Origin of the sequence: Dyadobacter sp. 676, from assembly GCF_040448675.1 — a bacterium.
GTDB lineage: Bacteria > Bacteroidota > Bacteroidia > Cytophagales > Spirosomataceae > Dyadobacter.
This window is the reverse complement of sequence record NZ_CP159289.1, coordinates 2,361,416-2,419,086: the sequence shown is the minus strand read 5'-3', so window position 1 is coordinate 2,419,086 and position 57,671 is coordinate 2,361,416. Positions and strand designations below refer to the sequence as shown.

Annotated in this window: 53 protein-coding genes and 2 pseudogenes (1 of these 55 cut by a window edge); 27 read left to right on the top strand and 28 right to left on the bottom strand. The window is 50.3% G+C overall.

Annotation, left to right across the window (positions count from 1 at the left end; all coding sequences use genetic code 11):
* On the top strand, positions 1-1,055 hold the 3' portion of the coding sequence (gene kbl / locus ABV298_RS10800; RefSeq protein ID WP_353722128.1) for a glycine C-acetyltransferase. The gene continues 133 nt to the left of window position 1, outside the view; 1,055 of the gene's 1,188 nt are visible here — the last part of the coding sequence; its start codon lies beyond the left edge, outside the window; the stop codon is at positions 1,053-1,055.
* Positions 1,056-1,230: 175 nt separating this feature from the next.
* On the opposite strand, the gene ABV298_RS10795 is transcribed toward kbl, so the two are convergent.
* On the bottom strand, positions 1,231-2,031 hold the full coding sequence (locus ABV298_RS10795) for a transglutaminase family protein (RefSeq protein ID WP_353722127.1): 801 nt from the start codon (positions 2,029-2,031) through the stop codon (positions 1,231-1,233).
* Positions 2,032-2,213: 182 nt separating this feature from the next.
* Between ABV298_RS10795 and ABV298_RS10790 the strand changes: the two genes are divergently transcribed.
* The 5 genes from ABV298_RS10790 (at position 2,214) to ABV298_RS10770 (ending at position 5,893) form a co-directional block, all read left to right on the top strand.
* On the top strand, positions 2,214-2,747 hold the full coding sequence (locus ABV298_RS10790; protein WP_353722126.1) for a YceI family protein: 534 nt from the start codon (positions 2,214-2,216) through the stop codon (positions 2,745-2,747).
* Between the two features lie 123 nt (positions 2,748-2,870).
* Positions 2,871-3,536 (top strand): neutral/alkaline non-lysosomal ceramidase N-terminal domain-containing protein, encoded by a 666-nt coding sequence (locus ABV298_RS10785; RefSeq protein WP_353722125.1) that lies wholly within the window; start codon positions 2,871-2,873, stop codon positions 3,534-3,536.
* 124 nt (positions 3,537-3,660) lie between these two features.
* Positions 3,661-4,116, top strand: coding sequence for a hypothetical protein (locus tag ABV298_RS10780; protein WP_353722124.1), 456 nt, complete (start codon positions 3,661-3,663; stop codon positions 4,114-4,116).
* Between the two features lie 122 nt (positions 4,117-4,238).
* The gene (locus tag ABV298_RS10775) at positions 4,239-5,321 is read left to right on the top strand and encodes a Gfo/Idh/MocA family oxidoreductase (RefSeq protein WP_353722123.1); all 1,083 of its coding nucleotides are present in this window, start codon (positions 4,239-4,241) and stop codon (positions 5,319-5,321) included.
* A 14-nt stretch (positions 5,322-5,335) separates the two neighbouring features.
* On the top strand, positions 5,336-5,893 hold the full coding sequence (locus tag ABV298_RS10770; RefSeq protein WP_353722122.1) for an acyl-CoA thioesterase: 558 nt from the start codon (positions 5,336-5,338) through the stop codon (positions 5,891-5,893).
* 73 nt (positions 5,894-5,966) lie between these two features.
* Here ABV298_RS10770 and ABV298_RS10765 read toward each other — a convergent pair whose 3' ends face one another.
* Entirely contained in the window at positions 5,967-7,463 is a 1,497-nt protein-coding gene (locus ABV298_RS10765; protein ID WP_353722121.1) for a helicase HerA-like domain-containing protein, read from the bottom strand.
* 288 nt (positions 7,464-7,751) lie between these two features.
* On the opposite strand from ABV298_RS10765, the gene ABV298_RS10760 reads away from it, so the two are divergent.
* From ABV298_RS10760 to ABV298_RS10745, 4 genes are all read left to right on the top strand, one after another.
* Complete coding sequence (locus ABV298_RS10760; protein WP_353722120.1) at positions 7,752-8,756, top strand: alpha-E domain-containing protein; 1,005 nt, start codon at positions 7,752-7,754, stop codon at positions 8,754-8,756.
* A 49-nt stretch (positions 8,757-8,805) separates the two neighbouring features.
* On the top strand, positions 8,806-9,546 hold the full coding sequence (locus tag ABV298_RS10755; protein WP_353722119.1) for a peptidase: 741 nt from the start codon (positions 8,806-8,808) through the stop codon (positions 9,544-9,546).
* Positions 9,547-9,728: 182 nt separating this feature from the next.
* Positions 9,729-11,132: a phosphoglucosamine mutase gene (gene glmM, locus ABV298_RS10750; RefSeq protein ID WP_353722118.1), complete on the top strand. Its 1,404-nt coding sequence runs from the start codon at positions 9,729-9,731 to the stop codon at positions 11,130-11,132.
* 76 nt (positions 11,133-11,208) lie between these two features.
* Positions 11,209-12,357 (top strand): cysteine desulfurase family protein, encoded by a 1,149-nt coding sequence (locus ABV298_RS10745; protein WP_353722117.1) that lies wholly within the window; start codon positions 11,209-11,211, stop codon positions 12,355-12,357.
* Positions 12,358-12,401: 44 nt separating this feature from the next.
* Here ABV298_RS10745 and hemH read toward each other — a convergent pair whose 3' ends face one another.
* The 12 genes from hemH to ABV298_RS10685 form a co-directional block, all read right to left on the bottom strand.
* The gene (gene hemH, locus ABV298_RS10740; protein ID WP_353722116.1) at positions 12,402-13,475 is read right to left on the bottom strand and encodes a ferrochelatase; all 1,074 of its coding nucleotides are present in this window, start codon (positions 13,473-13,475) and stop codon (positions 12,402-12,404) included.
* Between the two features lie 107 nt (positions 13,476-13,582).
* Positions 13,583-14,533: an N-acetylornithine carbamoyltransferase gene (locus ABV298_RS10735; RefSeq protein ID WP_353722115.1), complete on the bottom strand. Its 951-nt coding sequence runs from the start codon at positions 14,531-14,533 to the stop codon at positions 13,583-13,585.
* Between the two features lie 71 nt (positions 14,534-14,604).
* Entirely contained in the window at positions 14,605-15,741 is a 1,137-nt protein-coding gene (locus ABV298_RS10730; RefSeq protein ID WP_353722114.1) for an aminotransferase class III-fold pyridoxal phosphate-dependent enzyme, read from the bottom strand.
* 15 nt (positions 15,742-15,756) lie between these two features.
* Entirely contained in the window at positions 15,757-16,002 is a 246-nt protein-coding gene (locus ABV298_RS10725; protein ID WP_353722113.1) for a type II toxin-antitoxin system VapC family toxin, read from the bottom strand.
* 119 nt (positions 16,003-16,121) lie between these two features.
* Entirely contained in the window at positions 16,122-16,319 is a 198-nt protein-coding gene (locus tag ABV298_RS10720) for a hypothetical protein (protein ID WP_353722112.1), read from the bottom strand.
* 77 nt (positions 16,320-16,396) lie between these two features.
* Positions 16,397-17,380 (bottom strand): N-acetyl-gamma-glutamyl-phosphate reductase, encoded by a 984-nt coding sequence (gene argC, locus ABV298_RS10715; RefSeq protein ID WP_353722111.1) that lies wholly within the window; start codon positions 17,378-17,380, stop codon positions 16,397-16,399.
* On the bottom strand, positions 17,373-17,780 hold the full coding sequence (locus tag ABV298_RS10710; RefSeq protein WP_353722110.1) for a type II toxin-antitoxin system VapC family toxin: 408 nt from the start codon (positions 17,778-17,780) through the stop codon (positions 17,373-17,375). The genes argC and ABV298_RS10710 overlap by 8 nt, the downstream gene beginning before the upstream one ends.
* Positions 17,777-18,010, bottom strand: coding sequence for a DUF2281 domain-containing protein (locus tag ABV298_RS10705; RefSeq protein ID WP_353722109.1), 234 nt, complete (start codon positions 18,008-18,010; stop codon positions 17,777-17,779). The genes ABV298_RS10710 and ABV298_RS10705 overlap by 4 nt, the downstream gene beginning before the upstream one ends.
* 7 nt (positions 18,011-18,017) lie before the next feature.
* On the bottom strand, positions 18,018-19,220 hold the full coding sequence (gene argG, locus ABV298_RS10700; RefSeq protein WP_353722108.1) for an argininosuccinate synthase: 1,203 nt from the start codon (positions 19,218-19,220) through the stop codon (positions 18,018-18,020).
* Between the two features lie 52 nt (positions 19,221-19,272).
* Positions 19,273-19,677: a helix-turn-helix domain-containing protein gene (locus ABV298_RS10695; protein ID WP_353722107.1), complete on the bottom strand. Its 405-nt coding sequence runs from the start codon at positions 19,675-19,677 to the stop codon at positions 19,273-19,275.
* A gap of 13 nt (positions 19,678-19,690) precedes the next feature.
* Entirely contained in the window at positions 19,691-19,987 is a 297-nt protein-coding gene (locus tag ABV298_RS10690; RefSeq protein WP_353722106.1) for a type II toxin-antitoxin system HigB family toxin, read from the bottom strand.
* A 163-nt stretch (positions 19,988-20,150) separates the two neighbouring features.
* Positions 20,151-20,876 carry a GNAT family N-acetyltransferase gene (locus ABV298_RS10685; protein WP_353722105.1) on the bottom strand — a complete coding sequence of 242 codons (726 nt, stop codon included), beginning with the start codon at positions 20,874-20,876 and terminating at the stop codon, positions 20,151-20,153.
* Between the two features lie 386 nt (positions 20,877-21,262).
* Here ABV298_RS10685 and aat point away from each other — a divergent pair, with 386 nt between their 5' ends.
* The 5 genes from aat to ABV298_RS10660 all read left to right on the top strand — a co-directional run bounded on the left by aat (position 21,263) and on the right by ABV298_RS10660 (position 26,213).
* A complete protein-coding gene (gene aat, locus ABV298_RS10680; RefSeq protein ID WP_353722104.1) occupies positions 21,263-21,871 on the top strand; it encodes a leucyl/phenylalanyl-tRNA--protein transferase in 609 nt (202 codons plus the stop codon).
* 117 nt (positions 21,872-21,988) lie between these two features.
* Positions 21,989-23,020 (top strand): glutamate 5-kinase, encoded by a 1,032-nt coding sequence (proB, locus tag ABV298_RS10675; RefSeq protein ID WP_353723170.1) that lies wholly within the window; start codon positions 21,989-21,991, stop codon positions 23,018-23,020.
* Positions 23,020-24,270, top strand: coding sequence for a glutamate-5-semialdehyde dehydrogenase (locus ABV298_RS10670; protein WP_353722103.1), 1,251 nt, complete (start codon positions 23,020-23,022; stop codon positions 24,268-24,270). Before proB ends, ABV298_RS10670 begins: the two co-directional genes overlap by 1 nt.
* Positions 24,264-25,346 (top strand): M20 family metallo-hydrolase, encoded by a 1,083-nt coding sequence (locus ABV298_RS10665; RefSeq protein ID WP_353722102.1) that lies wholly within the window; start codon positions 24,264-24,266, stop codon positions 25,344-25,346. Before ABV298_RS10670 ends, ABV298_RS10665 begins: the two co-directional genes overlap by 7 nt.
* 39 nt (positions 25,347-25,385) lie before the next feature.
* Entirely contained in the window at positions 25,386-26,213 is an 828-nt protein-coding gene (locus ABV298_RS10660; RefSeq protein ID WP_353722101.1) for an enoyl-CoA hydratase-related protein, read from the top strand.
* Between the two features lie 24 nt (positions 26,214-26,237).
* Here ABV298_RS10660 and ABV298_RS10655 read toward each other — a convergent pair whose 3' ends face one another.
* From ABV298_RS10655 to ABV298_RS10640, 4 genes are all read right to left on the bottom strand, one after another.
* Complete coding sequence (locus tag ABV298_RS10655) at positions 26,238-27,800, bottom strand: Rne/Rng family ribonuclease (protein WP_353722100.1); 1,563 nt, start codon at positions 27,798-27,800, stop codon at positions 26,238-26,240.
* Positions 27,801-28,065: 265 nt separating this feature from the next.
* Positions 28,066-28,623 carry a tetratricopeptide repeat protein gene (locus tag ABV298_RS10650; RefSeq protein WP_353722099.1) on the bottom strand — a complete coding sequence of 186 codons (558 nt, stop codon included), beginning with the start codon at positions 28,621-28,623 and terminating at the stop codon, positions 28,066-28,068.
* The gene (locus ABV298_RS10645; protein ID WP_353722098.1) at positions 28,601-28,918 is read right to left on the bottom strand and encodes a hypothetical protein; all 318 of its coding nucleotides are present in this window, start codon (positions 28,916-28,918) and stop codon (positions 28,601-28,603) included. Before ABV298_RS10645 ends, ABV298_RS10650 begins: the two co-directional genes overlap by 23 nt.
* Positions 28,919-28,948: 30 nt before the next feature.
* Complete coding sequence (locus tag ABV298_RS10640) at positions 28,949-29,254, bottom strand: HU family DNA-binding protein (RefSeq protein WP_015813879.1); 306 nt, start codon at positions 29,252-29,254, stop codon at positions 28,949-28,951.
* 160 nt (positions 29,255-29,414) lie between these two features.
* Here ABV298_RS10640 and ABV298_RS10635 point away from each other — a divergent pair.
* From ABV298_RS10635 to guaB, 7 genes and pseudogenes are all read left to right on the top strand, one after another.
* A pseudogene (locus ABV298_RS10635) lies at positions 29,415-29,720 on the top strand (A/G-specific adenine glycosylase); the annotation flags it as partial.
* A gap of 7 nt (positions 29,721-29,727) precedes the next feature.
* On the top strand, positions 29,728-30,498 hold the full coding sequence (locus tag ABV298_RS10630; RefSeq protein WP_353722097.1) for an NUDIX domain-containing protein: 771 nt from the start codon (positions 29,728-29,730) through the stop codon (positions 30,496-30,498).
* A gap of 97 nt (positions 30,499-30,595) precedes the next feature.
* Positions 30,596-31,453, top strand: coding sequence for a phytanoyl-CoA dioxygenase family protein (locus ABV298_RS10625; protein WP_353722096.1), 858 nt, complete (start codon positions 30,596-30,598; stop codon positions 31,451-31,453).
* Between the two features lie 159 nt (positions 31,454-31,612).
* The gene (locus ABV298_RS10620) at positions 31,613-32,818 is read left to right on the top strand and encodes a Gfo/Idh/MocA family oxidoreductase (protein WP_353722095.1); all 1,206 of its coding nucleotides are present in this window, start codon (positions 31,613-31,615) and stop codon (positions 32,816-32,818) included.
* 63 nt (positions 32,819-32,881) lie between these two features.
* On the top strand, positions 32,882-33,373 hold the full coding sequence (locus ABV298_RS10615; protein ID WP_353722094.1) for a single-stranded DNA-binding protein: 492 nt from the start codon (positions 32,882-32,884) through the stop codon (positions 33,371-33,373).
* A gap of 126 nt (positions 33,374-33,499) precedes the next feature.
* On the top strand, positions 33,500-34,816 hold the full coding sequence (locus ABV298_RS10610; RefSeq protein WP_353722093.1) for a transporter associated domain-containing protein: 1,317 nt from the start codon (positions 33,500-33,502) through the stop codon (positions 34,814-34,816).
* 75 nt (positions 34,817-34,891) lie between these two features.
* Positions 34,892-36,364 carry an IMP dehydrogenase gene (gene guaB / locus ABV298_RS10605; protein WP_353722092.1) on the top strand — a complete coding sequence of 491 codons (1,473 nt, stop codon included), beginning with the start codon at positions 34,892-34,894 and terminating at the stop codon, positions 36,362-36,364.
* A gap of 139 nt (positions 36,365-36,503) precedes the next feature.
* On the opposite strand, the gene ABV298_RS10600 is transcribed toward guaB, so the two are convergent.
* Positions 36,504-37,160: a DedA family protein gene (locus ABV298_RS10600; protein WP_353722091.1), complete on the bottom strand. Its 657-nt coding sequence runs from the start codon at positions 37,158-37,160 to the stop codon at positions 36,504-36,506.
* A gap of 42 nt (positions 37,161-37,202) precedes the next feature.
* Positions 37,203-37,997: a phosphosulfolactate synthase gene (locus ABV298_RS10595; RefSeq protein WP_353722090.1), complete on the bottom strand. Its 795-nt coding sequence runs from the start codon at positions 37,995-37,997 to the stop codon at positions 37,203-37,205.
* 163 nt (positions 37,998-38,160) lie between these two features.
* Between ABV298_RS10595 and ABV298_RS10590 the strand changes: the two genes are divergently transcribed.
* From ABV298_RS10590 to ABV298_RS10575, 4 genes are all read left to right on the top strand, one after another.
* Entirely contained in the window at positions 38,161-38,643 is a 483-nt protein-coding gene (locus ABV298_RS10590) for a PaaI family thioesterase (protein WP_353722089.1), read from the top strand.
* Between the two features lie 23 nt (positions 38,644-38,666).
* Complete coding sequence (gene mazG, locus ABV298_RS10585; RefSeq protein ID WP_353722088.1) at positions 38,667-39,500, top strand: nucleoside triphosphate pyrophosphohydrolase; 834 nt, start codon at positions 38,667-38,669, stop codon at positions 39,498-39,500.
* 106 nt (positions 39,501-39,606) lie between these two features.
* Positions 39,607-40,032: a hypothetical protein gene (locus ABV298_RS10580; RefSeq protein WP_353722087.1), complete on the top strand. Its 426-nt coding sequence runs from the start codon at positions 39,607-39,609 to the stop codon at positions 40,030-40,032.
* A 3-nt stretch (positions 40,033-40,035) separates the two neighbouring features.
* On the top strand, positions 40,036-40,701 hold the full coding sequence (locus ABV298_RS10575) for a thiamine diphosphokinase (RefSeq protein ID WP_353722086.1): 666 nt from the start codon (positions 40,036-40,038) through the stop codon (positions 40,699-40,701).
* Here the strand turns inward: ABV298_RS10575 and ABV298_RS10570 are convergent.
* From ABV298_RS10570 to ABV298_RS10540, 7 genes and pseudogenes are all read right to left on the bottom strand, one after another.
* Positions 40,696-42,340 (bottom strand): annotated as a pseudogene (locus ABV298_RS10570) (M1 family metallopeptidase). The gene ABV298_RS10575 and the pseudogene ABV298_RS10570 sit on opposite strands and share 6 nt — an antisense overlap.
* Before the next feature lie 19 nt (positions 42,341-42,359).
* The gene (locus ABV298_RS10565) at positions 42,360-43,340 is read right to left on the bottom strand and encodes a kelch repeat-containing protein (RefSeq protein WP_353722085.1); all 981 of its coding nucleotides are present in this window, start codon (positions 43,338-43,340) and stop codon (positions 42,360-42,362) included.
* A 132-nt stretch (positions 43,341-43,472) separates the two neighbouring features.
* The gene (locus ABV298_RS10560) at positions 43,473-44,852 is read right to left on the bottom strand and encodes a glucoamylase family protein (RefSeq protein WP_353722084.1); all 1,380 of its coding nucleotides are present in this window, start codon (positions 44,850-44,852) and stop codon (positions 43,473-43,475) included.
* Between the two features lie 28 nt (positions 44,853-44,880).
* A complete protein-coding gene (locus tag ABV298_RS10555) occupies positions 44,881-47,394 on the bottom strand; it encodes a glucoamylase family protein (RefSeq protein WP_353722083.1) in 2,514 nt (837 codons plus the stop codon).
* A 20-nt stretch (positions 47,395-47,414) separates the two neighbouring features.
* The gene (locus ABV298_RS10550) at positions 47,415-48,908 is read right to left on the bottom strand and encodes a RagB/SusD family nutrient uptake outer membrane protein (protein ID WP_353722082.1); all 1,494 of its coding nucleotides are present in this window, start codon (positions 48,906-48,908) and stop codon (positions 47,415-47,417) included.
* Between the two features lie 13 nt (positions 48,909-48,921).
* Positions 48,922-51,954, bottom strand: coding sequence for a TonB-dependent receptor (locus tag ABV298_RS10545; protein WP_353722081.1), 3,033 nt, complete (start codon positions 51,952-51,954; stop codon positions 48,922-48,924).
* Positions 51,955-52,120: 166 nt separating this feature from the next.
* Positions 52,121-55,021 carry a triple tyrosine motif-containing protein gene (locus ABV298_RS10540; protein ID WP_353722080.1) on the bottom strand — a complete coding sequence of 967 codons (2,901 nt, stop codon included), beginning with the start codon at positions 55,019-55,021 and terminating at the stop codon, positions 52,121-52,123.
* Between the two features lie 83 nt (positions 55,022-55,104).
* Here ABV298_RS10540 and ABV298_RS10535 point away from each other — a divergent pair, with 83 nt between their 5' ends.
* Positions 55,105-56,481 (top strand): hypothetical protein, encoded by a 1,377-nt coding sequence (locus ABV298_RS10535; RefSeq protein ID WP_353722079.1) that lies wholly within the window; start codon positions 55,105-55,107, stop codon positions 56,479-56,481.
* Between the two features lie 72 nt (positions 56,482-56,553).
* Here ABV298_RS10535 and mdh read toward each other — a convergent pair whose 3' ends face one another.
* Entirely contained in the window at positions 56,554-57,483 is a 930-nt protein-coding gene (mdh, locus tag ABV298_RS10530) for a malate dehydrogenase (protein ID WP_353722078.1), read from the bottom strand.
* Positions 57,484-57,671 lie beyond the last annotated feature (188 nt).

Sequence of the window (57,671 nt, the reverse complement as noted above, 5' to 3'; positions counted from 1 at the left end):
TTAATTTTTGTGCTAACAACTACCTGGGGCTTTCGTCGCATCCGGCAGTGATCCAGGCGGGGATCGACGCCATTCATTCGCATGGCTTCGGGATGTCGTCGGTGCGGTTTATTTGTGGCACGCAGGATATTCACAAGGAACTTGAACGCAAAACAGCCGAATTTCTCGGAATGGAGGATTGCATTCTCTACGCGGCGGCATTCGATGCGAATGGAGGCGTTTTCGAGCCGTTGCTGAACGAGCAGGATGCCATTATTTCCGACGAACTGAATCACGCCTCGATTATCGATGGCGTGAGGCTTTGTAAAGCCAAACGCTTTCGCTATAAGCACAACGACATGGCCGATTTGCAAAAGCAACTCGAAGACGCCAAAGGCAGCCGCCGCATTCTGGTCGTGACGGACGGCGTGTTTTCCATGGACGGTACCATTGCCCAGCTCGACAAGATATGCGACCTGGCCGAGCAATATCGGGCAATGGTGATGATCGACGAATGCCATGCAACCGGCTTTATGGGAAAAACCGGACGGGGTACGCACGAGTACCGCAACGTAATGGGCCGTATCGACATTATCACAGGCACATACGGCAAGGCATTAGGTGGCGCGTCGGGTGGATTTACGGCTGCAAAAAAGGAGATCGTTGAGATCTTACGCCAGCGTTCTCGTCCGTATTTGTTTTCCAATACATTGGCGCCATCCATTGTAGGCGCTTCCATCAAAGTACTCGATCTGCTCACCTCGTCCACCGAATTACGCGATAAGCTGGAACGGAATACGCAATATTTCCGCGAGGCCATGACCGACGCCGGTTTCGATATTCTGCCCGGCGAGCACCCGATCGTGCCTATTATGCTTTACGAAGCAAAATTGGCGCAGGAATTTGCGGCCAAACTGCTCGATGAAGGCATTTACGTGATCGGCTTCTTCTATCCCGTGGTACCGCAAGGCAAAGCGCGTATCCGCGTCCAGATCTCGGCCGGGCATGAGCAGGGCGACCTCGAAAAGGCGGTGGCGGCATTTACGAAAGTAGGCCGCGAGCTGGGCGTGATTTAGTCGGGTGTGGTCAGGTATTGTCAAGTGTAGTCAAATGTAGTTCGAGAGAAATGCTGCTAAGCATGTAATATTGGTGGGAATGCGACGGCGCTGGTTGCGTCAAAAAATGCTGTCAGGCATGTAATAACAATGCTCTGTTGTCGCATGCCTGACGGCATTTCCATTCCCGCCCCACCTACCTTTCCGCGTCAAGCAATTCGACTTCCACGTGCAGCGATTGCAATGTCGCGTTGCCGTATTGGGTAACCATCGCTACATCGGCGGCGTCGCGGCCGTGGGCGATTTCGATGCGGTATCCCTCGGTTTTTTCCTGCACGGCGTCGAAGGTGTACCATTCGCCGCCAATGAAAACTTCGAACCAGGCGTGTAAATCCATTTCCTTCAACTGATCGAGGTAGCCGACCGTCATGCGCGTCGGGATGCAGAGGTTGCGGCATAATGCAATGGCCAGGTGCGTGAAATCGCGGCATACGCCTATGCGGCTGCGGGCGGTGTCGAGCGCGGTGGTGGCGGCATTGGAAACACCGTATTGATAACGCACGTTTTGATGGATCCACACCCGGATCGCCTCCACCTGCTCGTAACCCGGCGTGAGGTTGCCGGCGATTTCGAGGGCTAACATATTGATTTCGTGTAAATCCGACTGACAATAGCGGCTTGGCAGGATATAATGCATTACCTCATCAGGCAAATCCCCCACGGGCATATACGCAGGCGGCGGATCGGGAATGGGCTTCGTGGGATTTACCTGCGCGTGCACTTCGGTGGAAATGGTCACCTTCCCCACCGGCAAAATCGTGCGCTGACACGGATTGCCGTAAAGGTCCGTATACTCCGAAAACGGTATTGAAGGCTCGATGTTAAAACCTTCCTGAATGATCGACTGGCCTTCCTGACGGCGGGGGCGTAACATGGTCGTTACCGTGGTGGGGGCATACACGTCGTACGTGAATATGCTTCTTCCCTTCATTTTCATGTATAAGGCGGATTAATATCTGGTTCAATGTAATGATGCTTAGTTACTTAAAAATTACGTGCCATTTATTTTATTATGAACTCCCGTATAGACCAGAATTAAATCGTTTTAATCGGCGTTTGTACGTCAGGAATATTAATTTTAGGACGAGTAGTATTTAGTGAAATTTAAATAATACATCTATGGCAGTTACAAAATGGATCGTAGACCCGGCGCACTCAGAAGTGCAGTTCAAGATCAAACACCTGGTAATTTCGACGATTACCGGTTCCTTCAAGAATTTTGAAGGCGGGGCTACTTCGGATATGAATAACTTCGAAAATGCGGAAATACATTTCTCCCTCGACGTGAGCAGTATCGATACCAATGTGGAGATGCGCGACGCTCATCTGCGTTCGGCGGATTTCTTCGATGCCGAGCAGTATCCGCACATTACTTTTCAATCAAACTATTTTCACAAAGTAAAAGGCGATAAATATAAACTTTCGGGCCTCCTCACACTGAAAGGCATTACCAAGCCGATCGAGCTCGATGCCGAATACGGCGGTGCCGAAAAGGATGCCGATGGCAATTTGCGTGTCGGTTTCGAGGTGGAAGGGCGTTTAAGCCGTCAGGAATTCGGCCTGAATTATATGCAGCTGACCGATTCGGGCGGTTTGGTGATCGGCGAGGACGTGAAACTGATCGCCAACATCCAGCTTGTAAAGCAAGCGTGATCTACCAGTAAATCTTTTTTGACATAATGCCCGGCACGAACCTGAAACCTGGTTTGCCGGGTATTTTGATATCAATAGAAAACGGGGAATCCCGTCTTTTCATCGAACCTAAACTCGCAATCCATGAAATTGCTGCGGATTATTTTAAAAGTTATCGGGATTTTTCTTCTTCTGCTCGTGCTTGCCATTGCCACGATGATCACAACAATGGACGACACGCCATACCGGGAAATGGCCTATTACAGGGAATGGAAAACGCTCATCGCCGGAGTCCGGCCCGACACCGCCGGTGCTTCCGGAACGTTACAGGCGGGATGGGCGAAGGTTAATATCACACCGGCGTCGCCTACCCCTACGGCGGGCTACGGTAACCGCCGGGGAAAACTGTACACGGCTGTGCACGACTCCGTTTACGTGCGCGCGATGGTGATCGACAACGGGCATACCCAAGCGGCTATCGTCGCCGCCGATTTGCTGATCGTTCCGCCGACGGTGATCAAATCCCTGAAAGAGAAGTTGAAACCGGGCGATATTCCGTTCGGGCAGATCTATTTCGGCGCCACACATAGCCATAATAGCGTTGGCGGTTGGGGAACGGGTATTTCGTCGCTGTTTTTCTCGGGTAAATATGATCCCGCGATCGTGGAAAGCCTGGCCAACGCATTTCATCAGGCAATAACCGAAGCCCGAAAGAAGCTTGAACCCGTGCAACTGACTTACCTGGAATCGCTCGATTCACTCGATATCCGTAACCGGCTGGTAGGCGAGGAGGGGGGGTATCGATCCTGAAATACGCTCGGCGGCATTCGTTGCCAAAAGCGGGCAAAAGGCGATTCTGAGCTCGTTCGCCGCGCATTCAACTGTTTTAAATTCCAAAAACATTGTCCTCTCGCGCGATTATCCCGGGGCGCTCGTGGATTCGCTGGAAAAAGGCCGGTATAACTTCGCGATGTACATGGCCGGGGCCGTAGGCAGCATGGGGCCGATCGAAAAGGGAACGGATGATTTCGACGAGGTGAAAAACCAGGCATTTGGTGTTCAGAACGCATTATTATCCCCCGACACGAAAAAGGAGGATTCTAAAAATTCTATTGTGGAAACCGTGACGTTGCCGTTACCACTGCGCGAGCCGTCGCCGCGGCTTACGATGAACATTGTATTGCGCCCGTGGGCGTTCAAAAAGGCTTTTGGCGAATATCCGGTGTTTGTGAAAGCATTGCGTATGGGCAATATCCTGATGGTAGGCATGCCCTGCGATTTTTCTGGTGAACTGACAGCTCCGCTGGATGCCTATGCGAAGAAAAAAGGCCTGAACCTGATCGTGACGAGCTTTAACGGGGGGGTATATCGGTTACATTACCCACGATAAGTATTTCAACCGCGATCTGTACGAAACGAAAACCATGAACTGGTACGGTCCCTACAACGGCGCCTATTTGCAGGAGGTAATTAAAGACATTATTGACAAGTTATCCTGAACCGTAAACGACGATGAAAACATTTGTATCTCTCTTTTTTGCATTGCTAAGCATTTCTTCAATGGCACAAAAGCCGGTCCGTGTGGCCGTGGCAGGCCTGAGCCACGGTCATGTAGGCTGGATCTTCAACCGGAAAGACAAAACCGACATTCAACTGGTAGGTATTTGGGAAACAAATCCCGATTTGGTGAAGCAATTTACAGAACGCTACAAGCTCGATCCGAAGCTCTTCTATTCCGACCTGGGCAAAATGCTTGACGAGACCAAACCGGAAGCGGTGTCCGCATTCGGGGCGATTAACGAGCACGTCGCAGTGGTGAGGGCGTGTGCGCCGCGGAAGATCAATGTAATGGTGGAAAAGCCGCTGGCGACCACTTTTGCCGATGCGAAGGAAATCCGGCAACTGGCAACGGATAACAATATCCACGTTCTGACCAACTACGAAACTTCCTGGTACGCAAGCAATCAGTACGTGAACCAGCTCATCCAGGACGGCAAGTTGGGCGAAATCCGCAAAGTGATGGTCAACGACGGCCACCAGGGGCCGAAGGAGATCGGGGTAAGCAAGGAGTTTTTCGCTATCCTGACCGACCCTGTCAAAAACGGAGCAGGCGCATTGATCGATTTCGGGTGCTATGGGGCCAATCTGATGACCTGGCTCATGAAGGGCGAGCGGCCCGTTTCGGTAACCGCCGTAACGCACCGGAACAAGCCCGATATTTACAAGAATGTCGACGACGAAGCGTCCATTATTCTGCAATATCCCAAAGCGCAATGCATTATCCAGGGCTCGTGGAACTGGTCGTTCGCCCGCAAGGATATGGAGGTTTACGGTAATAAAGGCTACGCTGTGGCCGTAAACGCGACCACCGTACGCCAGCGCTTACAGGAAAACGCACCGGAGGAAACGCTCAGACTCGATCCGCGGCCCGCTCCCTATACCGATCCGTTTTCGGTGTTGGCCGATGTCGTCCGGGGCCGCCTGAAACTCGAACAGAACGACTTGTACGGGTTACCGGTAAATGTGACCGTCGTCGAAATACTGGAAACGGCGAGGGAAGCGGCTAAAACCGGTAAAACTATCTTTTTGAAATAACCAGACAATACATAATGGAGCCCAGGCCCGTCAGTTTTTCGCAGACAACCCTCACCGAGTTAATGATCCCTTCCTATGCCAACTTCGGCGGGAAAATACACGGGGGCATTTTGCTCTCATTAATCGACAAGGTCGCATACGCGTGCGCGTCGCGCCACGCAGGAACGTATTGCGTGACCGTTTCCGTGGACGGGGTGGATTTTCTCGAACCGGTCGAGGTAGGCGACCTGGTGTCGTTGCATGCGTCGGTGAATTATGTGGGGAGAACTTCGCTGGTAGTAGGCATTCGGGTGGTGGCCGAGAATGTACGTAACCGCTCGGTACGGCATACCAATACCTCTTATGTGACAATGGTCGCGAAGGACGATAACAATAAACCGACCGTCGTTCCGGAACTGGTTCTGGAAAACGAAGAAGATGCCCGCCGTTTTCTGGAAGCAATCAAGCGCCGCGAACTGAAAGAAAAGTACCGAGACGCGTTTGACAATGCCAAAACGCGCCTCGACGTGCCGGATAACCTGGATAAGCTGGCCGATCAGCGTTGTGTGATCGCTTATGATACGGATGTCTGAGTGAATTGTCAGGCTGAGTGTAGTCGAAGCCGCGGTACAGTATCGCGGCTTCGACTGCTCAGCCTGACAGCCTTTAAAATCCAAACAGCCCGCCACCGCTTTTGCGCGACGTTGTTTTCTTGCCAAACAACATTCCGAAAACGCCGCGTACCACTTCGCGGCCAATTTGCTTCGCGAGTGGCGAATTAAGCGCGTCGGAGATCATGCTCGATTGCTCTTTCTCCTTTTTCGCCTCGACTTTCGCCTGAACTTCCGCTTCCTTCGCCTCGGCTTCCGCACGGGCGTGGTCTTCCATGCGCTTGGTCAGGATTTCGTAGGCGCTTTCCGGGTCTACGGGGTCTTTGTATTTGGCATAAATATCCGATTGCTGCACGTGCTTATCGTAGTCTGCCTGTACCATCGGCCCCATGACGGATGCAGGCGGCATCAGGTGTGTAGCCGCGACTTCGGTTGGAATACCTTTCTCATTTAAAACCGTAATCAACGCCTGACCGATGCCGAGGGTCGTCAGCACCTGGTCGATGGAATAGAAATCCGATTTCGGATAAGTTTTAACGGTCTGTTTCAAAGCCTCGGCATCCTGCGGAGTGAATGCACGGAGCACGTGCTGTACGCGGTTACCGAGCTGGCCCAGCACCGATACCGGCACGTCCTGCGCCATTTGGGTGCAGAAGAAAATTCCCACGCCTTTGGAGCGGATCAGCCTCACCACTTGCTCGATCTGTTCGAGGAATGCTTTCGGGGCATCTTTGAAAAGTAAATGGGCCTCGTCGAGGAAGAATACCAGTTTGGGTTTGTCCAGATCGCCGGCTTCGGGCAGTTTTTGGTATAATTCCGCGAGCAAGCTCAGCATGAATGTCGAGAACAATGCGGGCTTATCCTGCACGTCGGACACATTCAGCAGGCTGATCACTCCCTGGCCGTCGACTTTATTGATCAGATCTGCGATGTCGAAGGATCTTTCCCCGAAAATGCTGCCGACACCCTGTTGCTCCAGTGCGACGATCTTGCGCAGGATCGTTCCGGCCGTGGACGCGGAAATGGTACCGTAATCGGCCTTGATTTCTGCCGCGCCCGGCCCTTCGGAGAGGTAGTTCAGGACTTTTTTCAAGTCATTCAGATCCACCATCGGCAGGTCCTTGTCATCGGCATATTTGAACAGGATAGCGAGTACGCCGGCCTGGGTTTCGTTCAGTTCGAAGATTTTGGAAAGCAATATCGGCCCGAATTCCAGTACGGTAGCACGCATTTGGGCGCCTTTGTTGCCGCTGAGGGAGTACAGTTCGACGGGAAATCCCTTCGGTTCGAAAACCGTACCGAGTACTTGTGCGCGTTCTTCCAGGGCTGCATTGGTTTTGCCCGGTTGCGCGATACCGGAAAGGTCGCCTTTGATATCGGACATGAAAACCGGCACACCCGCCGCCGAAAGCTGCTCCGCAAAGACCTGTAATGTACGCGTCTTGCCCGACCCGGTAGCTCCGGCCACCAGCCCGTGGCGGTTCATCATGCGCAAGGGAAGGTCTACGCGGGCCTCGCCGATGATCTCGCCGTCGAGAATAGCCGACCCCAAATGAATTACAGGTTTGTCAGTTTGATAAGATTTCTGAATTGCTGCAATAAATTGTTCTTTCTTTGACACAGGAAAATACGGGTTATGATTGGATGAATGGTTAAGTTACAAATTTTAAAGGTTTCGGGAACATTCCAAACTGGCAGGCGAATTTTGTAGGATAATAATTTGTGAAGAAATAATATTACTTTTTGTATATTATTGTATTTGCAAAATATTATTAGGTATTTTGGCTTAATCGCATTAGAATTATTCTGATTTGCATTTTTAGAGACATTACTTTCAATTATGTTGAGCCGAGTTGCGAATTCTATTTACTGGATGAATCGTTACATGGAACGGGTCGAAAACTATGCCCGTTTCGTGGGAGTCAATTTTAACCTGGCCCTGGACCTTCCGCCCGATGTGGACGAGCAATGGGAGCCGCTTCTGATCGCAACGGCCGACCACTTTTTGTTTTACAAATACTACGATAAGCCCACGAAAGAGGATGTCATCCATTTCATGACATTCGATAAGCGCAATCCGAACTCGATCATCAGTTGCCTGTACGAGGCGCGCGAGAATGCGCGGACCATCCGCGAGACGATCTCGAAGGAAATGTGGGAGAGTATCAACACGTTTTATCTGGGCATAAAAGAGACCTCGCCCGACGATTTCCGGAATATGGACCATATGCAGTCGTATTTTACGGATATCCGCAAGAATTGCCAGCTTTTCCACGGAGTCGTCGATTCCACCATCACCCGCAACGAGGGATGGCATTTCGGGAGGCTGGGCAGGCATATCGAGCGGGCCGACAAATGTTCGCGTTTCCTGGATGTGAAGTATTTTACGTTGTTGCAGGACTCGGGAACCTCGGGCTCCACCCTCGACCTGATGCTTTGGACCGCGGTGCTGAAATCGGTGAGCGCCTATAATATGTACCGTCAAACGCATCGTGCGCTGACGCCCATGAATATCGTGGCGTTTCTGATCCTCGATAAGCTCTTCCCGCGCTCGATCGCCTACTGTGTGCGGCAGGCGGAACTGTCGCTGTACGCCATCGCCGGCTCCATTCCCGAGCGCGGCTACACCAACCCGGCGGAGCGCGCATTGAGCAAAATTCGCAGCGAGCTGGAATTCACGGATGTGGAGGATGTTTTCAAAATGGGCCTGCACGAATACCTCGATAAATTCCAGATCAAGAACAATGATGTGGACAACAAGATCTTCGATATGTACTTCGGTCTGGAAACCGGGCAATCGCAAAGCCAGAGCCAGGGGCATTTCAAAAGCCAGTGGATGAACTGATCAAAACTTTCCTATCTTAGCGACTCTATCATCATTGAGCTGCTAACACATGACATACTGCCTGGGTATCAAAGTCGCATCGGGCCTGGTGGCTATTGCCGACACGCGCCTTACCTCCGGGACCGAGGTTTCGACCAACAAGAAGGTATCCGTTTATCAGTCTGAAAAGCACTCCATTTTTGTAATGACCTCCGGGCTGAGGTCGGTGCGCGACAAGGCTATTACCTATTTCAAGGAAGTCCTCGAAGAACGGGACACTTCATTCGACAAGCTTTACAAAGCGGTCAATGCATTGGGTCAGCAGGTCAGGCGGGTAGCCGACGAAGACCGGATGGCGCTGAACGGTGCCGGGCTCGTTTTCAACCTGTTCGCGATCGTAGGCGGGCAATTGGAAAACGATTCCGATCACAAACTTTTCCTTTTGTACCCGGAGGGCAACTGGGTGGAAGTAGGCGACGGCTCGCCGTTCATTATCATCGGAAATTCGGGTTACGGGAAGCCATTGCTTTACCGGAGTTTGAAGTTCGATTCGTCGATGCAGGATGCACTGAAGATTGGTTTTCTGTCCTTCGATTCCACCCGCGTGAGTTCCAACGATGTGGATTACCCGATTGACGTCGTTATGTATGAAAAAGATTCTTTCCAGCTTGTGGAGCATCGTTTCGAGAAGGACGACCTCGATTACGTGGGTAAACAGTGGAGTGCACTGCTGAGCAATTCTGTACAAAAATTGTCGCTGGAATGGATGGACCCGGTATTTAATAAAATGGGAGAGATTTCGAAGGCATGATCGCTGGAACTGGCCTGAAATACTAGACAGTCGCTGCTTTTCCGGCAAGCCGACGAAGCTGAGGGCGAGGGAAAGATATAAGTCCAGATACTCACTTGTAGTTTATTGTTTGTAGAAAAATCTAATTGGGGAGAGGGAATTTTAGTATTTTTGCAACCAAACATAAAGAGGAATTCTAGATCGTGACGTTAATTAAATCTATCTCAGGAATCAGGGGAATCGTGGGTGGAAAATCGGGTGAGGCGCTGACTCCGATTGATGTTGTTAAGTTTGCTGCTGCATACGGGACATGGGTGAGGCGTACCAATCCGCAGAATCAGAAAATAGTAATCGGCAGGGATGCAAGGCTTTCCGGTGAGATGGTAAGCCGCCTGGTGGCCGGTACTTTGCAAGGTGTGGGCCTGAACGTGCTCGACCTTGGCCTTTCCACCACTCCGACTGTCGAGATAGCTGTAAAAGCGGAAGGCGCGGCGGGGGGGATTATCCTGACGGCAAGCCACAACCCGATCCAGTGGAACGCCCTCAAACTACTCAACAGCGAAGGCGAATTCATTTCGGAAGCGGAAGGTGCCGAAGTGCTGCGCATTGCGGAAGAGGAGGATTTCATCTTCCCGGATGTAAAAAAGCTCGGCAGCTATGCCGCCGATGACACGTATCTCCGGAAACATATCGACCAAGTACTGTCGCTTCCGCTCGTCGATGTGGAGGCGGTAAGGAACGCCGGTTTCAAAATCGTGGTCGATGCGGTCAACTCGACCGGCGGCGTGGCGGTACCTATGTTGCTGGAAGCGCTGGGCGTCGATCCCAGGAATATCAAGAAACTGAACTGCGAGCCAACCGGCAACTTCGCGCACAACCCCGAGCCGTTGCCCGAGCATTTGCACGATATCAGTAAAGAGCTGAATAACGGCTCTTACCAGTTGGGTATCGTTGTGGACCCCGACGTTGACAGGCTTGCGCTGATGTGCGAGGACGGTACGCCGTTTGGAGAAGAGTATACGCTTGTGGCCGTTGCGGATTATGTTTTGAAAAATACACCGGGAAATACAGTTTCTAACCTTTCGTCGACGGCCGCATTGCGTGATGTTACTATTAAAGCCGGCGGTCAGTATTTTGCGTCGGCGGTAGGTGAAGTGAATGTGGTAAATGCGATGAAAGCCAACAAAGCGGTGATCGGCGGTGAAGGGAATGGCGGGGTGATTTATCCCGAAAGCCACTACGGCCGCGATGCGCTGGTAGGTATCGCATTGTTTCTGACGCATTTGGCGAAATCGGGCAAGAAAGCTTCGGTTTTAAGGAGGTCTTATCCGAATTATTATATTTCGAAAAACAAGATCGAGCTTACGCCGGAGATCAATGTCGATAATATCCTCGACCGCATCCAGACGCGTTACTCGAAGCAGCCCGTGAACACGATCGACGGCGTCCGCATCGAGTTCGATCGCGAATGGGTGCATTTGAGAAGGTCCAACACCGAGCCTATCATTCGGATCTACTCTGAATCGGAGACGCAAACCACCGCCACCAACCTTGCCAATAAAATCATTTCCGATATCAAGGAAATTATTTCGGAACCGAAGAAATAATAAAGCTGTTGCTTTGCTAATTTGGATCACTTGTTGTCTGAACTGACAATGAGTGATTTTTCTAATTTATATCCCAATGAAAGTCTATCTGGACAATGCAGCTACGACGCAACTGGACCCTGAAGTCCTTGAAGCCATGCTGCCGCTGATGACCGAGCAATTCGGCAATCCTTCCTCCATCCATTCTTACGGTCGCGCCGTACGTTCGTCCATCGAGCGGGCTAGAAAGAATATCGCGGGAATCCTGAATGCTGCGCCAGCCGAGATATTTTTCACATCCGGCGGTACCGAGGCAGATAACACCGCTATCCGTTCGAGCATCGAGACGTTCGGTCTGAAACACGCCATTACCTCACGCATTGAGCACCACGCGGTGTTACATACTTTGGAACATCTTAAAAAACTGGGTGCGATCGAGCTGAGTTTTGTGAACTTGAATGAGAAAGGTGAGGTCGACCTGGAACACCTGGAAGCATTGCTGGCTTCGAAACCGCGTTCGTTGGTCTCTTTGATGCACGGAAACAATGAAATCGGTAACCTGCTAGACCTGGAAACTGCCGGGGATATTTGCGAAAAATACGACGCTATTTTCCATTGCGATACCGTGCAGACGATGGGCCATTACCGCCACGATCTGCAAAAACTGAAAACGAATTTCATCGTCGGTGCGGCGCACAAGTTCAATGGACCGAAAGGTATCGGCTTCCTGTATGTTCGTCCAGGCATTAAGATCAACCCGTTTGTGCATGGGGGCGCGCAGGAGCGTAATATGCGCGGAGGAACGGAGAATATCTACGGCATTGTGGGTCTGGCGAAGGCATTGGAAATCGCCTACCGTGACATGGACGCGCATAGGACACACATTGAAGGCTTGAAAAGCCGGATGATCGGAAAGTTAAAGGAAGGCATCGAAGGTATTGCTTTCAACGGCAATTCGGCGGATTTGAATAAAAGTCTTTACACCGTCCTGAATGTAAGCCTGCCGCCGTCGGACATCAGCGATATGTTGTTATTCAATCTGGATATTGCCGGAATCGCCGTTTCAGGTGGTAGCGCGTGCTCAAGCGGTACTGACATCGGCTCGCATGTGTTGAATGAGCTTAAAATCGATGAAAACCGTGCTAACGTGCGTTTTTCGTTCGGGAAGTACAATACGGAAGCTGAAATCGATTATGCGGTGGAGACGCTGATCGGCCTTTACAAGAAAGAAAGCGTGAGCCTGTAACAATCACGCATTAACCTATAAAAAGCCAAAACCCGGCCCCTTGATCAGGAGGCCGGGTTTTTAATGATATTTTCCAGGCATTCGACCCAGATATTGCTGTCGTTGAGGCTTTCGACGAGCTGCCAATGCACACCGCCCGCATTTTCGAACATTTCTTTATATTCTTCACCTACTTCAATGGTCGTTTCGAGGCAGTCGGCCACGAACGCCGGTGAAAATGCCAGCACACTTTTAACACCCTTTTGGGTTAACTCCGGAATCACTTCATCGGTGTAGGGTTTAATCCACGGATTTTTGCCCAAGCGCGACTGGAAGCAGGTCGTATATTTACCTTCGGGAATACCCAAACCTTTCACGAGCAACCGTGTAGTTTCGAAGCATTGTGCTCTGTAGCAATGCTGGTTGCGGTGATCGAGCTTGTCGCAGCAGCTGCCGAACTGGCAAAAGCTGCCGGTAACATCGCCTTTCGTGATCTGCCGCTCCGGTAAGCCGTGGTAGCTGAACACGAAATGGTCGTAATCGTGCTGCGCCATGTATTTTTTACCTAAATTCACAAAACCCTGGATGAATTTCGGGTGTTCGAGGAAACGGTTTACAAAACGGATTTCGGGCAGTACTTCCCAGTCTTGCACGACGCGCATGACTTCCTTATACACCGAACCGGTAGACGCCGAAGCATATTGTGGGAAGAATGGCACGACGATGATTTCGGTCAGGCATTCTTTACGCAACGCGTTCAACGCTTTTTCAATGCTGGGGTTCTGGTAGCGCATCGCCAGCTCGACTATATAGCCGTCGCCGAGGACTTTCTGCAATTTATCTTTTACCGAATACCCATAAATTTTCAGCGGGGAGCCGTCGGGCCGCCAGAGCTGTTTGTACACCTTCGCGGACTTGGGCGCGCGGAATGGCGCAATGATGAGGTTGATCAGAAACCAGCGGTTCAGATACGGAATATCGATCACGCGCTCGTCCATCAGGAACTGGCGCAGGTATTTGCGCACATCGGGTACCGACGGACTGTCGGGTGTGCCCAGGTTCACGATCAGTACGCCGGTTTTACGGACGTCGTTCAACGTTGTCGAATCAGAGGGTTGAGCCAATGTGGTTGTACTCATTTCAATATCGGTTTCATAATGCGGGTGTATCAAATTGCTATGACAACGAAATATGATTCTACTCTTCTTGATACATCCTCTTTTTATATTCAGTCTTGCAAAAATAGCTACTGCAAACCTAACAAGACCTCTTTCAATGCCGCCTGTGCGGACCATTCGCGGTTGGCGGCCTGCTCGATCACCAGCGAACGCGGACCGTCGAGCACTTCGTCGGCTACCTTCATATTCCGCCGCACGGGCAGGCAGTGCATGAATTTGCCGTTGTCGGTCAAAGCCATTTTAGCCTCGGTAATCATCCACGACGGATCGGTGTTCAAAACCTTCCCGTATTCGCTGTACGACGACCAGTTTTTACCATACACAAAATCCGCGCCTTCGAGTGCCTTGTCCTGGTCGTAAATCACCTGACCCTTACCTACAAATTCGGGCGAAAGGTCGTAACCTTCCGGGTGCGTGATCACGAGTTCCACGTCCATGGGGTTCATCCACTCGCAGAACGAGTTCGCAACTGCCTGCGGTAGTGCCTTGAAATGCGGCAGCCAGGTCAGTACCACTTTCGGGCGCTGTTTCAGTTTAAATTCCTCGATCGTAATGCAGTCGGCCAGCGATTGCAACGGGTGCCGCGTGGCCGATTCGAGGTTTACGATCGGTACCTGCGCATATTTTTTGAATTGCTGGAAAACGATTTCGGAATAATCCTTATCGCGATCCTGCAAGCCGGCGAACGAGCGGATGCCGATAATATCGCAATAGCTGCCGATCACAGCCGCCGCTTCCTTCACATGTTCCGCCTTGTCGCCATTCATGATCACCCCTTCCTCCATCTCAAACCCCCAACCGTCCTGGCCGACATTCATCGTGATCACATTCAAGCCAAGGTTTTGCGCCGCTTTTTGCGTGCTGATCCTCGTCCTCAAACTTGAATTGAAAAACAACAGGCCTATGGTTTTGTTTTTCCCAAGCGTCTGGTCTGCGAACGGGTCTTTTTTCGCAGCGATGCCGCTGCTGATAAGCTGTGGGAGGTCGGTGACGTCTTTAATGGACAGAAAGTGTTTCATTCAGGTTAAAATTTCGGAGATAGGTGTTCCTATTCTCAACTGGGACAAGGATGGTATTAGTTCAAAAAAAGTCACTCAGCCGCGACAGATACTTCTTTTTTCAATGCTTCCAGGAACAGATCGGCCTCCGTTTTGCCCAATGCAAGCGACGGTAAAAGGCGGATCGTGTTCGCGCCCGCCACGCCTGTAAACATTTTGTGTTCAAACAAAAGCTTGTTTCGCAGGTCTTTCACCGGGAAATCATACTCGATGCCGATCATCAGCCCGCGGCCTCTCAGTTCTTTATAGCCGCCAATCGCTTGAATGCCTTCAAACAGGTATTCGCCAATCTCAGCCGCGTTCGCGATCAGGTTTTCCTCTTTCATAATGTCGAGTACCGCCACGCCTGCCGCACAAGCCAGATGGTTTCCGCCGAAAGTCGTTCCCAGCAAACCATAGCTTGCTTTGAACTTCGGAGAGATCAGTATCCCGCCGATCGGGAAGCCGTTACCCATTCCTTTGGCCATCGACATAATGTCCGGCTCGATGCCGCTGAACTGGTGCGAGAAGAACTTGCCCGTCCGTCCGTAGCCGCATTGCACGCTGTCGAGGATCAGGATCGCGCCGGTTTCGTCGCATTTGCGTCTTAATGTTTGTAAAAACTCGTCTGTACAAACATTAATGCCGCCTACACCCTGGATACCTTCCACAATTACGGCGCAAACTTCGTCGGTAATGCCTTTGGCCGCGGCGGTTACGTCATTAAACGGCAGGAAAGTAACATGCTCTTTGTAATTCACCGGTGCCACAATCGACGGATTGTCGGTAGCAGCTACTGCGCCGGCCGTCCGGCCATGGAACGACTTCGTGAAAGCGATTACCTTCGTTCTGCCGTTGTGAAACGACGCCAGTTTCAATGCGTTCTCGTTCGCTTCCGCGCCAGAATTACAGAGGAACAATTTATAATCAGGATAACCCGATAACTCACCCAACTTCACCGCCAATTCTTCCTGGATGGAGATTTTGACCGAGTTGGAGTAAAAGCTGATCGCATTCAGTTGCTTCGTGAGCTTATCCACATAATAGGGATGGCAATGGCCGACTGAGATCACCGCATGGCCGCCGTAAAGGTCGAGGTATTTGGTGCCATGCTGGTCCCATAGATAGCTGCCTTCGGCTTTTACGGGTTCTATATCGTAAATGGGGTAGACGTCAAAGAGGTGTGACATTTCTTTTGTGATTTATCAGGCCAGTTCCAAAGTTTCGATTCTTTGAAAATGATCCTTGTTTGGTGTTTTGATTGGTAATTGAAAAATGATTGCTGTGGCAGCAATGAATATGTCGCGGAATTCAATCATCATGTTTCGCCTTCGGAGGTTATGGTAAATTTCCGCCGCTTTCAGCGAAACTTCCTCGTCGAATGGTAAGATTGAAATTCCGTCAAGAAGGATTTCGACGTCCTTCTTCTTTTGGTCATTGGTTGCTCCCATCATTAATTCCTAAACTGTAACTGCCGAGACGAATAGCGAAACGTCGTTTGGTAATGACGCCAGGGCTGTTTTTGACTTTTCCGGTCTCCGTAAATACTCGATGAATATCCCGGTATCAATTACCAATCCTGTACTCTCCATTCGTTCAGATGTTTTGCGTTCTGTTCGAGTGCCTTGATGTCTTCCTCGCTCCAAGTGGAGGCTTCGGCGATCCGGGTTTTCCAGTCTGCCAGGTTTCCGCTCGATTGTTTCGCTTTCTGTTTGAGCAAGAGTAAATTAGCAAAAGCAAGCAACTGCTTTTGCTTTGTTTCGCTCAATTGGTAATATGTTTGAATCAAATCGTTCATCGCTATCATCTCGTTTACGCTCTAAACTCAAACGACTCAAATCTCAATTAAAACGCCGGCGCTTTCAACCGCAGCCCCGCATCTTCCGGCAAACCGAACAGCAGGTTCATATTCTGCACCGCTTGTCCTGACGCGCCTTTGGTGAGGTTATCGATAATGCTCGTGATCAGCAGCTGGCCGTCGTGCACTTCGAGGTGGACGAAGCATTTGTTGGTATTCACAATCTGCTTCAAATCGATCGGCGTGTCGCTTACGTGCGTAAACGGGTGCGAGGCATAATAGCTTTTGTAAAGCTCCTTAGCTTCTTCCAAAGTACCTTCGAAACGTGTGTATACATTCGCAATGATGCCCCGTGTGTAATCGCCGCGGTATGGGACAAAGTTTACCGGCTTGTCGAAACCAGCCTGCAACTTGCCGAATGTCATTTTGATTTCCGTCAAATGCTGGTGTGTGAATGCCTTGTAGATCGACATATTGTTGTTCCGCCAGGTGAAATGCGTGGTCGCGCTTAGCGCCTGCCCGGCGCCCGTGCTGCCCGTCACCGCGCTCACGTGGATGTCGTCTTTGATCAAACCTGCATTGGCAAGCGGTAACACCGCCAGCTCGATGCTTGTTGCGAAACAGCCCGGGTTAGCAATTTTAGTGGCACCTTTAATCTGCTCGCGCTGCAATTCCGGCAAGCCATAGACAAAGCCATTCGACTCATTCCGGAAATCGGTGCTGAGGTCAATCACTTTTACGGTTTCCGGCAATTGGTATTCGTCCAGAAACTTTTTCGACTCGCCGTGGCCGGAGCAAAGAAAAATCGCATTCAAACCTTGCTGATCGAGCAATGGCTGAATGTCGTCGCCTGAAAAGACCAGCTCGGTATCTCCCAGCAAATCCGTGTGCGTCGCATAAACGGGCTTGCCCGCCTGGCTTTTGCTGTGCGCGAACGCGATGGTTACATTCGGGTGGTTTATCAGGATTCTGATCAGCTCGCCCCCGGTATAGCCTGCTGCGCCTATTATTCCAATATTAATGTTACTCATTTGTAATCCAGTTTTCAATTTGTAAGCCACCAACCCGCTCAAACTCTTTGACATTGTTGGTAACCAGAATTAACCCGCGGCTCAATGCATGCGCCGAGATCAGCAGGTCGTTAGCTCCAATGACTTTACCTTTACTTTCCAGATCCGCACGGATGGAGGCGTATGCCACGGCTGCCCGTGTGTCAAAATCCAGGATCGTAAATGGTCTCAGAAAAGCTTCCAGTGCCGCCCTGTTCTGTTCTTTCAGCTGACTTTTCTCAACACCATACCATAATTCCGCAGCCACAATTGACGAGATCGCAATCTCTGTCCAATCGAGGGATTGTAGTTTATGTAAGACTTCAATGGGCCTTCTCTTGATAATGTAGGCCACTATATTGGTATCCAACAGATATTTCATTCGAATAAATTTTCAGATTTATCGAGTGGGGGCTGGATACGTTGAGTTAAAAAATCATCGGAAAAATCGGCAATGCCGTTCCACCATTCTTGCAGGTCGCTTTTTATTTCCGCCTGCTGTTTTCTTTTTTCCAAAATAGCTTCCAGATAGTCATAAAGCTCCTGAAGAACGTCGGCAGGCAGTCCCTGGACCTTCCTTTGGATTTGACTTTGAAGTTCTATTTTGGTCATATATCAACTATTGATTAACCGACTCACCCACTTTCTCATAAATCATCACCTGGTTCGAGGCCACTTTCGAGAAGCCGCGCACGTCATCGCCGGTCCAGGCGTTGTTCATCTCGCCGTAGCTGCCGAATTTCGACGACATCAGGTCATAAGGTGACTCGATACCTTCCACATGGAAGCGGTATGGAGCCAGATAAACGTGCACTTTCCCCGTCACGTGCGACTGCGTATCAGCCAGGAACGTTTCAATGTTACGCATGACCGGTTCCACAAACTGGCCTTTGTGCAGCAAACTGCCATACCAGTTCGAAAGCTGCTCTTTCCAGTACAATTGCTGCTCTGTCAAAACATGCTTTTCAAGCGTATGGTGCGCTTTGATGATGATCAACGGAGCGGCGGCTTCGAAACCTACGCGGCCTTTGATACCGATAATGGTGTCGCCCACGTGGATATCCCGGCCAATGCCGAACGGCTGCGCGATTTCGGCCAGTTTTTGAATGGCAGTCACAGAGTTATCGAACGCTTCGCCGGCAACGCCTTTCAGTTCACCATTCACGAATTCCAATGTAATGCGCTCCGGCTCTGTTTTGGTGATTTGCGTCGGCCACGCCGATTCCGGCAGATATTGGTCCGAAGTCAGTGTTTCTTTACCGCCTACCGAGGTTCCCCAGAGGCCTTTGTTGATGCTATACGCAGCCTTGGTCCAGTCGCGGGAAACGCCTTTCGCGGTCAGGTATTCGATTTCTGCTTCGCGCGAAAGTTTCAGGTCGCGGATTGGTGTGATGATCTCTGCATCCGGAACGATGATACGGAACGCCATATCGAAACGAACCTGGTCGTTACCGGCGCCGGTGCTCCCGTGCGCGATCGCGCTCGCACCGATTTCTTTGGCGTATTCAGCCACTGCAACGGCCTGGAAAATACGCTCGGCGCTTACGGAAAGCGGATAAGTATTGTTTTTCAGGATATTACCGAATATCAGGTATTTGATGCAGTCGTTGTAATATTCCTTGGTTTTCGAAATTGTGGCATGCTGCTTCACGCCCAAAGCATAGGCATTCGCCTCGATCGTTTTCAGCTCTTCGTCCGAAAAACCACCGGTGTCGACCAAAACCGAATACACTTCATAACCTCTGTCTTCGGCTAAATATTTTACACAAAAGGAGGTATCAAGTCCCCCTGAAAACGCTAATACTACTTTGGGCTGTGACATTTTTTATTGGTATGGATACTGATTCTAAACTGTTATTTATCTAAATGGTGTTTCAACTTGCTGCCAGGAGCGTTTCCGCTGGTATCCCGAGATTTTTACTGATTTCCCGGATCATTTTAATCGTCAGGTTTCTCTTTTTATTCAAAACTTCTGAAACCCGGTTCTCACCGCCAAAATAAGGTGCTACGTCTTTCCTGCTCAAATGCAACTGCTCCATCCGTTCCTTAATCGCTTCGATTGGATCCGGTTTGGGCATCGGATAATGCTTCTTCTCATAATCGATCGCCAGCACGGTAATGGCTTCCAGAATATCCAGCGCCTTTTTGCGCTCGGCTCCGTCTTCGAGCAGATCGGCATCCATCAATGCATTAATCACCTTGCTGGCTTCTTCGAAGTCGGCCTGATTGGTGATCGGCTTAATGGTGATCTCATTTAAATTGATTGCTAATGCGCTCATTATCTGCGATCTGCTAAATATTCTTAATGTCTGCTATCTCGTCGTATTCCTTATGGCTTCCGATAAACCTGACAAAAACCAACTGCCGTTCATATTCAAACTTGGCGACCAGCCGGTATTTGTTGTGTGTGATATTAAACACGATCCTGCCGTTTCCAACGGCATCGGCATTCTTGAAGAACCGGACCACTTCATTGGGATTCTGGAAGTTGTTTTTCTCGACAGCGTCATGCCAAAATTCCAGCGCCGGCCTTGCGTCCGGTTGTTGATCCCAGAATGTTCTTAGTGTGCCTCGTGTGAATATCCTCATACTGACTGCAAAAGTACGCAAGTTTAGCCTAAACGTATTCCCAAACCGGGAAAAGCAGTGTGCTAATTGACAGTAACAAAAAAATACCCCGCTTCGGGCCTTTTTGGCTGCCGGGCGGGGTATTAAAAATGAGATACTGAAATCTATCAAAGTGTGCGGCACATTAGTGTACCAGCACGGCCCCGGCGTTTTTCTTTTTGGCACGTTCCTCCCTTCGCAGCAAAATGCGTTGCTTAATGCGCATCCAGCGCTCGTAAAGGCTCGATTCTTTCAGGAAATCCCAGGTGTGTTTTTCGGGCTCGGCACCGTTGGTAGTGCTGGCTGTGTTCTTTTTATCTTCCGGATCATACATCATGCCAGTGCAAAGGCAATGCTTTCTGTTGGTCCGGGTTAATACGTCGTAATTCACGCAGCTGGCGCAGCCTTTCCAGAATGCGTCGTCGGCGGGCAATTCGCTGAACGTAACAGGTTCGTAGCCCAGGTCCGAGTTGATTTTCATCACCGGAAGGCTCGTAGTGATACCGATGATCTTGGCATCAGGATATTTTTGGCGCGACAGTTCGAATGCTTTCATTTTAATCGCCTTCGCCATGCCGCTGTTGCGGAAATCGGGGTGTACGATTAGCCCCGAATTCGCCACGAATTTTCCATGCTCCCAGGTTTCGATGTAACAAAACCCTACCCATTCGCCGGTGTCGGTGGTGGCAATGATGGCCTTTCCTTCCACCATTTTCTCCATAATGTACACTGGGGAACGTTTGGCTATACCGGTACCGCGCTTTTTGGCGCTCTCCTCCATTTCCGCGCAGATTTGTTCGGCGTAATGGAGATGATTTTCATTGGCAGTCTGTACGATAAACTTACTGCCCACTACTTCGGTATTTTTCATTGATGACGATGCTGACAAAATGTTCAAGACAATAATTAACTAACCCAGAGACAAACGATGGGACGTCTAGAAATTGTAAGAAAATTGCGGGGATTAGATATTTACCACGTAGGTAAAAGGAAATTATGCGGTCCGTGGGGACCTGAATCGGAAAGGCGTAGTATGCAGAACTGTATGTATGCCGTTGTGATTCATTGACTTGCTTGTGCGTCTAAGAGGCTGCAAATTTTCAAAAAAAAAATCTTACAGCAAAGAAACAGAAGATATATTTTTATGGTTCGTTTTGAACGGCAAACTTTGAAAAAAACGAACTTGCGGCGGCACCCGATTTCGTGCAATTCACACTTCGATCAACAATATTATTACCCCATAATTCAGTGGCTTTCATGTCTGCAATCAGTACCGACGATTTGCTAAACGGCTATATCAATGGCATATTTCCGATGGCCGAGGCCGACGGTACGATTTACTGGTACTCGCCTAATCCGCGGGCCGTTATTCCCATCGATACTTACAAACCTTCCAAATCGCTCCGGCCGGTGCTCAATAAAAAGCATTTCGATATCCGCGTCGATACCGATTTCGAGGGGGTTATGCGTGGTTGCGCGCTTCCCCGTGCGAACGAGCCGGGGACGTGGATTTCGGAGGAGATCATCGCTTCCTACACCGCATTGCATGAGATCGGCTATGCACATAGCGTGGAAGCGTGGCGCGAGGGCAGGCTCGTGGGGGGGCTATACGGGGTTTCTATTAACGGGGTATTTTTCGGTGAGTCGATGTTTACGATCGAGAGCAATGCATCGAAAGTCGCATTCCACTATTTGATACAAATCCTTAAACTGAACCGGTTCGCATTGCTCGACACGCAGTTTATCAATGACAATGTGCTCCGCTATGGTGCTATCGAGATACCGAGGGATGAATATCTCGATCGGCTTCAAAAGGCGTTAAAGATCAGAAGAACATTTAATGCCGCAGTTTTAAGCGAATTATAATGTGCCAAATGCGCGGCGGGCGAGGGTAGGGCATCCGATTTCATTTGAAAAGAAGTATTTTTGGCGCCAGATCGATTACCGGGCGCCGCGATCGGTGCCGCTTATTTGAATACCAAAGTGTCAAAACCTATTCTCGTCATAAAGTTCGGGACGGCCTCTATCACGCTTCCTTCCGGTGAACCTGATGTCAGGATCATTTCGGAAATAGCCCGGCAGGTTTCGGAAATCCATTCCCGGTACCGCATTATCATCGTTTCGTCGGGTGCGGTGGGCGCTGGTAAGGCCTATATCAATGATTATAAGGGCACAATGACCCAGCGAAAGGCAGCGGCGTCCGTCGGTAACCCATTGCTGGTGGGCCTCTATGCATCCTATTTTGCCCCGAATAAAATTTACATTGCCCAAAGCCTTTGCGAGCGGCAGCATTTCGCGAACCGCAACAAATTCCTGCAACTCAAAGAGACTTTCGAAGAACTGTGGGCAAACGGAATTATCCCGATCGTGAACGAAAACGACGTGGTGAGCGACCGTGAGTTGAAATTTTCGGATAACGACGAGCTGGCTACATTGCTGGCCGTGGGTTTCGGGGCTGAATCTTTGATGTTCTGCACCTCGGTGGGCGGCCTGCTCGATGAGGAAGGTAAAATCCTGCGGAACGTATCCAATGTGAACGAGGTTTTTAAGTTTGTCAGGACAGATAAATCTTTCCTCGGCCTCGGCGGAATGGCTTCCAAGCTGACCTTCGCCAAACTGGCGTCCAGAATGGCCATTCGCGTGGTGATTTTTGGCATGAACCAACCGAACGAACTGCTCCATGCATTGAAAGGCGAGGCAGGAACAGTAATTACGCCGGGCAAAAGCACACTGTCGGCCCGTAACCGCTGGTTGGGAAGCGGAGGCCTGGTATCCGGCACACTGCGTGTCGATGAAGGCGCTTCGAAAGCATTATTGAAGCGGAAAAGTCTGCTGGCAGTAGGCGTAACCGAAGTGACGGGCGATTTTGAAGCGGGTGAGATTATTGAAATATACTCGTCGGACGACGAAATGATTGCCGTCGCGCGGGCGCGTGAGACATCTTCTGCGATCCGCAGCAATCTGAAAACAGTGAATTTTGAAGTGGCGCATGCCAATGATATAGTTTTGTTATAATGGAATCGATAATACCCCAATTAAAGGAAGCGCGGGAGGCATCAGCTGCCGTTCGCCGGCTGACAGACAGGCAAAGGGCCGATCTTCTGATCCACCTTTCCGCCAAAGTGCTGGCCAATGCCGAAAACATCATCGCCGAAAACCGGAAAGACCTGGATTTGATGGATGATGCCGACCCGAAAAAGGACCGCCTGCTCCTGAACCAGAAGCGGATCAACGAACTGGCGCAAAGTCTGATTGAGGTAGCCGAGCTTCCGGACCCGACGGGTGAAGTTTTTGTCGATAAAACCATTCAGCAGGGACTTTCCCTGAAAAAAATCGCCGTGCCGCTGGGCGTGGTGGGCGTTATCTACGAATCGCGCCCGAATGTGACGATTGATGTGGCTTCGTTATGCCTGCGCTCGGCGAATGCGTGCGTGCTCAAAGGCGGTAAGGAAGCGCAGCATTCCAACAATTATCTGGTGAGTCTTATTCATGAATCGCTGGCTGAATTCGGTGTGCCTGCGGCGGCTGTTACTTTGCTGCCGACCGGCCGCGAGTTTGTAGGGGAGCTGCTGACGGCCATTCAATACGTGGACATCATCATTCCACGCGGCTCGGAAGGTTTGATCAAATTCGTGCGCCAGAATTCGCTCGTGCCTACGATCGAAACCGGCGCGGGTGTTTGCCATACTTACATTGAAAAAACCGGCGATCTCGACAAAGGCGCGCAGATTGTCGTGAATGCGAAAGTTTCCAAACCGGCTGCCTGTAATGCGCTCGACACCGTTTTGGTGGATAGAGAGGTAGCAGGCGAGTTTTTGCCCAAATTGAAAGAAGACTTCATCAAATGGAATGTCGAGGTCTTCGCAGACGAAGCGTCTTACGACATTCTCCAAAATGCCGGGTATCCCTATTTGCAAAGGGCCAGTGCAGACGATTTTGGCAAGGAATTCCTGGATTTCAAATGCTCGGTAAAAGTCGTCGACGGATTGGAAGATGCATTGAAACAAATCGAAAACTATTCTTCCCGGCACTCGGAAGCTATCGTTTCCAGCGACGAAGAAGCCATTGAAACCTTCCTGAAAGAAGTAGATGCTGCTTCGGTTTATGCCAATGCTTCCACCCGCTTTACGGATGGCGGAGTGTTTGCATTAGGTGCGGAAATCGGTATCTCGACACAGAAACTGCACGCGAGAGGGCCATTCGCATTGGAAAAACTGGTAACCGAGAAATGGATTGTGAAAGGAGACGGACAGGTAAGATGGTAAACACTTTGGAGAATCTACAAACGCTATCCGGCGAGGCCATCGCGCTTTTAAAGAACCTCATCGAAACGCCGTCTTTCAGTAAGGAAGAGGAGAACACAGCCAAAATTCTGGCGGGTTTCTTTACTAAAAAGAACATTCCTTTTTATACTAAAAAGAACAACCTCTGGGCTTACAACAAGCATTTCGATGCGAGTAAACCCACGATGCTGCTCAACTCGCACCACGACACTGTCAAGCCTAACAAATCATGGACGCTCGACCCGTTCAAGGCTATTGAGCAGGATGGGAGGTTGTACGGTTTAGGAAGTAATGATGCGGGTGGTTGCCTGGTATCGCTGATTGCTACATTCTGCCATTTCTACGACCGGGAAGACCTTACCTATAATATTGCCATCGCCGCAACGGCTGAGGAAGAGATTTCGGGCAAAGAAGGCCTCGAAATCGTTGCCCCTGAACTGCCGGAAATTGCATTCGCGATTGTGGGAGAGCCTACGGAAATGCATCTGGCGGTTGCCGAAAAAGGCTTGCTCGTGCTGGATTGTACCGCGAAGGGCGTCTCCGGTCATGCTGCGCGTGAAGAAGGCGATAATGCGATTTACAAGGCGTTAAAGGACATTCGGTGGATTACGGAACACAAATTCCCTAAAGTATCCCCAACGCTGGGCCCTATTAAAATGTCGGTGACGATCATCAATGCGGGCACGCAGCATAACGTGGTACCCGACGCCTGCACATTCACGATCGACGTGCGCGTGACGGATCAGTATACGCTGGAAGAGGTTATTGCGGAAATTAAGGCCAATATCCAGTCGGAAGTAGTGCCGCGCTCGATTCGTTTGCGGCCTTCCAGCATCCCAATGGATCATCCGATTGTGCTTGAAGGATTGAAATTGGGCCGTAATGCATATGGTTCCCCCACGACTTCGGACCAGGCTTTGCTGGATTGCCCCTCGCTGAAAATGGGTCCCGGCCATTCCGCCCGCTCACATAGTGCGGATGAATTTATCTACCTGCACGAAATCGAAGAAGGCATCGCGCAGTATATTAAAATGGTGGAGGGTGTGGTAACCCGATAATTTGCTATACTTGCCAAAGCGAACCAACCCTGTTTTGGCATGCGATTCTACTCCGAAGAAGATATTCAGACTTTCGATAACGTCCGGTTTTTGCACATCAAAACTGCAAAGACCGGACATCTTTTTACCATCACACTGGCCCGGCCGGAGAAGCGCAATGCATTCACTCCGACGATGGCGGAAGAAATCATTTATGCATTGGCCTACGCGCATTATCAAACGGATATCCGGTGCGTGGTACTGAAAGCCGAAGGGCCGGTGTTTTGTGCCGGGGCGGATTTGAATGCATTTCATGATCGGTCTGCGAACACTGTGAATGAGTTATTGCCACGAATACACGAAGAGGCACGAATAGGGGATGCATTCAACGAGTTGTTGAAACCTTGCATTGCACAGGTGGAAGGAGCGGTGCTGGCTGGGGGCTTTCTCTTCATTTGCGGCTGCACGTTCGTTTTCAGTGTGCCGGAGGCCACTTTCAGCTTGCCGGAGGTAAAGCGGGGTATCTGGCCGATGCAGGTAATGGCCTCGCTTTTGCCGATTATGTCTCAAAGAAAAATCCTCGAAATGTCCATCACCGGTAAAGCATATTCAGGTCAGGAGGCGCTGGAAATGGGCCTAGTTACGCATTTGGCAGATAGAGGAGCGATTGAACGGGAAGTGAATGCATTGGCTGCCCACATTTGTAACAGCGCTCCATTGTCCATACAATGCGGAATGCGTGGTTTGCAAAAAATACAGAATCTGCCTCAAAGCGAGCAACATGCGTTTTTAAAAAGCGAGCTGGACAAGCTACTTCAAACAGAAGACGCCAAAGAGGGCGCATTAGCCTTCAAAGAAAAGCGGGAACCCATCTGGAAAGGAAAGTAGTTGATCGCCGAAAGCCGAAGGCCGTTAATTCACTGGCACAATCTCGATTTCCTCTCCATACCGGTTATGGAACTTGAAATCCACCACACCCAATGACGAATCTTTGATGAGTTTTACCCAGGTTTTGTAATGGAAGAACCATTTCACCTGCTCGGAAATCAGTCCTTTGGTGAAATACGAATGCAGGAACGGATGGAGCGAAATGGTGATGCCGCGCTCGTTCTGCTTGGTGAGAATGTAGTCGAGATTGTTGGCGATCACGTCGGATACAAGGATGCTCGCCTGGATCGTGCCCGTACCGCCGCAGGTTGGGCAGGTTTCGCGGGTAACGATGTTCATTTCCGGCCTTACACGTTGACGCGTGATTTGCAGCAAGCCGAATTTTGAAAGTGGGAGCACGGTGTATTTCGACCGGTCGCCCTTCATTTCGTCGCGCATGACGTCGAACAGCGTACGCTTGTTCTCCGCCTTCTTCATGTCGATAAAGTCGACGACGATGATACCGCCCATATCGCGCAGACGCAGCTGACGGGCAATTTCCTTCGCGGCTTCAAGGTTGACGCTCAGCGCAGTAGCTTCCTGGTCCTCTTCCGAGTTGGATTTATTACCGCTGTTGACGTCGATAACGTGCAAAGCTTCCGTATGTTCGATGATCAGGTAACCGCCGTTAGGCAGGCTTACCGAGCGCCCGAACAGTGATTTGATTTGTTTTTCCAGTCCGAATTGCTCGAACAGCTTGTTTTTGCCGTTGTGCAAGCGGAGAATATTTTCCTTCTCCGGCGCGATGTTGTGAATGTAAGCCTTGATATCATCATAAACATCCTTCGAATCGACGGTAATGCTATCGAACGATTCGTTGAGCATATCGCGGATGATCGATGAGGCACGGTTCATTTCGCCGATCACGCGGTCGCGAGGCTTGGCGTCTTTCAGTGCCTTGATACCATTCTCCCATTTGTCGAGACAATCCTGCAAATCCTTGTTGAGCTCTTCCACATCCTTGCCCATTGCTACGGTACGGATGATCACCCCGAAGTTCTGGGGTTTGATGGAAGACATCAGCCGTTGCAAACGGTTGCGTTCCTGCTTGTCGGTGATTTTCTTCGAAAGGTTTACCGAATTGGAGAATGGTACTAAAACAATGTACCGTCCGGCGATCGAAATATCGCACGAAAGCCTTGGTCCTTTGGTGGAAATAGGCTCCTTGACGATCTGGACCAGAATAGGCTGATTTTTGGACAGGACCTTGTCGATCTTACCAAGCTTTTCGATCTCCGGCTCCATCTTGAAATTTTTCAGGTTGCCGGTATGCGTGCGTTTGGCGATAACGTCCTTGGTGAGCTTGTTAAGCGAGTTGATATTAGGCCCCAGATCGAGGTAATGCAGAAACGCATCTTTCTCAAAACCAACGTCTACAAAGGCAGCATTGAGCCCTGCCACCAGTTTCCGAACAGTACCAAGGTAAATGTCACCAACGGTAAAGCTCTGATCCGGTGTTTCTACGTGATATTCTAAAAGACGTTTATCCTGCAAAAGGGCTATACGCTCTCCCTTTTGAGTAGAATTGATTAATAATTCGTTACTCAATGTTCAACCAACTGAATGGCTAGATAATGTTGATACTTAACTCCCCGCATATCAGACTGTTAGCGGGATACAAACGTGGGGAATAAGGATGACCGGATCTTAGTAGTTAAAACCCGGTCATACCATTTATTTCTTCTTATGTCTGTTTTTTCTGAGTCTTTTCTTTCTCTTGTGAGTGGAGATCTTATGTCTTTTTCTCTTTTTTCCGCAAGGCATGATTATGTCGTTTTATAAATAAGTAATAATTTCCTTAGTGACCTGATGATCAGTTGCCCAGACGACCTTCCAACTCGCCGATGGCTTGCTGGATAGCCGGGTCTTTCTCCTCTTTTTTAACCTCCGACAGAACTTTGCTCGCTTGTTCCTTGTCGCCCAACTCGACCAGTGAAACGCCGAGGTAGAACTTGGCTTTCGTGTTGGCCGGGTTGTTGGCTAAAATCTGTCTGAACCTGTCAGCGGCTTTTGAATATTGGTTAGATCTCATGGACAGGATCCCCAGATTGAACAATGCCAATTCGTTGGTCGGATCCGCGTCGATCACCTCGCGTAACATCAGGATTCCCTGCATCGGGTTTTCCGTGTTCACGTACGTCATCGCCATGTTGGCTTTTGCAGTCAACAGTCCGGGATTCTGGTCAATAACTTTTTGATAATATTCGCGGGTTTTGATACCGAGGTTCTTCGACTTCTGCTCGTCCACCGCGAATCCGTAGGCCTCATAGTAGCGGTCGCCCGCACGCATGAGGTTTTCGATTGCCGGGGACAGCAGGGCAACTTTTTCGGCATAAAATGCAGCGCTGTCAAATTTCTGGAAGCTTCGCAAATTCGTCCGACAGCCTGATGCCTGCCGCAACCTTGTCCTTATCGCCCGCCTGATTGAAGCCGCTTCTCAGCTGATCCACCACTTTCTGCTGATCAGGGGTTAAAGCGGCTCCATCATGCGATCCGGAGGCGGATTCAGTCGCAGCGGGTGCCGTTGCATTTGCCGCGGTCGCCGACTGGCTCCTCTCCTTGTCCACATCCTTGCCCTTGTTGTTCACAACTACCTTGGGAAGGCTGAATAACGTTCCCACCAGTGCAACTGCGAGCACACAAGAAAGGAGAATGGACTTTTTCATACTCTTATAACCCAACCTGTTTCAGGTAAATTACTTTTCAGCGACGGCTTTCAGTTTGTCACTTTCTTTTACCTGCTCAACAAAAACTTTTGCAGGCTTGAAGCTTGGTACAAAGTGCTCGTCAATAATCATGGAAGTTCCCTTCGAAATATTGCGGGCTACTTTGCGCGCACGTTTTTTGTTGATGAAACTACCGAAACCTCTTACATAAAGGTTCTCACCATCAGAAAGTGAGTCCTTTACCACGGTAAAAAACGATTCTAGCGTTTGCTGAACGTCGCCCTTGTCTACGCCTGTTTTCTCAGAAATCTGTGCGATTACGTCTGCCTTAGTCACTTTGATTGTTTACTTTAAGTGGATATTATTTCATTAATTTACTTACTCCTGTAAATTTTGGGAACACAAAGGTACGGTAATTTTAATAAAACTTAAAAGGATGATCTTTCCCTTTTTTTATATAATTCGTTAAAAAACAGTGCACATAAGTGAAAATAATATGATACCCGGGGATTTGGAGGTGATCGATTTCAACGTAAGACTGAAATCCTGGTATCTTGAAAACCACCGCCCTTTGCCCTGGCGGGAAACCAAAGATCCGTATAAAATTTGGTTATCGGAAGTAATACTTCAGCAGACGCGCGTCGCACAGGGGTTGCCTTATTATGAACGGTTTATCGAACAATACCCCACGGTTTCGGACCTGGCGGCCGCCGACGAGCGCGATGTGCTGCGGCTCTGGCAGGGGCTGGGCTACTATTCGAGGGCGCGCAACATGCATTTCACGGCCCGGCAGGTCGTAAACGAATACAATGGGCGGTTCCCCGGAACATCGGGGGGAACTTTTGAAGCTGAAAGGGCTGGGGCAATACACCGCAGCGGCGATAGCATCATTTGCTTTCGGCGAAGCGGTGCCCGCCATCGACGGGAACGTGTACAGGGTAATGGCCCGGATTTTCGGCATCCGGTCGGATATGCTGAGCAACGAAGGGAAAAAGGAGTTCGCAGCGCTGGCGAAGCTGCTGGTATCGAGGGAGGATCCGGCGACTTATAACCAGGCAATGATCGAGTTCGGAGCACTGCAATGCGTACCGGCCTCGCCGAATTGCGTGGTTTGTATATTTGATGACCGCTGTTTTGCTTACAGACATCAAATGCAGGGGCAACTGCCTGTAAAAATCAAGAAGCTGACAATTAAACACCGTTTTTTTAACTACTTCATCATCAGGCAATGCGACAAGCTGGCATTGTACGAGCGCCGGGGCCGGGACATCTGGAAAGGCCTCTACGATTTTCACCTTGTCGAATCCAAAGCCCCGGCCATAACCCCTGACTCTCTGACGATCGCCGACCCCGTTTTCCAAAAGCTCGTTTCAAAAGGCCGTCTAACCGAAATCCCGAAAGTTTATTCCCACATCCTCACCCACCAGCGGCTGCAGGTGCGATTCTGGTGGCTGGAAATTCCTGAAACCGAAAGGATAGATTTGCCCCACGGAATGGCTTTTTACAGTCATGAGGAAGTAGAAGTGCTTCCGAAGCCGATCCTGATCGATACGGTACTGCGGGAAGAAAATTACCTCTGACCGCCGGATCATTTATTATTGAGCAGGCGGTTTGGAAGGCATCTGCCGATTAAATCGTGTTTTAAGTAATATATTTTTGTACTAAACACTTAGCAATATGGGAAGTTTCAGTTTGAATGCCAGCCAGATCGCCGACTATAACCGCGACGGTTATATTGTCGTGAAGAGCCTGTTTTCGATGGAGGAAGTGGAAAAACTGTATCATACCGCATTGGAAAATTCGGTGATGCAAAAGAATGCGATGGACCTGAACGACCAGTCGGGAAAGAAGACCAAACTGTCGTTGTGGTTTACGCCCGGCGACGATGTATTCGGATACCTGATCCGCAGCGAGAGAATGGTCAATTCGGTGTGGCAACTTTTACAGAACGACAGCCAGGTTTGCCACTTTCATACCAAACTCATGCAAAAAGAACCGAAAGTAGGCGGGGCATGGGAATGGCATCAGGACTATGGATATTGGTATAAAAATCAGTTTATTTTCCCCGATCAACTGATAAGCGTAATGATCGCTTTGACGCCGGCAAACAAGGAAAACGGTTGTTTGCAGGTCATCAAAGGTTCACACAAAATGGGGCGCGTCAACCATGGCTTCGCGGGCGAGCAGGTAGGCGCGGACATGGAAATGGTGAACCATGCACTGAAAACAATGGACCTGGTTTATTGTGAATTGGAGCCTGGCGACGCATTGTTTTTTCACAGCAACCTCATGCACCGTTCGGAAGCGAACCTTTCCGCGCACCCGCGCTGGTCGCTGATTTCCTGCTATAATTCTCAATCCAACATTGCCTATGCCGAGACTTCGACGTCATGGCGGGTTCCGGTTTCCATCGTGCCCGACCATGCATTGCTGGAATGGAATGCGCAATCATTCGAAAATGCGGATTTCCTCAAAAAGGAAAACGACCCGGCGCTGAAACCTACCGGCTGGGAGAATGAAGTGAAGACGTCTTAAATAGTCATGTTTGGTCATTCGTCGTCATGTATGGTCAATCCTGGCGAATATTTCCTGACCATTCCTGACCATTCCTGACCATTCCTGACTACTCCTGACAACTCCTGACCATTAATGACAATACACGACCTGTTCCTAAAACTTTAAACTGAATACTGTATGCAGAAAATCGCAATGCTTGGCTCCGGCTTTATCGGACGTTTTTATGCGGAATCCATTCACGGCCAGCGCAGCCGCGACCGTGTCGTAGCCATTTACGCCCGGCGCGAAGAAAGCGCTAAAAAGTTTGCCAGCGATTACGGTTGCGACTTCTGGTCGTCGAACATGGAGGAGGTGATTGCACACCCGGACGTGAACATGGTCTGCATTGCCTTGCCGAACAATATCCACGAGGAAGCGGTAATGCTTTGTGCCAAACACAAAAAGGCCGTGGTGTGCACCAAGCCGCTTGGCCGTAACGGCGCGGAAGCGTTGCGTATGCTGAAAGCCGTGGAAGAAGCCGGGATTTTCGCAGGTTATCTGGAAGATCTTTGCTATACACCCAAGTTTCTGAAATCGCTCGAGAGTGTGAAGAACGGCTCGTTGGGCCGTATTATCTGGGCCAAGTCACGCGAGGCACACCCGGGCCCGCACAGCGAGTGGTTCTGGGATATCGAGCAGGCGGGTGGCGGCTGCATTCTGGATCTGGGTTGCCATTGCATTGAAATATCACGGAATTTTATCGGTAAGGATATTAAGCCGGTGGAAGTGATGTGCTGGGCAGACACCCAGGTAAAACCCATCGACGCCGAGGACCATGCGATTGCATTGGTTAAATATGAAAACGGCGCTATCGGGCAGTTTGAGGTGAGCTGGACGTTCCGTGGCGGAATGGATCTGCGCGACGAAGTAATGGGAACCGAGGGTACGATCTGGATCAACAATTTTTTGAGGACCGGCTTCGAAATGTTCACGACAGGCCAAAATCCGGATGGTACCGGCGAGGAATACGTGGCCGAAAAGGCCGAAAGCAATACCGGCTGGTTGTTCCCGGTGGGAGACGAAGTGAATGATTTGGGCTACAATCATATGTTTACAGATATGTTCAATTCAGCCGAAAAGGGTACGCAGCCGGCGGAGACGTTCTACGACGGTTACATCGTGAATGCGGTGATCGATGCAGCTTATAAATCGGCGAAATCGAAACTTTGGGAAAAAGTGGAGCTGCCGGTGTGGCGTGGGCGCGAGGGAGTGGAAAAACCTTCCAACTATGTTTCCTACAATGAGACGCATTATCTCATAAAGCAGGAGGTAACGCACGATGGTCGCAACAAATTGATCCTGAAAGACAAGGTTACCGGTAAGATCACCGAGCAGGACGTTTAGCAGGCATTTTTCATGGAATATGCCTATATTTAAAGTTGCAACAAACATTAACCACGTTAAATCATGGCAGGAAGTGTTAACAAAGTAATTCTAATCGGTAACCTGGGCAGCGATCCGGAGGTCCGGTACCTCGAAAGCGGATCAGCCGTAGCGAAGTTCAACATCGCGACGACCGAGACCTATACGAATAAAAACGGTGAGCGTGTCGATAATACCGAATGGCACCGCATCGAGCTTTGGGAAGGGCTGGCGAAAGTGGCCGAGAAATACCTTAAAAAAGGTAACCAGGTGTATATTGAAGGCCGTATCCGCACGGACACGTGGACGGACAAGGAAGGCCAGCAGCGTACCGGCGTAACCATCCGTGCCAGCAGTATGACGCTGCTTGGCGGGCCGAGCTCCAACTCGGGTGGTGACTATAACCAGGGAGGTAACCAGGGCGGCTACCAGCAATCGGGCAATGCACCGCGCGGCAACAATGCGCCGCGGCCGTCCGATCCGGTGCCGCCGTCCATGGCGGCAGGCAACGGTGACGACGACGATCTGCCGTTCTGATGTATTCAGGACGATAGTAACGAATCCCGTTCAAAATGTATTTATTCCAAAATAAACGCAGTTTTTAAGCGGGATTCGCTACATTTATCTGATTGAATACCTATTTTGAACATTCTCTGACATTTCGTGAAAGAAACAGAAGACAGTGACGACCCGCTTGCCCGAACGCGTACGGGGATCCGTTTTCCCCGGGAAAGTACGCAAACCACTCTGGCAGGGGTTATCATACCCGTTGATTTCCTGGCTCCTTACGACCTTATTCTTGTTGTTTTTCTTCTGATCATCTCCTTGTTCCTGTCGGGAATCCGCGCGGCGTATGCGGCTTCCGGTGCTATGGAAAATCCGTGGGAACGGAAAGCGGAAGGCGAAAATCACTTACCGACACGTATCCAGCAGTTAGCGCTTTCACTGGTACAACGCGGTATCACATTGTTTGCATTGTTGCTCGCTGCCCGCCTGGCGTGGCTTCAAATGCAATCGGGGAATGCCGAAGCGGTTCGCTGGTCGGTACTGGCATTCCTGGTCTTATGGATCTGGCTGGACGCGATGGTTCGCTACAATGCCGCACGCAATGCACAGGATATTATTCCAAAACTTTCCGGCCTGACCCAGTTCCTGATCAGGATATGCAAGCCACTGACGCAACCGGTCATGAAACTTGGCTATTCTTTCGGCGTGTTGACGCCCGAAGGTGCGGAAATCACGACCGAAATGCTGGAAGCCAAAGCCGAGAGCGAGGAGGAAACGGATCTTTTGCGCGGCCTTGCCAATTTCCGGCAAACCAATGCCCGCAAGGCAATGCAGGCGAGGGTCCAGATTACCGCGTTTGATATCGAACTCGACTTTCACGAATTAATGGACCGTATCAATAAATCGGGTTACTCGCGGGTGCCGGTTTATCGCGACAACCTGGATCATGTCGAGGGGATTTTGAATGTCAAGGATCTACTGCCTCACATTCACCTGGACGAGCATTTTAACTGGCAAAAATTGCTGCGGCCGGTCTATTTCATTCCCGAAAGCAAGCGCCTCGACGATTTGATGAAAGATTTTCAAAACCGGCGCGTGCATATGGCGATCGTTGTCGACGAATATGGCGGAACGAGCGGGTTGATCACGCTGGAAGACATTATCGAGGAAATTTTCGGGGACATCAACGATGAGTACGACGAAGACGAGGAGGTCAATTATACACAGGTTGACGAGCATACTTATGTATTCGAAGGTAAAGTGCTGATCAACGATCTTTGCCGCATTCTGAGTCTGGAAACCGATTATTTCGACGAGGTCAGGGGCAATAGCGAATCGTTGGCGGGTTTATTGCTCGAACTGTTTTCGAGGCTTCCGCGCACGGGAGAAATTGCCATGCACCGCGACGTAACGTTCAAGGTCCAGTCGGCCGACAAGAAGCGCATTAAAAAAGTACGGGTGTTGGTATCATAAAAAAATACAATTCCATTTTATTTATTCAGAAGTTATTCTTAATTTTGCCCGGCAAATAACAATAGTTTATTTGCTATGAGCACAGACCCATCCAAAGTCCTCTTCGAGGCGCTTACCTACGACGACGTTCTGTTAATCCCCGGTTATTCAGAAGTCCTGCCTCGCGACACAACAACAAAAACCAAGCTTACCCGTAACATCGAGTTGAACATTCCCATTGTTTCGGCTGCCATGGATACGGTGACAGAATTTGAACTGGCCATTGCCATGGCCCAGGAAGGCGGTATTGGAATAATCCATAAAAATATGTCCCTGGAAGCGCAGGCTGAACAGGTGAGAAAGGTGAAGCGCTCCGAAAGCGGAATGATCCTCGATCCGATCACGCTTTCTGATACGGCGACCCTCGGCGACGCGCACCAGATCATGCGCGAATTCAAAATCGGTGGTATTCCGGTAATCGACAAGGATCACAAACTGATCGGTATCCTCACCAACCGGGATCTTCGTTTCGAACGCGAAATGAGCAAGCCGGTAACCGAGATCATGACGAAGGATAACCTCGTTACGGCCTCCGAAGGGTTGTCGCTCGATGATGCCGAACAAATTCTTCAGGAATTTAAAATTGAGAAGTTGCCGATCGTCGATGCGGATTATCGGTTGACGGGGTTGATTACGTATAAAGACATCATGAAGCGTAAATCGCACCCGAACGCATGCAAGGACGAGTACGGTCGCCTTCGCGTAGGTGCGGCCGTAGGTGTTACGCCCGATTTGCTGAAACGAGTGGAAGCATTGGTAAAAGCGGGCGTCGATGTAGTAAGCCTCGACACTGCCCACGGACATTCCAAAGGGGTTATCGACGCACTGAAATCCATCAAAGCGCAATTCCCCAAACTGGATGTGATCGCAGGGAACGTTGCAACCGGAGATGCGGCAAAAGCATTGGCGGAGGCCGGTGCGGACGCGGTGAAAGTTGGTGTTGGCCCGGGCAGCATCTGTACTACCCGTATCATCGCGGGTATCGGCGTTCCTCAACTGACCGCGGTCATGTGGGCTGCCGATGCATTGAAAGGTACCGGCGTTCCCGTTATTGCCGACGGCGGTATCCGCTTTTCGGGTGATATGACCAAGGCTTTGGCGGGTGGCGCAAGCACGATCATGATCGGTTCGATGCTTGCCGGCAGCGATGAAGCTCCTGGTGAAATCGTGATTTATGAAGGCCGGAAATTCAAGGCTTATCGTGGAATGGGGTCGGTCGAAGCGATGGAGGATGGTTCAAAAGACCGCTACTTCCAGGATGCCGAGGACGATGTGAAGAAACTTGTTCCGGAAGGTATCGTGGGCCGTGTGCCGTTCAAGGGTAAGGTTTCCGAAATCATTTACCAAATGGTAGGTGGTTTGAAGGCGGGCATGGGCTATTGCGGAGCGGGGGATATCGAAGCGCTGCAAAAGGCGCAATTCGTGAAAATTACCTCAGCCGGTGTAAAAGAAAGCCACCCGCACGATATCATGATCCAGAAAGAGGCCCCGAATTATTCGAGATCTTGATTGGACTTCGGCAGTCAGCCGTCGAACCTTTTTGATAGTAAAGCATAAAAAATAAGGCGTTGCAAATGAATGCAACGCCTTATTTTTTATGCTTTACTTAAAATATTGGGGAAAGCCGACGGCCGACAGCCGAAGTCTTCTACGCCGCACTCGGCTTTGCGAAGCGGCTTTTCAGGTAGGAGAAAATCATGGGAAGGATCGAGATTCCGATGATGCCGAAGATTACCAGTTCGAAGTTCTTTTTAACGATCTCCATATTTCCGAAGAAATAACCCAGCAACGTCAATGTGGGAACCCACAGTAACGCACCGATGATACAGAAGATAATGTAGCGTGAATAATTCATGCTGCCCGCTCCCGCTACGAATGGGGCTACCGTGCGCACAATGGGAATAAAACGAGCCATGATAACGGTGCTGCCGCCATGTTTTTCATAGAATGCCTCCGTTTTTTCCAGGTATTCCCTTTTCAGGAACAATATCTTTTCGCGTTTCTTGATCTGGCCACCAAAGGTTTTTCCCATGAAATAATTGACATTATCGCCCAGCAACGCGGCAATAATGAGGATAATGATGATCAGCCAGACGTTGAGGCCGGTTGTTTCGTTGGCTGCGATGGCGCCGGCAGCGAAAAGAAGCGAGTCACCGGGCAAGAGCGGCATGATTACAAGGCCGGTTTCTGTGAAGACGATTAAAAACAGAATGACATAAGTGAGTGTACCGTATTGCTCCACGATGTTGAACAAATGCTTGTCCAGGTGGAGGAAGAAATCAATGAACTGAGTTAGAAATTCCATAGCTATTCGTTAAGTTGACAATCTGTTTTATGGTCCCTGCACTTATTTGGAATCGATTTTCCACTTCTGCTTGGTTTTGGCGTTCAGGAAGTGGTTGAATGTGTCGCCTCGAAGACCGAGGCGGATGGTTTCGAGGGGAATCAATTCACTCGGAGCGATATTTCCGAGATTGACATTAGCGCCCAAGAGCTTTACGAACCATACTTGTTGCGACTTTTGGGGCGCCTCCCAAATCATGTCCTCAAATGCGATCTCCGTAAGGATTTCTTCTACAAGCCCCTGGCGCACTTCGCCGCTCGCACGAAACAAACCAACGTTTCCCGATTCCCTCGCCTCGCCAATCACCTTCCAGGCACCAGCCTGCAATTCCGATTTGATGAGCTGGATCCATTTGTAGGGAGGGATGATCTTGTTTTCATCCTTGGAGCCTACTTCTGAGAGAACGGTAACTTGTTTGGAAAGTGTATGAATGTACTCGCATTTAACCTCCTGCGGCATTTCGATGGAGCCGTCGGAAACTTCCGCGTGGGTAAGGCCGTATTTATCAAGTAATTTACGGTAATCGTCAAACTGGTTCCTGACCACGAATGCCTCGAACAATGTTCCTCCGAAATATACCGGTATGTTGGCACTTTTATAGACAGCCAACTTTTCGTTTAAATTAGGGCTTACAAAAGAAGTTGCCCATCCTAGTTTTACGATATCGATGTAGGGCGAGGCGGAGGATAGCATATCTTCGGTTTCCCTGACACTCAGCCCTTTATCCATCACCATGGTAAGTCCTTTTGTCCTCGGTTTCTGGGAACGCTCGGGAACCTGCGATAACGTAAAATTCATATATGAGTAAGCATTTATCTCTGGCAAAAAACTCCGGCAAAGGTAGTAATAACCTTCGATACGTAACAATAAAATCCATGGCATTGACTTCCAGCCATCAATTTTTCTACGATAATTACTATTTTTAGAAATTCACTTTAATTCAATATAAACCGTCAAATCCATGAACACACACTCGCTCCCCCAGCCGCAGACGGAAAGCAAGCGGCTGTCTTTTCTCCGGCAATTCATCGGCAAGTCTATGGACCGGCATTTTTCTCCCGTGGCCAAATGGCTGAACGGCACACTCATAGCCATTGAAGATGGAGCAATGGAGGTGGAATACCTTGTGCGGGAGGACATGTGCAACCCGATGGGCACGTTGCATGGCGGCATCGCGGCGACTATCCTCGACGATGTCGTCGGAACGATGGTTTATGCAATAGGCCGGGAATTCGGGTTCGCGTCCGTCAATCTTAACTGTGATTTTCTTAGCCCGGCTGTAACCGGAGACGTACTGACAGCGAAATCCGAGATAGTGCGGGCGGGGAAAAATATTATACACGTAGAAGGCCGGCTTTTCAATGCCCAGGGGCGCATTGTAGCCAAATGCACCAGCAACCTCATCCAGACGACCTTTAAATTACCGCCGGTGCCGGGGCAATAACGGTTTCACCGTATCTTTGCGGTATGGAAAAACAATTCAGTGATTTGCCGGAAAGCCGCCAGCAACAGCTTATGGCATTTGACCGTTTGCTGACAATCATGGACGAGCTCCGGGAGCAATGCCCCTGGGACCGGAAGCAGACAATGGAAAGCCTGCGACATCTTACGATCGAGGAAACTTACGAACTATCCGATGCGATATTGAACAACGACCTGCCGGAGATTCAAAAGGAATTGGGGGACGTATTGCTTCATATCGTGTTTTATGCCAAAATCGGCTCGGAAAAAGCGGACGGGAAACCGTACACTTTCGACATCGGAGATGTGTTGAACAGCATTTGTAACAAGCTGATAGCCCGCCATCCGCATATTTACGGCGATTTTGTTGCTGATTCCGAGGAGGCAGTCAAGCAGAATTGGGAAAAACTGAAATTGAAGGAAGGCAATAAATCGGTGCTTTCGGGTGTGCCCGCGTCCCTGCCCGCGCTCGTAAAGGCAATGCGTATTCAGGAAAAGGCGAGGGGCGTAGGTTTTGATTGGGACGAAAAGCAGCAGGTTTGGGCGAAAGTGGAAGAGGAACTGCATGAATTCAAGCGGAACTTTAACATAGAAACCGCCGATGTAATCGATCAGAAAGAAGCCGAGGGAGAATTTGGCGATTTGCTGTTTTCGCTGGTGAATTACTCAAGATTTGTAGATATCAATCCCGAGACCGCGTTGGAGCGGACCAATAAAAAGTTTATCAGCCGGTTTCAATATCTGGAAGAAGCCGCCCGTGCGGCTGGTAAGTCGCTATCGGATATGACGCTGGAAGAGATGGATGTGTATTGGAACGAGGCCAAGGCATTGGGTGTTTAAAAATTCTCACGTTTCTCGTTACTTTTTTAATAAATGGACGTCTAAATAGGCGAGCACTTCCATGTGGTGGTGTCGGGTTCATTGTTTCACATACTAACGAGATCTTATGTACGTAGAAGAAAGACTGGCACAGCTGGAAAACATTACCAACGAGCATGGAAAACAAATCGAGATGGTAGCAGAAGGATTAGCATCGTTGACGGCGCGTGTGGATCGCGGTTTTGCTGAAATGCGGGAAGAATTTGGAAAAATCAATCGCCGCTTTGAGCGTTTGGAAGAGCGGGTTGACCGCATTGAAGTTAAGCTGGCTGAACACGACGCAAGGTTCGACCATATTGATCAGCGTTTTGAACAGATCGATCGTCGTTTCGAAGAGATCGATCGTCGTTTTGAACAGATCGATCAGCGTTTCGAGCAAATGGAGCTTCGGTTCGAGAAAATTGAACGTCGCTTGGATCGGCTCGAAGATCAGCTCGTCCAAGTCCACGGCGTCCTCACGGAGCTGGTAACCCTTGTAAAGAATAAATTGTAATTAATGTCGTCACACCACATCGTTCGGGAGAAGCAGGAGCCTGCTTTAATTATCGCTAATGGAGAATCCTGTTCTCCGGAATTGTTGGGACAATTACTGGAATGGAACCCCTACATCGTTGTGCTGGACCACGCCATTTACCGGGTGCTGGGCCTTGGGATTAAAGTGGATGCCTGGCTGGGAGATTTCGATGTCGCGCATGATTTTGAGACGATCCGTGAGCGGCAGCATCCTTTGGAGATCGTGAATACGCCGGATCAGGACAAAACGGACCTGAACAAGGCCATTGAGTTTTTGATTGAAAGAGGTTTCCCGGCCGCGAATATCGTGTGGGCCACCGGACGCCGGGCGGATCATGCGATTACCAATATTACTGACCTGGTTCGTTATAAGGATCAAATCAAGCTGGTGCTGCTCGACGATTATTCCAAAATATTCCCCCTCACAGGCACTTTTGAGAAATGGTACACTGCCGGAACACCCATATCTTTGATTCCCGTGGGCGCGGTTGAGGGAATTGAAACCAGTGGTTTGAAATATAACTTGAATAACGAAACCCTGACAATGGGATACAGGACCGGCAGCAGTAACGAAGCCGAGGCCGACGGCATGGTCAGGGTTTCCGCACAGAAGGGTGATCTGCTGATTATGGAATGCTGGGACTTATAAGGAAGCCTGCTTGGATTCCTTTGCTTCGACATAAAAGTTCCGGTCGACGGTGAGCGACTTATCCCCTTTTACTTTCAGAGTTTTCCATTCGCCCGTGGGATAGAGGAACTCTTCTTTTCCGCCCGCCAGCTTTACCTTCACGGGCATATCGAAACCCTCCACGGAGTTGATCCAACGATATTGCAAACCTTTGCTACCGAATGCATATTCCAGAACAGGGATTCGCACGTCCCGCAGGTATTGGTCAAACACCTTCGAAAGGTCCCGGCCAGAATGCTCGCTGATATAATTTTCAATCTGTGACCCGTCGACGGTCTGATGATAGAAGGTTTTGTTTAACCCCCCTGAGAATCTGCCGCCATTTTTCATCGTCGTTGACGATCTGCCTGATGGTGTGCAGCATATTGCCGCCCTTGTAGTACATATCCTTCGATCCCTCCTGGTTCACCCCGTAAATACCGACAATCGGGATATCGTTCGCTATGAGCTCGCGGGTGCCGATCACGTAATCTTCGCCTGCCTTCTTCCCAAAATAATACTCGGTATAGAGGTTTTCGGAATAATTGGTAAAGCTTTCGTGAACCCACATATCGGCCACATCCTTGTAGGTGATATTATTGGCAAACCATTCGTGGCCGCTCTCGTGGATAATGATGAAGTCCCATTTTAATCCCCAGCCGGTGTTCGAAAGGTCGCGGCCTCGGTAACCCATCTTATATTCATTGCCATATGTAACCGAACTTTGATGTTCCATTCCCAGATACGGCACTTCCACGAGCTTGTAACCGTCTTCGTAAAAAGGGTAGGGCCCAAACCAGTGCTCGAATGCTTTCAACATTTTCGGGGCCTGCCGGAACTGCTCTCTGGCTTTGTCGATATTTTGCGGCAACACATAATAGCTGAGTTGCAGATCGCCTTTTTCTCCCTTGAATGTCTCCTTCCAGCTCACGTAATTGGCCACATTCATGTTTACCCCGTAATTATTGATCGGGTTTTTGACAAACCAGTTGAACGTGCGCGTATTGTCGTTGTTCTCGACCACCGAACGAAGCTTTCCGTTCGAAACATCCATTAAATTCTCAGGAACGGTCACACTAATGAGCATACTATCAGGTTCGTCGTACATGTGGTCCTTGCAGGGCCACCACACGCTCGCACCCAATCCCTGGCAGGAAGTGGAAATGATGGTATTACCCTTCCCGTCAGGCACCCATTGCACGCCTCCGTCCCAGGGCGGTCGTTTTGCGAGCCGGGGCTTTCCGGCATAGAACACTTCCACGGACTCTGTTTTACCGGTTTCCTGTTTTTTCTTCAGGGTAACGAAAAACGCATTGCCGTCGCGGCGGTAGGCCAGTGTTTCACCATCCTGAATTATTTTGGTGACCTGCAACGGCTCCTGCAAATCCACCTGCATAGTTTGGTAGGGATCGAGCACTTTGTAGGTAATAACTGTACTGCCGGCAAGCGTGCTGTCCTTTTCGTTGGGCCTTACGCTAAGATGATAATATTTCAGGTCCCACCATGCGCGTTCGGCTGTAACCGAGCCCCGCAGAGTGTCGGCATGCGTAAATTCTTTCTTTTGGGCAAAAGAAGTAATCGTAACGAGGAATAAGCAGATACCGGCGAGTGTTCTGAACATTTGATTTTTATATTAATAATTATTTATCCAATATTTCCATATCGTTCAGCTCCGGACCGCCCCCGCGGTTGGCCGAACCGGCCGCAATGTAAACCTTCCTGTTGAACAAAACCGCCTGCGTACCATGACGGCCCTGATGAAGCGAAGGCCACCTTTCCCATTTCCGGGTCTGCGGATTAAATGCCTCCACTTCATTATGCGCCTCCACATGTGCATCGCTTTCACCGCCGATCACGAGGATCCTGTTATTGTAAGCGATGGTCGTGTTGCCGGCGCGAAGGGTAGGAAGGTTATTGGAGGCATCCAGCGTCGTCCATTTGCCGGTTTTAAAATCATATACATCCACTTCCTTGATAACGGTGTTCAAAACCTGATTGATACGTGCTGTCGACAAGCGGCCTCCTGCTACATAAAGCTTGTCGTCCAGGACGGCTACCTGCACGTGATCGCGCGGGCGCGGGGCGTCAGGAAGCGTTTTCCATGTGCCTGTCGCGGGGTCGAATTCATCGAACCAGGTTACCTGCCCATCCCAATGGCCGTCCTGAATGCCGCAGACCAGGTAAATTTTATCGTTCAAAACAAATGCCCCGGCTGCGCCGCGTCTGCGATTTTCCGGAATGGACGCACCCTTACGCCATTCGTTCTTCACGGGATTGAAAATGTAAATGTCGGGAATGGGCACTTCGTGCGGGTAGCCGCCGGTGAATGCACCCAGCACGTAAATTTCATTTTTATATGTTACGGCCTGAAAATGGCTCATTTCGATTGGTGATGGCGCCAGACTTTTCCACGAGTCCTTTTTCGAATCGTATTCATCAACGGGTTTGATGCCGCGGCCTCCCAGCAGATACAACTTCCCGTTTGCCGCAGCCATCGCATTTTCGTGTCTTTTCTCGGGCAGGTTCTCCGGCTCCGAGACCGTCCATATCTGCGCTGATCCATGCAAACCGAATGCATGCAAGGCGATCAGCAACGCGAGTTTTTGATAGAGTGGTTTCATCTCGATTACGTTTAGAATGGCTGGATACGCATAATATGCTGTTCAAAAACGATATCAAGGTACAATTATATTCTATAAAACAGAAAGACCAGCTTATGGCCGGTCCTTCTGCAAATTTTAGCTAAAAAGCGGTTAATTTTTGCTGGACACGCGTAGCGTCGGACTTTCAAACCCGAGTTTTCTTAAACCGTTCTGAACGTCCGGATCTTTCATGAATAATTTCCAGAGCAGCCCGGTCCGGTAGTTTTCGATCATCACGATAATAGGGCCCTGGTCAATAGCAAGGTGCGATGTGGCGTACCAGTTTTGCGATTCGTTGAATGCGTCGGTAAATCCGTATTCCGACCAGATTTTATCCCCCAGGTCGTCGTAAAAGTGCCGCAATGCTTTCATCGATTGCTCCGGTGTGTAGGGGAAGGACGACAATGCCGCCGTAGGTGTAATGGTCCCGAAATCATTTGTGGGCGAATGCGCATTGTACCCGTTGTAAGTGTCGCTAGCCGTCAATCCCCAGCTGTTTTCCCCGTATCCCTTGAACTTGCCCGGGTTGGCGACACAATGCTTGTAGTTAATCAGCGAATGGTTCACATTTTGCTCCCAGTAATTGGCATACTGATCTTTCAAATTGCGGGGATCGAGGCCGAGGAACGAATAATGCGCGAAAAACAACGGCCCTCCATACTCGAAGCCAAGAGGCAGTTTGATCCCATAATACTCTTTCCCATTGCGGAAATGGTCGCTTTGCGCCCAGCACTTGTCGTAAACCTGGCGGGTAATGGGGTAACGGGGCGACGCGGCGCCCATGATGTAGGTAATTAATGTCTCGTTGTACCCACGAAGCTCGAAATTCATCGCCCACCCGTTATTGGGGCTCCAATGCCAGTAGAGCTGATTCGGATTGCCACGTGTGTACCAGTCCCATTCGGCTTCGTTCCAGAGCCAGGTAATACGATTGCGGAGCTCCCTTTCCACGTCGGTATCGCGGTCGAAATATTGTCTGACGGCAAGTAGTCCCTGGAAAAGGAACGAGGATTCCACGAGATCGCCGCCATCGTCTTTCCGACTGAATGGAATGATCTTGCCGGTAGCCCCATTGAGCCAGTGAGGGAAAATACCATGGTAGTGATCGGCTTTGGAAAGGAATTTGACCATTTTCAACAATCGTGCGGCAACCGAATCGCGGGGTTGCCATTGCCGCTCTGCCGCGACGATCATCGCCATCACGCCGAAACCCGTTCCGCCGATGGTAACCACTTCGTCGCCGTAGTCGTACGCTATATTGCTCCGCTCGCGGGCCATCCCGCTTACCGGGTGACCGAATTCCCAGAAATACCGGAATGTCTGTTTCTGAACGAGTTCCAGCAATGCGGTGTCCGAGAGGTTTTTAGGACGGGCGGCCGGATTGAAAGCGGCAGATTTGGCGGCTGCGGATTTCTTTTTTTGCGCCGTGCAATCTACCTGAAGGCCCGCAAGCAGCGCGAGGCATAGTAGTAATTGAAAGTATAGCTTCATAGTTGAGTAGTATTTTAATGAAAGTTCCTCAAAGCTGGGGACTGTTAAATCCGAGCTTTTTAAGACCGGTCTTAACCTCCGGGCTGCTCATGAAGAGCTTCCAGGGTAAAGCCGTGCGGTAATTTTCGATCATGACGACGATCGGCCCCTGGTCGATAGCCAGGTAAGAATCCGTAAACCATAGCTGATCCAGCGAAAATGCGTCGTGGAAGCCGTACTCGCCCCATAACCTGTCGCCGAGTTTGTAGTAGAAGAATTTTAAAGCCCTCATCGACTCCGCGGGTGTATACGGGAATGCGGAAAGTGCTGCAGTAGGCGCAATTACTCCCTTGTCGTTGCTTGGGGAGCTGGCATTATAGCCGCCCGGAATGTCGCTGGCGGTGAGGCCCCAGCATTGGTCGCTGTACCCGTAGTATTGTTGCGGGTTTGTTTTGCAATAATTGTAATTGATAAGGGTATGGGCCTTGTTTTGGGTAAAATAATTGGTAAACCGGTCGGTGAGGCCGGTTGGATTCAGCCCCAGAAACGAATAGTGCGAGAAAAACAACGGCCCACCCAGGGGTTCACCAAGCGGTAATGTGATACCATAATATTCTTTTCCGTTGGTAAATGTGCTGTTGCCTGCCCACCCGTTGTCGTAAACGCTTTTGTCGATGCCGTGCGAAGGGGACGCCGCCGCCAGCACATAGGTGATCAGGCATTCGTTCCAGCCACGGATCTGGTGATTCATATCCCAGCCGTAATCCGGGCTCCAATGCCAGTACAGTACATTCTCATTGTTTTTTCTAAACCAATCCCATTCCACCGCTCTCCATATCGCATTGATATCGGTCCGTAACGTGGTTTCGGCGGCATTGCTTTCACTGAAATACTGGCGGGCCGTGAGCAATCCCTGGATCAGGAACGACGTTTCTACCAGATCGGCTCCATTGTCCTTATCGCTGAACGGCACAGCTGCGCCGGTTATGCCGTTCAGCCAATGCGGAAATGCCCCGTGAAAGGTCTGCGCTTTTTTCAGGAAGCCTACGATCTTCTGCATTCTTTCCAATCCCTGTGCGCGGGTGATAAACTTCCGTTCGATTGCGACGGGAATGGTCATAATGCCAAAACCGCTACCGCCGGAGGTCACCACGTCGCCCGAGGTATTCCGCTCGCGCGCCAGCCCGCTCACCGGGTGCGCGAAGTCCCAGAAATACCTGAAAGTTTGCTGCTGTACGAGCGTTAATAACGCTTCTTCACCAATGACCGGGAATTTGTCGGTAGAATCCAGCATCGTGATCAGTTCTACTTTCACCTCGTTCAGGAGCATTCCGCCCGTTTTGGATTTTAATGCTTTGGTGGCGCTGACAGAATAGCGGGTCAGGTATTTCAAATCGGCGGAAGGCGTGATCACAACCGAACTGTCGCCGTTTTCCAGGGAGGAAGAATATGCGACGGCTTCACCCGACATCGACTGAAAGGTGATCCCGTCGGGAATGGTTGCGTTGCTGAGCGGTGCTGAGAATGTAAACCTGATTTTAGGTTTGAGGTTTACATCATGGTATTTGAACCCGGAATAGGTGCCGTTCACTTTCACGCTATTAAATCCGAATGAAGCCGGTATTCCGGGGTTTGAAGGCCCGGGGGCTTCCTTTTCCGATTTGCAGGAAACCCCGAGCCAGATCAATGAACAAAAAAGAAGAAGGTATTTAAAAGGCATTATTTCCCCCCTCGATTCCAGTTTGACGAGTGCATCCACTTCGGCGTCTTTCAAAGCAACATTGTAAATCCTTACTTCGTCGAGCAGGCCGGTCAGGTAGCTCGCCCAATCCTGTGCGGAAGCCCCCGTGGTAAGGCTCGGCTTAGTCTGGAATTGTACCGTGCCGAATACCATTTTACCGGGATTCTTCCATTTCAACTCCCCGAATTTGGCTACTGTAGTGGTAGCTGTTTTAGAGCCGTTCACATATACATTGAAAGTGGATGAAGTGGCATCGTATGACAATGCAATGTGATTCCAGGAGTTATAAAGGTTCACAATGCCTTCCTTGGTAACCCAGGCGTCGGTTTTATCATTCTGAATGTGGGCTTTGAAAATACCGTCAGTATCGGTACCGCCGTTCTCGAAAAAGGTTTCGATGTTTCCCCAGAAACCATCTGTTTGAGACAAACCTACCAGTCCGATAATGCCGCCCGCCGCTTTGGTCGACGGGCTGTTTACCCAGTAGGTCAATGTAAAGCTCTTCAACCCCAGAATGGCCGCAGTCGGCGTGAAAAGCACATAACCGTCTTTGGCTCCCTTCATTGCCTGGCCTTTCAGACCGTTGGCGAATGTAGTGCCGGTATTGGTGCCAGCGGTGTTGGAAATAACGTCGCTGTAATTACCGTCGAAAGGGAAATGCGCCACGAGATTGGCCCTTGCGATTTCGTCGGAGCTCGTGAAGCCGCCGATGGTCACGCTGGGCGCGTAACTTTCGGGATCGAACTTTTCATAGCAGGAGGTAACCCCGGGCACGGTCAATACACACAATGCCACGGCCAGCTTATTCTTTAAAGTTTTCATCGATAGATCGTGGTTTTGGATTAATAGCCTGGATTCTGGGTCAGCACGCCTGCGCTGAGGTCGATTTCATTCTGAGGAATAGGCCACACTTCGTTTTTGCCGGCCTTCCATCCTTTTGGTCCGAAGATCTGAGCGGCACGTCCCTGACGGATCACATCAAAATAGCGGTCGAATTCCATAGCAAGCTCATAGTGGCGCTCGTTCCAGATCGCCAGGCGCAATGCGGCTTTGTCGGTGGTGGTCACTTTTGGCAGGATGGTTTTGCTTGCGCCCCTTGCACGTGCACGCACCATTTCAAGCGAAGCGAGCGCCTGGGTCGTGTTACCGATTTCGTTGGCAGCTTCCGCATTCATTAGCAATACTTCGGCGTAGCGGATCACGCGTACATTTTGCTGTGAGCCTTCATTGAAGCCCGTCACATAAAGTTTGAACGGCACATACGACTTCTGGTTGTACATAGGGTTATCGCCGGTTGCTGCGATTACGTCTCCGGCTGGCGTCGTCTCGCCACGGAAAATGATCGTTGCATCCCTGCGCGGGTCGCCTGCTTCGAATGCTTTGGATAGTTGCTCGGTAGGTACATTAAAGCCCCAGCCGCCGCCTTGCACCCCCCGCACGCCCTGAACCTGCGAATACTGTGAGTTGGAGGCGTCTTTGTTCGAAGGAATGAGTTCGTTCTGGATTTCGAAGATCGATTCTCTGGAATTCTCATTCGGAATACGGAACAATGCTTCATAATCCGGGAACAGCGAATATTGGCCGGAGTTCATCACCTGTGTGGTCAGATCGAAAACCTGCTGCCATTTACCCTGGTACATCGAAACTTTGGCGTGTAAGGACTGCGCAGCGCCCTTGGTAGCGCGGCCGATGTCGGCTGCACCATAGTTTAATGGCAACACGGCAGCCGCTTCGGTGAGGTCTTTTTCGATGGCTGCGTAAACCTCCGCTTTCGGTGTGCGCGGGATATTGTATTCCGAAGCGTCCTTTGGAACACTCAACCTAAGGGGAATGTCGCCAAATGCCCGTACGAGCCTGAAATAGGAGTAGGCGCGCACGAATTTCGCCTCAGCCAGGTACCTCGCTTTCAGGGTCTCGTCCATGCTGATCGCCGGGATGTTGTCCAATACCTGGTTGGCGTAGTTGATATTCTGATATTGCCCCTCCCAGAAGCTGCCTAGCTGGCCTTCCGTGGAACCCACGGTGAAGGTATCGTATTGGTTAAAAAATGTAGCGTCGGAAGGTGTGCTGCCTTTTTCCGCATCATCGGAGCCTACGCTTTCGATGGCAATGGCGGCAAAAGCGGTGTTGTTCCAGCTGCGGAGGTTGGCATACATTGCATTCACTGCCTTGGTTGCGTCGGCTTCATTTACCCAGAACACCGCTCCCGCCTGTTTTCCCTGCGGGTCCACGTCGAGGAAACTGTCACTGCAGGACGATGGGACGATCAGGAGCGCTGCCAGCCCGATATAAAGCCCTTTCTGCTTCAAACTGTTTTTTAAATCTATATTTTTCATATCGCTTTTAATCTTAGAAAGTGACGTTGATACCGAAGTTGTAAGTCGCCGAAAGCGGGTACACATTGGCGTCGATTCCGGCCTGTGTCGGTTTGTTCTCGTTGGCTCTTACCTCGGGCGACAGGCCTTTGTATTTGAAGAAATTCAATGGGTTTTGCGCATTTGCGTACAGGCGCAGTTTGCGGATTTTCAGCTTTTCATTGAATGCCTGCGGGAACGTGTAACCGATTTGCGCATTTCTCACGCGGAAGTAGCTGCCGCTTTGCACAAAGAATGTGTTCGGCAGGTAGTTCTGGCCTCCGCCGATATTCGCCGAAGGATAAGTATTCGATGTGCCTTCGCCATGCCATCTGTTATCGTAGAAATCCTTGGTGAAGTTCTCGTTACCATAGCGCCACCCCATGTTGGCATTGTAAATATCGACCTTGGCTACGCCCTGGAAATCGAGCATCAGGTCGATGTTCTTATAATTCCAGCTGGTATTGATGCCATAGGTGTATTTCGGATTCGGGTTGCCGATCACCTGGCGGTCGAGCCCGGAAATGGTTCCGTCGGGTACGCCATCGGTTCCGCTGATATCGCGGTATCTGAAATCACCGGGCTTGGCGTTGGGTTGAGCGGAGTTTTTGATCTCTTCGTCGTTCTGGAAAATACCATCTACCACATAGCCGAAGAATGAACCGATCGGGTCGCCTACACGGGTACGCGTTGCGAGCGCTCCGCTGGTAAGGCCCACACCGCCATCATAGATCGGGTTCGCGCCGGACGATACTGAAAGCACTTTGTTGTTGTTCACTGCGCCGTTTATGCCGATGCTGTAAGAAAGGCCGTCGCCGATTTCGTCGCGCCAGTTCAATGCAAGTTCGAAACCTTTGTTCTGGAAGTTGGCCTGGTTGCCCACAATCCGGCCCGAGCTGGTACCGATAGAACTCAACACGGGAATGTCGAAGATCGCTCGTTCGGTTTTTTTGATATAATAATCCAGCTCTACGGTCAGTCTCGATTTCAGGAATGAAGCCTCGATACCCGCGTCGGTACCTACACCGCGTTCCCAGTAAGTGGTGGGCGGAATGATGGTGTTGATGCTGGCGCCGGTATTCAACTGTTCGCCGAAAATCGCCGCCAGTCCGCCGCCGGTCGCTACCGTGAGCGTCGACAGGTTGGAAGGCACGGATGCGTTACCGATTTTACCCCAGCTCCCACGGACTTTCAGGTTGTCGAAAACCGTCTGGTCTTTCATGAAATTTTCGTTGCTGATAACCCAGCCCGCCCCTACCGAAGGGAAATAACCCCAGGCATTACCGCCCTGGTAGAATTTCGAAGAGCCGTCCGCGCGGAGAGACGCATTCAACAGGTAACGCTCGCCGAAAGAGTAGTTCACACGGCCGAAATAGGAAGCGTAGGTACCCAGGTCGCCCTCGTCGGTTACGTTACGGCTATCGGCGCTACCCAGTGCGAGGTACAAATCGCCTTCGCTGGTGTATGGCACGTTCAGGGCATTGGCTGTGACTTTGTAGGATTGGTCGCGCTGCGCCGACTGACCGAGCAACGCCGTAATGCTGTGCTGGCCGAAGTCTTTGGTATAGGTCAAAGTGTTCTCAAAGATCCAGTAACGGGTCTGTGGACGGACAAATTCGAGGAAGCTGGTGGTGTTGCGTTGTTTGAATGTCGCAACATATTGCGGCACGTAGGTACGGGTTTCGTCCTGTCCGTAACGGCCACCGAGGCTTGTCCGGAAGGTAAGGCCTTTCAGGACCTGCAGTTCCGCGTAAGCATTACCGGTCAGCAGTGTTTTTTTGGTATTCTGGTTATAAAAGTCGATGGTAACCTGCGGGTTGAAGTTATTGGCGTCGCCCAGGTTGTAATCGGTAGGGTCGCCATAGGTGCCGTCGGCATAGTAAACCGGAACGACAGGCGCGGCGGCATACAATTGACGGAAAATACCTCCCGCTTCGTCTCTCGACTTACTATATGCAGCCGTTGCCGAGTAACCCACTTTCAGGTTCTTCAACACCTGGAAATCGTTCTGCAGACGGGCAGTGTAACGTTTGAAATTGTTTTTCTCGACAACACCGTCCTGATCCAGATAACCCAGCGAGAAGTTGTAAGTCGATTTTTCACCGCCACCGCTGATCGAAATCTGGTGATTGGTTACAAAGGCATTGCGCAGAATCTGATGGTACCAGTCGGTACCCTCGCCGAATTGCGATGGATCGAGGACATCCGATTTACCATTGATACGGCTCAATTCGTTGATCATCGTGGCATATTCGTTCGCGTTTGCCATTTTGATCTGGTTGGTCACTTTCTGGTAACCTACATAACCATTGTAATCGATGACCGCCTGGCCTGATTTTCCTTTTTTGGTGGTGATCAAAACGACCCCGTTCGCTGCGCGTACGCCATAAATGGACTGGCTGGACGCATCTTTCAGGATGTTCATGCTCTCGATATCGCCCGAGTTTAGGAAGCTGATATCATCGAACCATACACCGTCGACCACATACAATGGGTTAGCGCTGCCGTAAGCCGTTCCGACACCGCGGATACGGATCTGCGGCGCCTCGCCGGGCTTACCGGAGTTGTTGATCTGCACACCGGCTACCTTGCCCTGCAACCCGCTCACGGCATTCATCGAAGGTTGCTTCGCGATGTCGACACCCTTAATTTGTGTAATGGCACCCGTAACATCGAGTTTTTTCTGAGAACCATAACCCACCACGAGTACTTCGTTCAACGCCTTGGCATCCTCCTGCAATGCAACATTCAGGGTAGTTTGGTTGCCTACTGTTATCTCTTGAGTAACCATGCCGATCATCGAAAAGACCAGCACGGACTGGGGGGACGGAACTTTTATGGTGTAGTTCCCATCGGCATCGGTAGGAACACCGGTGGTGGTGCCTTTGATGAGCACGCTGGCGCCCGGCAGCGCCGAATTGTCGGCACTCGAAGTGACTTTCCCGGTCACATTTATTTCCTGCGCGTAAGAGAAACTTCCTAATGTCAGGAAAACGAGCATGTACAGTAATCGTACAATAGTTTTCATCAGTTTCAAATTGGTGATTGAATTATTATAAGAAAATATTGACTTCAAAATTAAGTTCGAAGGCGGGGAGGAATCAAAAAAAGCACTACATCACCACTACATCAATAAGAATAATGCAAGGTTTGGTTGGCAATAAATGGGTTAATGGTCGATTAATACAATTGGGTCAGATGTCCATCATAAATTGGGCCAGATTCGCATCGTTGTCCAATCCAAGCTTTTTGCGCAATCGGTAGCGCTTGATTTCCACACCGCGGACGGAAATCCCCAGCACGGGAGCCATCTCTTTGGTGGAAAGATTCATGCGAAGGCATGCAGCGAGCCGGAGCTCGGAAGGGGAAATGGTAGGGTATATCTGGCGGAGCCTTTTGAAGAATTGTTCATGGACTTCGTCGAAGTTTTGTTCGAACAGAATCCAGTCGTCTTTACCGGCCACATTTCGTTCGATACTGTTCAATAATTTCTGATAATGGATGTTGGGGAGCTGATGCCCCATTTCGGCCTTGACTTGCCTGAGTTCGTCACGGATTTCTTCCAGTATCTCGTTTTTCCGCACCACGTTAATCGCGACGTTGCTTAATTGCTGACTTTTGCTCTGGATTTCACTTTGCAGCTTTTCGTTCTGGATTTGCATGATCCGCCTCTCGCTGGACAGCCGTTGCTGCCGCAGCTTTTCCTCCTGCTCTTCTATCAGCTTCCGCCGGTGGCGCGCCAGCCGTTTTTCCTGGTAAACGATCAATGCGGCTAATGCCAGCGCGACGACGACTGCAAACAGGATTTTGGCAAACAAGGTTTCGCGCCAGTAGGGCCTTACGCTGAAATGGTAGGTCCCGATGGTGTCGTTGACGCTGCTCCGGATTTCGAAAATGTAGTCCCTCGATTCCAGGTTGGTAAATTCCACAAAGCTCTGGTCCGTCCATTCCGACCATTGATCTGTCAGCCCTTTCAGCCGGTATTGGTATTGTACATTTTGCCCGTAAGCCGGGATGGAGAACGCGACGCGGAGGGAACGTACTTCCGCAGGCAGCGAAGGGTTTCCCGAAATAGCAAACGTTTCATTGAGGTTGCGGAGGTTAGCGACTTTCCGGATTACCGGCGGCCCGGTTACCTCGTTGTGCTTGTCGGCCGACTTGCGATTATATAATGCATAGCCGTTGTCGAGGCAGAAGAAATAATAGTCGCCGGAGAGCGGTATGATGGTTTCGCTGTTGCGAACGAGCGTCAGGGGAAGGTTCCGCGCCTCCCTGCCGGGCTGATAGAATTCTACGCGGTTCATGAAAACCTTGAACCAGTCTCCGTCCAGGCCCGTCCTTACTTTATAATCTTCGTCTTCCTTCAAAAAATCGCTGCTTGCGACGAGATTGCCCGCAGCATCTGGCTGGAAAAACCGGTTGCCCGAGCGCACTCGTACCTGTCCGTCGAGCCATTGAACCACTTCGACCGAAAACTCGCTGGGCAGTTCCCGTGGCGCCTTAAATTCTTTCCAGAACAGCGCCGAATCCAACGCAGTGGTTAGTTTGGCTTGAAACAGGCCTTTATAGGCATGCCCGAGCCAGAATGTCCCGGAGTTGTCGCGTGCAATCTGTCGGATGGGAACAGGTGCGAATTTTTCCACCGGATAAGCGTACGTCCAGATACCCTTTGCGTCCTTTTTATATACGTGCAAGCCCACATACGCTCCCTGCAAAAGAAGCGTATCACGCCCGTTCCTGATCGGCATAAACACCCAGCCGCCGTTAACACCGGAGATTTTGGTAACGCTATTTTCCGAAATGCGGTAAGTAGCATCGTTGTGCCCGCATAGCAACTGGTCATCGATCACTTTAAGTGCCCAGGTCTGCCCTTCAAGTCCTAACACAGGCCTGAAGGGTTCCGATGAAAGCCATTTTTTGACAAACACGCCCTTATTGGACCCGACGTACAAGTTTCCATGCCAGATTGCCGCGGCATAAGTAGATCCCAAAGGATTGTCGCTCGTTTGATAAGCGATAATGGGCGACGACATTTTGACCATATCGATTCCCTGATCCAGCCCGATCCACAGCTGCTGCCGCGCATCTTCTTCCAGCGCCAGGACCGTGTTGTTTTGTAAGCCGGTATCCTTATTGAACCGGTACCTCAATGCGCCGTTTTTGGAAACCACATAAACCCCGTTCTGAATGGTACCGAAAACGACGCTGCTGTCGCGCGTCATAATGAGCGCGCGGTTGATGATATTCCTTTTCAATTCCGCCGAAATAGCAATATTCCAGGGAGAAAGTACCCCGTTTTGCCAGATGAAAATACCATGTTTGGTGGTGGTGATAAGGATCCGGTTGCCCGAATAGGGGAGTATGGACGATACAATCGCCGAAGAGAGACTTTCGGTACCCTTCAATGGCTCGAACCTTTTGTCTTTCAGCTCGTAAAGCCCCCGACCAATGAGCTGCACCAGTACGCGGTTTTTCACATAGCGAAGGAACATAAAATTGTCCGGCCCCTTGATTTCGGTCAGTGTTTTTCCATCGTAGCGGTATATGAAGGAGAATGACTGGAAATAAATGTACCTGGGCGTCTTTAATATATGCCAGATTTCCTCGGTTTTGAGGCTTGGGAAGTTCGCCTTTTTGCTCAGCGAGTAATATTTCAGCTGGCCGTCCGCCTCTTTCTTCCAGTATCCGAACTCCGAAAATCCGCCCACATAAATGCGCTGCTCGGTTTTCGGATGCCGATTGAGCACTTTTCCACCGGCTGGTTCAACCGTTTGTTCATCGTAAAGTACCGTCCTGACGATCTGGCCATCGGGTAGCGGGTACAGCTTCCACGAAGCGCCGTCGTGTTCCAGCAGGCCGTCCGAATTGGCGGAGTAAACGATGTCGTCGGCACTTTGGCAAATGTCCCAATTCTGGTTGTGTGCCTTGTAAACCGAGGCGGGATAGTTAATCAACGGAGGGGTTTCCTGGGCAAAAAGGGGCAGGAAGATTGTCACCAGAAAGAGTATGGTAGTATAGCAACCCGCCTTATATTTGGAAGCCCGGCTTGGGAAATGACTTCGTGCAAGTCGTTTTTCTGCCGTGTTCAATATCATTTTTAATTAACTATTATATCGTTTTTAGCTCTTCAAGAAGGGTTTGAATCGGTGATAGTGCGCATAACTCAATACAACGTTCAATGAAAAAAATCCTTTCCCTGGTGCTTCTCGGCACGTCGGCGGCAACCGTGCCAGCCATGTCGCAAGACGACAACAAGAGAAACGATATCCGTTACAATCTTAACGAATCCGGTTCACATTATGTTAAGTTCACATTCACGAATCAAGTCTGGCTGCGCTTGAACGATAACAATCCCGGCACCACCGTTTTAAGTGATCCCCGGACCAGCACATTCGACATCGGCCTCCGTCGTACGCGTATGCAGCTATTCGGCCAGCTCACCGACCGGATATTCTTCTACACCCAGTTCGGAATGAACAATTTCAACAAAGTGAGCGCATTCCCTGCCTATAACACAGCAGGAACGCCCTCTCAACGAAAGATCGCCGCATTCTTTCATGATGCGGTGGGCGAATACGAAGTACAACGCAAAGGCAATGGCTTTATTCGTTTCGGAGGCGGGTTGACCATCGTGAGCGGGTTTTCCCGGTTTTCACAACCCAGCATCGGCACCATTACCACCATGGACGTACCCGTTTTTGCCCAGGCGACGGTCGATCAGACCGATCAGTTTTCCCGAAAACTCACCGTTTACAGCCGCGGACAAATCGGTAAACTGAATTACCGGGTGGCCGTTGCCGATCCGTTTCCGGTCGAAACCAGCGGAACCACCCCGCCGGCGCTTAACCAGCACTCGGTTTTCTCGCAACGTAAGAACAGCAAGCAGTTTCAGGGGTTATTTATTTACAACATTTTTGACACCGAGGACAACACTACTCCGGGCTACATGACGGGAACTTATCTCGGCAAGCGCAAGGTGTTGAATATCGAGGCGGGCATTACCTCTCAGAAGAATGCGACCTGGAGGAGGGAGGCGGTGGATACGCTGTACAGCAATATGACGCTCTGGTCGGTGGCGGCGTATGTGGATATGCCCCTGAATGTAGAGAAAGGGACTGCGGTTTCCGCATATCTCGGCTATTTCGGCACGGATTACGGTAAAGGTTACCTGCGCTACAACGGCATTATGAACCCTGCCACCGGAACGAATCAACCCATCGCGGGCGTGAGCGGTACGCATGGGAACGCATACCCGATGTTCGGGACAGGCAATGTGATTTACGCGCAGGCGGGCTATAAGCTAAGGGATGGCTTGCTGGGCAGTCAGGGTACATTAATGCCTTATGCGTCGTTGCAGCGCGGTGACTACGACCGCTTACAGGGCGCCGCGAACATCTTCAATCTCGGTGTCAACTGGCTGATCAAAGGGCACAACGGGAAGTTGTCGCTGAATTACGAAAACCGTCCGGTTTACAGAAATGCTTCCGTTGTAAACGAGTTGGAGAAGAATGACCGCAAGGGGAGCTGGATTTTACAGTACCAGATTTCAATTTAACCCACATCGACACAACAAAAAGGTATCCGGTACTGCACTGCCGGATACCTTTTTTGTAATATATAAATGAGGCTATGCCAGGTTCAAAGCCGCATTCATCGAACGAACGGCCTCCGCTGACTTTTCAAACGCAGCTTTTTCTGCATCGCTCAGGCGGAGATTGATGATCTTTTCCCAGCCGCCACGGCCCAGAACTACGGGCACTCCCATACAAATATCCTTCTGGCCGTATTCGCCATTCAGATAAACGCTGCAAGGCACAATGCGTTTCTGGTTACGCACGATGCTCTCGACCAGCATGGCGGTAGCGGCACCGGGCGCGTACCAGGCCGACGTTCCGATGAGCTTGGTCAGTGTAGCGCCGCCTACCATGGTGTCGGCAGCTACTTTTTCGAGCTGGTCGGCGGAGAGAAAGCGGCTTACGGGGATTCCGTTGTAAGTAGCCAACCGGGTTAACGGGATCATAGTCGTGTCGCCGTGGCCGCCGATTACCATCCCGTGAATATCGAGCGGTGAAACGTCCATGGCCATGGCCAGGTAGGTTTTGAAGCGCGCGCTATCCAATGCGCCCCCCATCCCGATCAGGCGTTTTTTAGGAATACCGGAATCTTTCAATGCCAGGTAAGTCATAGTGTCCATAGGGTTGGAAACTACGATTACGATCGCTTTCGGCGAATATTTCAAAAGATTTTCTGTAACTCCCTTTACGATTCCTGCATTGATGCCGATCAGCTCTTCGCGTGTCATTCCGGGCTTACGGGGCAGCCCCGAAGTGATCACAACCACATCCGAGCCTTTGGTTTTTTCGTAGTCATTGGTTGATCCGACGGGCCTGGTATTGAACCCCAGCAAGGCGGCCGTCTGGTACATGTCCAGCGACTTTCCTTCGCTGACGCCCTCCTTGATATCCAGCAACACCACTTCTTCTGCCAGCTCACGACGAATGATATTATCGGCAGTGGTTGCGCCTACCGCACCCGCACCTACAACAGTAATCTTCATAGGGAAATATGGTTAATTGTATAGAAATTGATGCTTTTTATATTTTTTCCTAAAAGTATGATACATAATTTGTTTAAACCAAGCGGAAATTGATTTTTTGCCGCAAAACCTCCGGTCGCCCCCCCGGAACGCAATTTTTTCTGTAAGTTGATAGTTATAATGGCTTTATAAACCACTTTTTCCTGCTT

Excerpts from the sequence above, each read along its gene's own strand:
- ABV298_RS10795 (WP_353722127.1), bottom strand. The coding sequence starts at position 2,031 with ATGAAAATGAAGGGAAGAAGCATATTCACGTACGACGTGTATGCCCCC.
- ABV298_RS10790 (WP_353722126.1), top strand. The coding sequence starts at position 2,214 with ATGGCAGTTACAAAATGGATCGTAGACCCGGCGCACTCAGAAGTGCAG.
- ABV298_RS10785 (WP_353722125.1), top strand. The coding sequence starts at position 2,871 with ATGAAATTGCTGCGGATTATTTTAAAAGTTATCGGGATTTTTCTTCTT.
- ABV298_RS10775 (WP_353722123.1), top strand. The coding sequence starts at position 4,239 with ATGAAAACATTTGTATCTCTCTTTTTTGCATTGCTAAGCATTTCTTCA.
- ABV298_RS10770 (WP_353722122.1), top strand. The coding sequence starts at position 5,336 with ATGGAGCCCAGGCCCGTCAGTTTTTCGCAGACAACCCTCACCGAGTTA.
- ABV298_RS10760 (WP_353722120.1), top strand. The coding sequence starts at position 7,752 with ATGTTGAGCCGAGTTGCGAATTCTATTTACTGGATGAATCGTTACATG.
- ABV298_RS10755 (WP_353722119.1), top strand. The coding sequence starts at position 8,806 with ATGACATACTGCCTGGGTATCAAAGTCGCATCGGGCCTGGTGGCTATT.
- ABV298_RS10745 (WP_353722117.1), top strand. The coding sequence starts at position 11,209 with ATGAAAGTCTATCTGGACAATGCAGCTACGACGCAACTGGACCCTGAA.
- hemH (WP_353722116.1), bottom strand. The coding sequence starts at position 13,475 with ATGAGTACAACCACATTGGCTCAACCCTCTGATTCGACAACGTTGAAC.
- ABV298_RS10735 (WP_353722115.1), bottom strand. The coding sequence starts at position 14,533 with ATGAAACACTTTCTGTCCATTAAAGACGTCACCGACCTCCCACAGCTT.
- ABV298_RS10730 (WP_353722114.1), bottom strand. The coding sequence starts at position 15,741 with ATGTCACACCTCTTTGACGTCTACCCCATTTACGATATAGAACCCGTA.
- ABV298_RS10725 (WP_353722113.1), bottom strand. The coding sequence starts at position 16,002 with ATGGGAGCAACCAATGACCAAAAGAAGAAGGACGTCGAAATCCTTCTT.
- argC (WP_353722111.1), bottom strand. The coding sequence starts at position 17,380 with ATGAGTAACATTAATATTGGAATAATAGGCGCAGCAGGCTATACCGGG.
- ABV298_RS10710 (WP_353722110.1), bottom strand. The coding sequence starts at position 17,780 with ATGAAATATCTGTTGGATACCAATATAGTGGCCTACATTATCAAGAGA.
- ABV298_RS10705 (WP_353722109.1), bottom strand. The coding sequence starts at position 18,010 with ATGACCAAAATAGAACTTCAAAGTCAAATCCAAAGGAAGGTCCAGGGA.
- argG (WP_353722108.1), bottom strand. The coding sequence starts at position 19,220 with ATGTCACAGCCCAAAGTAGTATTAGCGTTTTCAGGGGGACTTGATACC.
- ABV298_RS10695 (WP_353722107.1), bottom strand. The coding sequence starts at position 19,677 with ATGAGCGCATTAGCAATCAATTTAAATGAGATCACCATTAAGCCGATC.
- ABV298_RS10690 (WP_353722106.1), bottom strand. The coding sequence starts at position 19,987 with ATGAGGATATTCACACGAGGCACACTAAGAACATTCTGGGATCAACAA.
- ABV298_RS10685 (WP_353722105.1), bottom strand. The coding sequence starts at position 20,876 with ATGAAAAATACCGAAGTAGTGGGCAGTAAGTTTATCGTACAGACTGCC.
- aat (WP_353722104.1), top strand. The coding sequence starts at position 21,263 with ATGTCTGCAATCAGTACCGACGATTTGCTAAACGGCTATATCAATGGC.
- ABV298_RS10670 (WP_353722103.1), top strand. The coding sequence starts at position 23,020 with ATGGAATCGATAATACCCCAATTAAAGGAAGCGCGGGAGGCATCAGCT.
- ABV298_RS10665 (WP_353722102.1), top strand. The coding sequence starts at position 24,264 with ATGGTAAACACTTTGGAGAATCTACAAACGCTATCCGGCGAGGCCATC.
- ABV298_RS10660 (WP_353722101.1), top strand. The coding sequence starts at position 25,386 with ATGCGATTCTACTCCGAAGAAGATATTCAGACTTTCGATAACGTCCGG.
- ABV298_RS10645 (WP_353722098.1), bottom strand. The coding sequence starts at position 28,918 with ATGAAAAAGTCCATTCTCCTTTCTTGTGTGCTCGCAGTTGCACTGGTG.
- ABV298_RS10630 (WP_353722097.1), top strand. The coding sequence starts at position 29,728 with ATGGGCGGTTCCCCGGAACATCGGGGGGAACTTTTGAAGCTGAAAGGG.
- ABV298_RS10625 (WP_353722096.1), top strand. The coding sequence starts at position 30,596 with ATGGGAAGTTTCAGTTTGAATGCCAGCCAGATCGCCGACTATAACCGC.
- ABV298_RS10620 (WP_353722095.1), top strand. The coding sequence starts at position 31,613 with ATGCAGAAAATCGCAATGCTTGGCTCCGGCTTTATCGGACGTTTTTAT.
- ABV298_RS10615 (WP_353722094.1), top strand. The coding sequence starts at position 32,882 with ATGGCAGGAAGTGTTAACAAAGTAATTCTAATCGGTAACCTGGGCAGC.
- guaB (WP_353722092.1), top strand. The coding sequence starts at position 34,892 with ATGAGCACAGACCCATCCAAAGTCCTCTTCGAGGCGCTTACCTACGAC.
- ABV298_RS10600 (WP_353722091.1), bottom strand. The coding sequence starts at position 37,160 with ATGGAATTTCTAACTCAGTTCATTGATTTCTTCCTCCACCTGGACAAG.
- ABV298_RS10595 (WP_353722090.1), bottom strand. The coding sequence starts at position 37,997 with ATGAATTTTACGTTATCGCAGGTTCCCGAGCGTTCCCAGAAACCGAGG.
- ABV298_RS10590 (WP_353722089.1), top strand. The coding sequence starts at position 38,161 with ATGAACACACACTCGCTCCCCCAGCCGCAGACGGAAAGCAAGCGGCTG.
- mazG (WP_353722088.1), top strand. The coding sequence starts at position 38,667 with ATGGAAAAACAATTCAGTGATTTGCCGGAAAGCCGCCAGCAACAGCTT.
- ABV298_RS10580 (WP_353722087.1), top strand. The coding sequence starts at position 39,607 with ATGTACGTAGAAGAAAGACTGGCACAGCTGGAAAACATTACCAACGAG.
- ABV298_RS10575 (WP_353722086.1), top strand. The coding sequence starts at position 40,036 with ATGTCGTCACACCACATCGTTCGGGAGAAGCAGGAGCCTGCTTTAATT.
- ABV298_RS10565 (WP_353722085.1), bottom strand. The coding sequence starts at position 43,340 with ATGAAACCACTCTATCAAAAACTCGCGTTGCTGATCGCCTTGCATGCA.
- ABV298_RS10560 (WP_353722084.1), bottom strand. The coding sequence starts at position 44,852 with ATGAAGCTATACTTTCAATTACTACTATGCCTCGCGCTGCTTGCGGGC.
- ABV298_RS10555 (WP_353722083.1), bottom strand. The coding sequence starts at position 47,394 with ATGAAAACTTTAAAGAATAAGCTGGCCGTGGCATTGTGTGTATTGACC.
- ABV298_RS10550 (WP_353722082.1), bottom strand. The coding sequence starts at position 48,908 with ATGAAAAATATAGATTTAAAAAACAGTTTGAAGCAGAAAGGGCTTTAT.
- ABV298_RS10545 (WP_353722081.1), bottom strand. The coding sequence starts at position 51,954 with ATGAAAACTATTGTACGATTACTGTACATGCTCGTTTTCCTGACATTA.
- ABV298_RS10540 (WP_353722080.1), bottom strand. The coding sequence starts at position 55,021 with ATGATATTGAACACGGCAGAAAAACGACTTGCACGAAGTCATTTCCCA.
- ABV298_RS10535 (WP_353722079.1), top strand. The coding sequence starts at position 55,105 with ATGAAAAAAATCCTTTCCCTGGTGCTTCTCGGCACGTCGGCGGCAACC.
- mdh (WP_353722078.1), bottom strand. The coding sequence starts at position 57,483 with ATGAAGATTACTGTTGTAGGTGCGGGTGCGGTAGGCGCAACCACTGCC.